The sequence below is a fragment of the Mycobacterium sp. 29Ha genome (assembly GCF_032883055.1).
Lineage (GTDB): Bacteria > Actinomycetota > Actinomycetes > Mycobacteriales > Mycobacteriaceae > Mycobacterium > Mycobacterium gallinarum.
The window spans coordinates 1-56,024 of the sequence record NZ_JAMQTI010000036.1 but is presented as its reverse complement, the minus strand read 5'-3'; the positions used below and the strand labels follow the sequence as shown (position 1 = coordinate 56,024).

The 56,024-nt window shown below is 66.3% G+C and carries 55 protein-coding genes; 37 read left to right on the top strand and 18 right to left on the bottom strand.

The genetic code is table 11. From position 1 onward, the window contains the following. Positions 1-182: 182 nt before the first annotated feature. Entirely contained in the window at positions 183-404 is a 222-nt protein-coding gene (locus M1248_RS30740) for a hypothetical protein (protein WP_163727411.1), read from the top strand. Positions 405-432: 28 nt separating this feature from the next. Here the strand turns inward: M1248_RS30740 and pgl are convergent, their stop codons facing one another. The 5 genes from pgl to tkt all read right to left on the bottom strand — a co-directional run bounded on the left by pgl (position 433) and on the right by tkt (position 6,924). Continuing rightward, entirely contained in the window at positions 433-1,170 is a 738-nt protein-coding gene (gene pgl / locus M1248_RS30735; protein WP_163727414.1) for a 6-phosphogluconolactonase, read from the bottom strand. Beyond that, positions 1,167-2,078: a glucose-6-phosphate dehydrogenase assembly protein OpcA gene (gene opcA / locus M1248_RS30730; protein ID WP_163737050.1), complete on the bottom strand. Its 912-nt coding sequence runs from the start codon at positions 2,076-2,078 to the stop codon at positions 1,167-1,169. The genes pgl and opcA overlap by 4 nt, the downstream gene beginning before the upstream one ends. Next, positions 2,078-3,604: a glucose-6-phosphate dehydrogenase gene (gene zwf, locus M1248_RS30725; RefSeq protein WP_163727417.1), complete on the bottom strand. Its 1,527-nt coding sequence runs from the start codon at positions 3,602-3,604 to the stop codon at positions 2,078-2,080. The genes opcA and zwf overlap by 1 nt, the downstream gene beginning before the upstream one ends. Further along, positions 3,601-4,731: a transaldolase gene (tal, locus tag M1248_RS30720; RefSeq protein WP_163727418.1), complete on the bottom strand. Its 1,131-nt coding sequence runs from the start codon at positions 4,729-4,731 to the stop codon at positions 3,601-3,603. The genes zwf and tal overlap by 4 nt, the downstream gene beginning before the upstream one ends. Positions 4,732-4,830: 99 nt before the next feature. Next, positions 4,831-6,924 (bottom strand): transketolase, encoded by a 2,094-nt coding sequence (gene tkt, locus M1248_RS30715; protein ID WP_317150636.1) that lies wholly within the window; start codon positions 6,922-6,924, stop codon positions 4,831-4,833. A 178-nt stretch (positions 6,925-7,102) separates the two neighbouring features. On the opposite strand from tkt, the gene M1248_RS30710 reads away from it, so the two are divergent. Further along, the gene (locus tag M1248_RS30710) at positions 7,103-8,035 is read left to right on the top strand and encodes a heme o synthase (RefSeq protein WP_163727424.1); all 933 of its coding nucleotides are present in this window, start codon (positions 7,103-7,105) and stop codon (positions 8,033-8,035) included. Positions 8,036-8,037: 2 nt separating this feature from the next. Then, positions 8,038-8,985 (top strand): DUF1214 domain-containing protein, encoded by a 948-nt coding sequence (locus M1248_RS30705; protein WP_163727426.1) that lies wholly within the window; start codon positions 8,038-8,040, stop codon positions 8,983-8,985. Here the strand turns inward: M1248_RS30705 and M1248_RS30700 are convergent. Next, the gene (locus M1248_RS30700) at positions 8,982-9,953 is read right to left on the bottom strand and encodes a quinone oxidoreductase family protein (RefSeq protein WP_163727429.1); all 972 of its coding nucleotides are present in this window, start codon (positions 9,951-9,953) and stop codon (positions 8,982-8,984) included. The two genes, M1248_RS30705 and M1248_RS30700, sit on opposite strands and share 4 nt — an antisense overlap. 19 nt (positions 9,954-9,972) lie before the next feature. On the opposite strand from M1248_RS30700, the gene M1248_RS30695 reads away from it, so the two are divergent. After that, on the top strand, positions 9,973-10,911 hold the full coding sequence (locus tag M1248_RS30695) for a RimK family alpha-L-glutamate ligase (protein ID WP_163727432.1): 939 nt from the start codon (positions 9,973-9,975) through the stop codon (positions 10,909-10,911). On the opposite strand, the gene M1248_RS30690 is transcribed toward M1248_RS30695, so the two are convergent. Both M1248_RS30690 and M1248_RS30685 read right to left on the bottom strand, forming a co-directional pair. Further along, on the bottom strand, positions 10,807-11,790 hold the full coding sequence (locus M1248_RS30690; RefSeq protein WP_317150640.1) for a heme A synthase: 984 nt from the start codon (positions 11,788-11,790) through the stop codon (positions 10,807-10,809). The two genes, M1248_RS30695 and M1248_RS30690, sit on opposite strands and share 105 nt — an antisense overlap. Positions 11,791-11,864: 74 nt before the next feature. Continuing rightward, positions 11,865-12,437: a TetR/AcrR family transcriptional regulator gene (locus tag M1248_RS30685; protein WP_163727438.1), complete on the bottom strand. Its 573-nt coding sequence runs from the start codon at positions 12,435-12,437 to the stop codon at positions 11,865-11,867. Positions 12,438-12,522: 85 nt separating this feature from the next. On the opposite strand from M1248_RS30685, the gene M1248_RS30680 reads away from it, so the two are divergent. Continuing rightward, the gene (locus M1248_RS30680) at positions 12,523-13,209 is read left to right on the top strand and encodes a hypothetical protein (protein ID WP_163727441.1); all 687 of its coding nucleotides are present in this window, start codon (positions 12,523-12,525) and stop codon (positions 13,207-13,209) included. Here the strand turns inward: M1248_RS30680 and M1248_RS30675 are convergent. Genes M1248_RS30675 through M1248_RS30660 form a run of 4 tightly spaced genes read right to left on the bottom strand, consistent with a single transcriptional unit; the run spans position 13,123 to position 17,567 of the window. Next, positions 13,123-13,896, bottom strand: coding sequence for an ABC transporter permease (locus M1248_RS30675; RefSeq protein WP_163727443.1), 774 nt, complete (start codon positions 13,894-13,896; stop codon positions 13,123-13,125). The two genes, M1248_RS30680 and M1248_RS30675, sit on opposite strands and share 87 nt — an antisense overlap. Continuing rightward, positions 13,893-14,834, bottom strand: coding sequence for an ABC transporter ATP-binding protein (locus M1248_RS30670; RefSeq protein WP_410506764.1), 942 nt, complete (start codon positions 14,832-14,834; stop codon positions 13,893-13,895). Before M1248_RS30670 ends, M1248_RS30675 begins: the two co-directional genes overlap by 4 nt. After that, positions 14,831-16,543 carry a polyprenol phosphomannose-dependent alpha 1,6 mannosyltransferase MptB gene (gene mptB / locus M1248_RS30665; RefSeq protein WP_163727447.1) on the bottom strand — a complete coding sequence of 571 codons (1,713 nt, stop codon included), beginning with the start codon at positions 16,541-16,543 and terminating at the stop codon, positions 14,831-14,833. Before mptB ends, M1248_RS30670 begins: the two co-directional genes overlap by 4 nt. A 16-nt stretch (positions 16,544-16,559) precedes the next feature. Beyond that, positions 16,560-17,567 (bottom strand): NADP-dependent oxidoreductase, encoded by a 1,008-nt coding sequence (locus M1248_RS30660; RefSeq protein WP_163727450.1) that lies wholly within the window; start codon positions 17,565-17,567, stop codon positions 16,560-16,562. A 76-nt stretch (positions 17,568-17,643) separates the two neighbouring features. Here M1248_RS30660 and M1248_RS30655 point away from each other — a divergent pair, with 76 nt between their 5' ends. Genes M1248_RS30655 through M1248_RS30625 form a run of 7 tightly spaced genes read left to right on the top strand, consistent with a single transcriptional unit; the run spans position 17,644 to position 23,824 of the window. Then, the gene (locus M1248_RS30655) at positions 17,644-18,348 is read left to right on the top strand and encodes a metalloregulator ArsR/SmtB family transcription factor (RefSeq protein WP_317150635.1); all 705 of its coding nucleotides are present in this window, start codon (positions 17,644-17,646) and stop codon (positions 18,346-18,348) included. Between the two features lie 10 nt (positions 18,349-18,358). Continuing rightward, positions 18,359-19,786, top strand: a complete 1,428-nt coding sequence (gene sufB, locus M1248_RS30650; protein WP_163727453.1) for a Fe-S cluster assembly protein SufB — start codon at positions 18,359-18,361, stop codon at positions 19,784-19,786. After that, positions 19,787-20,965, top strand: coding sequence for a Fe-S cluster assembly protein SufD (gene sufD / locus M1248_RS30645; protein ID WP_163727456.1), 1,179 nt, complete (start codon positions 19,787-19,789; stop codon positions 20,963-20,965). Next, on the top strand, positions 20,962-21,729 hold the full coding sequence (gene sufC / locus M1248_RS30640; RefSeq protein WP_163727458.1) for a Fe-S cluster assembly ATPase SufC: 768 nt from the start codon (positions 20,962-20,964) through the stop codon (positions 21,727-21,729). Before sufD ends, sufC begins: the two co-directional genes overlap by 4 nt. Position 21,730: 1 nt before the next feature. Then, positions 21,731-23,002, top strand: a complete 1,272-nt coding sequence (locus tag M1248_RS30635; protein ID WP_317150634.1) for a cysteine desulfurase — start codon at positions 21,731-21,733, stop codon at positions 23,000-23,002. Next, positions 22,999-23,499 carry a Fe-S cluster assembly sulfur transfer protein SufU gene (gene sufU / locus M1248_RS30630; RefSeq protein ID WP_163727464.1) on the top strand — a complete coding sequence of 167 codons (501 nt, stop codon included), beginning with the start codon at positions 22,999-23,001 and terminating at the stop codon, positions 23,497-23,499. The genes M1248_RS30635 and sufU overlap by 4 nt, the downstream gene beginning before the upstream one ends. Continuing rightward, the gene (locus tag M1248_RS30625; RefSeq protein WP_083123407.1) at positions 23,477-23,824 is read left to right on the top strand and encodes a metal-sulfur cluster assembly factor; all 348 of its coding nucleotides are present in this window, start codon (positions 23,477-23,479) and stop codon (positions 23,822-23,824) included. Before sufU ends, M1248_RS30625 begins: the two co-directional genes overlap by 23 nt. Here the strand turns inward: M1248_RS30625 and M1248_RS30620 are convergent. Continuing rightward, positions 23,814-24,515: a haloacid dehalogenase type II gene (locus M1248_RS30620; RefSeq protein WP_317150639.1), complete on the bottom strand. Its 702-nt coding sequence runs from the start codon at positions 24,513-24,515 to the stop codon at positions 23,814-23,816. The genes M1248_RS30625 and M1248_RS30620 overlap by 11 nt on opposite strands. Before the next feature lie 31 nt (positions 24,516-24,546). Further along, positions 24,547-25,416, bottom strand: coding sequence for an alpha/beta hydrolase (locus M1248_RS30615; RefSeq protein WP_317150633.1), 870 nt, complete (start codon positions 25,414-25,416; stop codon positions 24,547-24,549). A gap of 86 nt (positions 25,417-25,502) precedes the next feature. Between M1248_RS30615 and M1248_RS30610 the strand changes: the two genes are divergently transcribed. The 8 genes from M1248_RS30610 (at position 25,503) to M1248_RS30575 (ending at position 32,192) form a co-directional block, all read left to right on the top strand. After that, positions 25,503-26,015, top strand: coding sequence for a CGNR zinc finger domain-containing protein (locus M1248_RS30610; protein ID WP_317150632.1), 513 nt, complete (start codon positions 25,503-25,505; stop codon positions 26,013-26,015). Between the two features lie 11 nt (positions 26,016-26,026). Then, entirely contained in the window at positions 26,027-27,727 is a 1,701-nt protein-coding gene (locus M1248_RS30605; RefSeq protein WP_317150638.1) for an MOSC and FAD-binding oxidoreductase domain-containing protein, read from the top strand. Between the two features lie 30 nt (positions 27,728-27,757). Beyond that, positions 27,758-28,303, top strand: coding sequence for a hypothetical protein (locus tag M1248_RS30600; protein WP_317150631.1), 546 nt, complete (start codon positions 27,758-27,760; stop codon positions 28,301-28,303). A gap of 30 nt (positions 28,304-28,333) precedes the next feature. Further along, positions 28,334-28,975 carry a hypothetical protein gene (locus M1248_RS30595; protein WP_317150630.1) on the top strand — a complete coding sequence of 214 codons (642 nt, stop codon included), beginning with the start codon at positions 28,334-28,336 and terminating at the stop codon, positions 28,973-28,975. A gap of 45 nt (positions 28,976-29,020) precedes the next feature. Beyond that, positions 29,021-29,386 carry a thioredoxin gene (gene trxA / locus M1248_RS30590; RefSeq protein WP_083123399.1) on the top strand — a complete coding sequence of 122 codons (366 nt, stop codon included), beginning with the start codon at positions 29,021-29,023 and terminating at the stop codon, positions 29,384-29,386. Positions 29,387-29,388: 2 nt separating this feature from the next. Next, positions 29,389-30,240: an enoyl-CoA hydratase gene (locus tag M1248_RS30585; protein ID WP_317150637.1), complete on the top strand. Its 852-nt coding sequence runs from the start codon at positions 29,389-29,391 to the stop codon at positions 30,238-30,240. A gap of 28 nt (positions 30,241-30,268) precedes the next feature. Beyond that, entirely contained in the window at positions 30,269-31,897 is a 1,629-nt protein-coding gene (locus tag M1248_RS30580; RefSeq protein ID WP_317150629.1) for an ABC-F family ATP-binding cassette domain-containing protein, read from the top strand. A 97-nt stretch (positions 31,898-31,994) separates the two neighbouring features. Next, positions 31,995-32,192, top strand: coding sequence for a helix-turn-helix domain-containing protein (locus M1248_RS30575; RefSeq protein ID WP_317150628.1), 198 nt, complete (start codon positions 31,995-31,997; stop codon positions 32,190-32,192). Here the strand turns inward: M1248_RS30575 and M1248_RS30570 are convergent. After that, complete coding sequence (locus M1248_RS30570) at positions 32,183-32,764, bottom strand: helix-turn-helix domain-containing protein (RefSeq protein ID WP_317150627.1); 582 nt, start codon at positions 32,762-32,764, stop codon at positions 32,183-32,185. The two genes, M1248_RS30575 and M1248_RS30570, sit on opposite strands and share 10 nt — an antisense overlap. A gap of 2 nt (positions 32,765-32,766) precedes the next feature. Continuing rightward, positions 32,767-35,580: an aconitate hydratase gene (locus M1248_RS30565; protein ID WP_163727491.1), complete on the bottom strand. Its 2,814-nt coding sequence runs from the start codon at positions 35,578-35,580 to the stop codon at positions 32,767-32,769. Between the two features lie 173 nt (positions 35,581-35,753). Here M1248_RS30565 and M1248_RS30560 point away from each other — a divergent pair, with 173 nt between their 5' ends. From M1248_RS30560 to M1248_RS30510, 11 genes are all read left to right on the top strand, one after another. Beyond that, positions 35,754-36,305 carry a DUF6676 family protein gene (locus M1248_RS30560; RefSeq protein WP_232076092.1) on the top strand — a complete coding sequence of 184 codons (552 nt, stop codon included), beginning with the start codon at positions 35,754-35,756 and terminating at the stop codon, positions 36,303-36,305. Positions 36,306-36,547: 242 nt separating this feature from the next. Beyond that, positions 36,548-37,972, top strand: a complete 1,425-nt coding sequence (gene ripA, locus M1248_RS30555) for an NlpC/P60 family peptidoglycan endopeptidase RipA (RefSeq protein WP_163727495.1) — start codon at positions 36,548-36,550, stop codon at positions 37,970-37,972. 53 nt (positions 37,973-38,025) lie between these two features. After that, positions 38,026-38,688 (top strand): NlpC/P60 family peptidoglycan endopeptidase RipB, encoded by a 663-nt coding sequence (gene ripB, locus M1248_RS30550; protein WP_174262219.1) that lies wholly within the window; start codon positions 38,026-38,028, stop codon positions 38,686-38,688. Between the two features lie 175 nt (positions 38,689-38,863). Further along, positions 38,864-40,027: an AAA family ATPase gene (locus tag M1248_RS30545; RefSeq protein WP_163727497.1), complete on the top strand. Its 1,164-nt coding sequence runs from the start codon at positions 38,864-38,866 to the stop codon at positions 40,025-40,027. Continuing rightward, positions 40,024-40,968 carry a DUF58 domain-containing protein gene (locus tag M1248_RS30540; RefSeq protein WP_163727500.1) on the top strand — a complete coding sequence of 315 codons (945 nt, stop codon included), beginning with the start codon at positions 40,024-40,026 and terminating at the stop codon, positions 40,966-40,968. The genes M1248_RS30545 and M1248_RS30540 overlap by 4 nt, the downstream gene beginning before the upstream one ends. A 30-nt stretch (positions 40,969-40,998) precedes the next feature. Beyond that, the gene (locus M1248_RS30535; protein ID WP_317150626.1) at positions 40,999-42,006 is read left to right on the top strand and encodes a VWA domain-containing protein; all 1,008 of its coding nucleotides are present in this window, start codon (positions 40,999-41,001) and stop codon (positions 42,004-42,006) included. A gap of 15 nt (positions 42,007-42,021) precedes the next feature. After that, entirely contained in the window at positions 42,022-43,032 is a 1,011-nt protein-coding gene (locus tag M1248_RS30530) for a VWA domain-containing protein (protein WP_163727501.1), read from the top strand. A gap of 43 nt (positions 43,033-43,075) precedes the next feature. Then, complete coding sequence (fabG1, locus tag M1248_RS30525; RefSeq protein ID WP_163727504.1) at positions 43,076-43,843, top strand: 3-oxoacyl-ACP reductase FabG1; 768 nt, start codon at positions 43,076-43,078, stop codon at positions 43,841-43,843. A 17-nt stretch (positions 43,844-43,860) separates the two neighbouring features. Further along, positions 43,861-44,667, top strand: coding sequence for an NADH-dependent enoyl-ACP reductase InhA (inhA, locus tag M1248_RS30520; RefSeq protein ID WP_163727506.1), 807 nt, complete (start codon positions 43,861-43,863; stop codon positions 44,665-44,667). Between the two features lie 3 nt (positions 44,668-44,670). Continuing rightward, a complete protein-coding gene (locus tag M1248_RS30515; protein WP_317150625.1) occupies positions 44,671-45,672 on the top strand; it encodes a ferrochelatase in 1,002 nt (333 codons plus the stop codon). Positions 45,673-45,771: 99 nt separating this feature from the next. After that, entirely contained in the window at positions 45,772-46,008 is a 237-nt protein-coding gene (locus M1248_RS30510; RefSeq protein ID WP_163724379.1) for a hypothetical protein, read from the top strand. Between the two features lie 11 nt (positions 46,009-46,019). Here M1248_RS30510 and M1248_RS30505 read toward each other — a convergent pair whose 3' ends face one another. Continuing rightward, positions 46,020-46,880: a hypothetical protein gene (locus M1248_RS30505; protein ID WP_317150624.1), complete on the bottom strand. Its 861-nt coding sequence runs from the start codon at positions 46,878-46,880 to the stop codon at positions 46,020-46,022. A gap of 59 nt (positions 46,881-46,939) precedes the next feature. On the opposite strand from M1248_RS30505, the gene M1248_RS30500 reads away from it, so the two are divergent. Then, positions 46,940-47,371: an NfeD family protein gene (locus M1248_RS30500; RefSeq protein ID WP_163727516.1), complete on the top strand. Its 432-nt coding sequence runs from the start codon at positions 46,940-46,942 to the stop codon at positions 47,369-47,371. A gap of 44 nt (positions 47,372-47,415) precedes the next feature. Next, positions 47,416-48,633: an SPFH domain-containing protein gene (locus tag M1248_RS30495; protein ID WP_163727519.1), complete on the top strand. Its 1,218-nt coding sequence runs from the start codon at positions 47,416-47,418 to the stop codon at positions 48,631-48,633. Here the strand turns inward: M1248_RS30495 and M1248_RS30490 are convergent. Beyond that, on the bottom strand, positions 48,621-49,349 hold the full coding sequence (locus tag M1248_RS30490) for a TVP38/TMEM64 family protein (RefSeq protein WP_163727522.1): 729 nt from the start codon (positions 49,347-49,349) through the stop codon (positions 48,621-48,623). The two genes, M1248_RS30495 and M1248_RS30490, sit on opposite strands and share 13 nt — an antisense overlap. 152 nt (positions 49,350-49,501) lie before the next feature. Here M1248_RS30490 and mutA point away from each other — a divergent pair, with 152 nt between their 5' ends. The 4 genes from mutA to M1248_RS30470 are packed head-to-tail and all read left to right on the top strand — an operon-like array spanning position 49,502 to position 55,978. Continuing rightward, positions 49,502-51,352 carry a methylmalonyl-CoA mutase small subunit gene (gene mutA, locus M1248_RS30485; protein ID WP_317150623.1) on the top strand — a complete coding sequence of 617 codons (1,851 nt, stop codon included), beginning with the start codon at positions 49,502-49,504 and terminating at the stop codon, positions 51,350-51,352. A 2-nt stretch (positions 51,353-51,354) separates the two neighbouring features. Next, the gene (gene scpA, locus M1248_RS30480) at positions 51,355-53,652 is read left to right on the top strand and encodes a methylmalonyl-CoA mutase (RefSeq protein ID WP_317150622.1); all 2,298 of its coding nucleotides are present in this window, start codon (positions 51,355-51,357) and stop codon (positions 53,650-53,652) included. Next, positions 53,649-54,647, top strand: a complete 999-nt coding sequence (gene meaB, locus M1248_RS30475; protein ID WP_317150621.1) for a methylmalonyl Co-A mutase-associated GTPase MeaB — start codon at positions 53,649-53,651, stop codon at positions 54,645-54,647. The genes scpA and meaB overlap by 4 nt, the downstream gene beginning before the upstream one ends. Positions 54,648-54,706: 59 nt before the next feature. Beyond that, complete coding sequence (locus M1248_RS30470) at positions 54,707-55,978, top strand: serine hydrolase domain-containing protein (RefSeq protein WP_163727531.1); 1,272 nt, start codon at positions 54,707-54,709, stop codon at positions 55,976-55,978. The last annotated feature ends 46 nt before the right edge of the window (positions 55,979-56,024 follow it).

Sequence of the window (56,024 nt, the reverse complement as noted above, 5' to 3'; positions counted from 1 at the left end):
GTACAACTCGTAGTAGTCCCATCTCGGACTTACACAGAATTCGTGACAGGCTCGCTTCGTTACGCGATGCTTCGGCCGAAGTCAGATCGCTTGCCCAGCGGATAGGAAACCCTGTCTTGTTGGGGTGCAAATCTGACTCGCCGGCGGTTACGCGACGACGCCGACATCACGACACTTCTTGTATGACGCCAACATCTAGCACCCTCCGTCGACGCGCAGTCGCGCTTCTGGCGGGAACCGCCATCGCGGTGCTCGCCTCGGCGGCACCCGCCTTTGCCGAGCCTGGCTCTGACGCCGACACCTACGCGGCGTCCTCGAGCTCAACCGAGACCCTCGGCAAGAAAAAGCCGCCCCCACCCCCGCCTCCACCACCCCCGAATCTGTCGGCGGAAGAGAAGGCTTGAACTCGGTGAGTAGCGCCCGCCGACCCCGCTAGAGCTTCGACGCCGCACCCTCGTCGAGCAGCCATACCGTCGCCTCCCGACCGACCGCACCGGCGGACGGTACATCGACGGGGCTGGCGCCCCCGATTGCCGCGGCAACCGCGTCGGCCTTCGCCTCGCCGGATACCACCAGCCACACCTCACGAGACCGTTGAACGGCGGGCAGCGTCAACGTGATTCGTCGCGGAGGCGGTTTGGGGGAGTCGGTCACGCCCAATACCAACCGGCTGGTCTCCTTCACCGCGGGCGTATCCGGGAACAGTGAGTTGACATGCCCCTCACCGCCCATCCCCAGCAGGTGGACGTCGAAGTCGGGTTCGCGCTGACCTTCGTCGGCGTTCTCGGCCAGCACTCGCTCATACGCCGACGCGGCTGCGTCGAGGTCGTCTCCGAACGCTGCACCGCTGGGCGCCATCGCATGCACATTCGCGGCGGGGATGTCGACGTGATCGATCAGTGCCTCGCGTGCCTGCTTCTCGTTGCGCTCGTCGTCGTCGGCGGGCACGAACCGATCGTCGCCCCAGAACAGATGCACCTTCGACCAGTCGATTTCGTCGGCCTGTTCGCGAACCCGCTTCAACAGCCCGGTGCCGGTGCCACCGCCGGTCAGCACGATCAGGGCACGGCCCCGCCGGCTGATCGCGTCGGTGATCGCACCCACCAGCCGGTCACCGGCGGCCGCCACCAAAGCGTCTGTGTCCGGATACTTCTCGACGACAGTGCTCATACGTACTGCACCTTCTCGATTCCCTTCAGCGCCTCGTGGTAGATCTCGTCGGCGTCGAGCCTGCGCAGGTCCTCGGCCAGGCACTCCTTGGCTTCCCTGCGGGCCAACGGGATCAGCGAGTCCGGTTTCGCGGTCCTGCTGATCGTCGCCGTCACACCGGTCTGCGGCCGTCGCAGCGTGATGGTCTCGCTGCTGCGGATCAGCTCGACCTTCAATTCGCCGATCTCCCGCGTCACGGGGCCGTCGATCCTGGTGGCCAGCCAACCCGCGAGGACGTCGAGGGAGGGTTCGTCGCGAAGTCCGGACACCACCGCCGAGGTGACGGGCTCGAACGGGGGCTGATCGAGCGCGGCCGTCAGCAGCGCACGCCAGTAGGTGATGCGGGCCCACGCCAGATCGGTGTCACCCGAGCTGTAGCCGGCCAGGCGACCCTTGATCGCCGCCATCGGATCGGCGCAATCCGTCGCATTGGTGATTCGCCGTATCGCCAACTGTCCAAGGGGGTCTTGCGACGGATCGTCAGGCCCACCGGCCGGCCACCACGCCACCACCGGGGTGTCGGGCAGCAAGAAGGGCAGCACCACACTGCTGGCGTGGTCGGCCATCTCGCCGTGCAGATGCAGCGCGACCACTTCGCCGGCTCCGGCGTCGGCGCCGACCCGCAGCTGCGCATCCAGTCGGGGCTCGGTGGCGTCCCGATCGCCGGCCACCACCACGATCACCCGGCACGGGTGCTCACGGCTCGCAAAGTTTGCCGCCTCGATCGAATCCTCGAGCAGATCATCGGTGTGCAGCGAGATGACGAGCGTGAGCACCCGGCTCAACGTGATCGCGCCACCCTCTTCGCGAAGGCCGGTGATCTTCTTGTTGATGTCGTTGGTGTTCGTGTTGGGCAGGTCGACGATCATTACGGGCGCCTCCATTCCCGGCCCATGCGGTGCATCATCTCGTCGGCCGACTCCGGCCCCCAGGTGCCGGACTCATAGGCCTGCGGCTTGCCGTGTGACGCCCAGTACTCCAGCACGGGATCGAGGATCTCCCAGGAGAATTCGACCTCGCGGTTGACCGGGAACAACGACGGTTCACCGAGCAGCACGTCGAGGATCAACCGCTCATAGGCCTCGGGGGAGTCCTCGGCGAATGCCGAGCCGTAGGAGAAGTCCATGTTCACGTCGCGGACTTCCATGGCGCTGCCGGGAACCTTGGAGCCGAACCGCGTGGTGATGCCCTCGTCCGGCTGCACCCGGATCACTAAAGCGTTCTGGCCGAGTTCCTCGGTCATCGTCTTGTCGAACGGCAGGTGGGGTGCCCTCTTGAAGATCAGTGCGATCTCGGTGACCCTGCGGCCCAAGCGCTTTCCGGTGCGCAGGAAGAATGGGACACCCGCCCAGCGGCGGGTGTCGATCTCCAGGGCTATCGCCGCGTAGGTCTCGGTGGTCGAGTCCTTGGAGAACCCCTCCTCCTCGAGCAACCCGACGACCTTCGAACTGCCCTGCCAACCCGCGGCGTACTGACCGCGTGCGGTGGTCTGATCCAGCGGCTGCATCACCTGGGTGGCCGAAAGCACCTTGATCTTCTCCGCCTGGAGGTCACCCGGCCCGAAGTTGACCGGCTCCTCCATGGCCGTAAGCGCCATCAGTTGCAGCAGATGATTCTGGATGACGTCGCGGGCCGCGCCGACACCGTCGTAGTAACCGCCACGGCCACCGAGACCGATGTCCTCGGCCATCGTGATCTGGACGCTGTCGACGTAGTTGTTGTTCCAGATCGGTTCGTACAATTCGTTGGCGAAGCGCAGTGCCAGGATGTTCTGCACCGTCTCCTTGCCGAGGTAATGGTCGATGCGGAACACCGACTCCTCGGGGAAGATGCTGTTCACCACGCTATTGAGCTCCCGCGCGCTCTGCAGGTCATGGCCGAACGGCTTCTCGATGACCACCCGGCTCCAGGAACCCTCCGGCTTGTTCGCGAGCCCCGATTTCTTCAGCTGTTCGCACACGACCGGGAACGCGTTGGGCGGAATCGACAGGTAGAACGCGTGATTGCCGCCGGTCCCGCGCTCGGCATCGAGCTTGTCGAGTGACTCGGCCAACCGCTGGTAACCCTTGTCGTCGTCAAAGGTGCCCTGCACGAAGCGGATTCCCTCGGCGAGCCGATCCCAGACCTCCTGACGAAACGTTGTGCGAGCGTGATCTTTGACGGAGTCGAATACCAGTTTCGCGAAATCCTCGTCCGACCAATCACGCCGGGCGAAGCCCACGAGCGCAAAGTTGGCGGGCAGCAGTCCACGGTTGGCCAGGTCATAGATCGCCGGCATCACCTTCTTGCGCGCCAGGTCGCCCGTGACGCCGAAGATGACGACGGCACACGGTCCCGCGATGTGGGGCATCCGCTTGTCGCGCTTGTCGCGCAGCGGATTACGCCATTGGCTCATTTCTTGGCTGATGGCTTGTTGCTGTCGAGCTGTTCCTGCGTGGCGTCCAGCAACTCCTGCCAGGACTTCTCGAACTTCTCGACGCCCTCGTCCTCGAGCAATCTGAACACATCCGGAAGATCGATACCGACCGCAGCCAGCTTGTCGAACACTCCCTGTGCCTCGTCGGCCTTGCCGGTGACGGTGTCACCGGTGATCACGCCGTGGTCAGCCACGGCGTCCATCGTCTTCTCCGGCATGGTGTTCACCGTGTTGGGGGCGACCAACTCGGTGACGTAGAGGGTGTCGGAGTAGTCGGGATTCTTCACGCCGGTCGAGGCCCACAGCGGTCGCTGCACGCGTGCGCCGTCGGCCTTCAGCGCCTCGAAACGCGAGCCGCCGACGAAGACTTCTTCATAGGCGGCATACGCCAGATGGGCGTTGGCCACCCCGGCCTTACCGCGCAGCTCTAACGCTTCGTCCGAGCCGATCTTCTCGAGACGCTTGTCGATCTCGGTGTCCACCCGGGACACGAAGAACGATGCAACCGAGTGGATCTTGGAGATGTCGTGGCCCGCGTCCTTGGCTTTCTCCAGGCCCTGGAGGTAGGCGTCCATCACCAGACGGTGGCGCTCGACGGAGAAAATCAGCGTGACGTTCACCGAAATGCCTTCGGCGAGAACGGAGGCGATGGCTGGAATGCCGGCTTCGGTGGCCGGAATCTTGATCAGCAGGTTGGGCCGGTCGACGATCTTCCACAGCTCGATGGCCTGCAGGATCGTCTTGTCGGTGTCGTGCGCGAGGCGTGGATCCACCTCGATCGACACGCGACCGTCGACACCGTTGGACAGCTCGTACTGCTTGGCCAGCACGTCGCACGCGTTGCGCACGTCGTCGGTCGTGACGGTGCGAATCGTCGCGTCGACGTCCGCACCGCGCTCGGCCAACTCCTTGACCTGACCGTCGTAGGCTTCGCCCTTCGACAGTGCCGCTTGGAAGATCGAGGGGTTGGTGGTGACCCCGACGACCGACTTGGTGTCGATGAGCTCCTGCAGGTTGCCGGTCTGCAGCCGCTCACGCGAGAGGTCGTCGAGCCAAACCGAGACGCCGGCGGCGCTCAGGGCGGCCAAATTCGGGTTCTGCGTCATGATTGATGCCCTTCTCGTTGAGTTCTAGTTGTCTTCGACCGTTGAGCGGTCAGTTGTCTTCGACCGTTGAACGGTCAGTTGTCTTCGACCGTTGAACGGTCAGTTGTCTATGGATCGCTCCGCGGCAGCCGCGACGGCCTCTGGGGTGAAACCGAACTCGCGGAACAGCGTCTTGTCGTCGGCCGATTCGCCGTAGTGCTCGATCGAGACGATCTCGCCGGTGTCACCGACCAGCTTGTACCAGCTCTGCGCGACGGCCGCCTCGACCGCCACTCGCGCCGAGACCGTCGGAGGGAGTACCGAATCGCGGTACTCCTTCGGCTGCGATTCGAACCACTCGACGCACGGCATCGACACGACGTATGCCGTGATGTCCTTTTCGGCCAAGAGTTTCTTGGCTTCCACTGCGAGCTGCAGCTCCGAGCCGGTGCCGATGATGATCACGTCGGCGTCGTCGGCGGGGTTACCGCCGCCGAGCACGTAACCACCCTTCGCCACACCCTCGGCGCTGGTGCCCTCCAGTACTGGGATGCCCTGACGCGTGAGGATGAAACCGACGGGACCGCTGCCGTTACCGCGAGCCAGGATGCTGCGCCACGCATAGGCCGTCTCGTTCGGATCGCCGGGCCGCACCACCGAGAGGTTCGGGATCGCCCGCAGCGCCGCGAGATGTTCGATCGGCTGATGGGTGGGTCCGTCCTCGCCCAGACCGATGGAGTCGTGGGTCCAGATATAGATGGTGTCGATGTCCATCAACGACGCCAGCCGGACCGCGGGGCGCATGTAATCGGAGAACTGCAGGAACGTTCCACCGAACGCACGGGTCGGACCGTGCAGCACGATGCCCGACAGAATCGATCCCATCGCGTGCTCACGAATACCGAAGTGCAGCACCCGGCCGTACCAGTCCGCGGTGAAGTCCTCGGTCGAGATCGAGGGTGGCCCAAAGGATTTGACGCCCTTGATGGTGGTGTTGTTGCTACCCGCGAGATCGGCCGAGCCGCCCCACAGCTCCGGCAGCTTCGGTGCCACGTCATTGAGCACCTGGCCGAAGGCCGCGCGGGTGGCGACGGCCTTGGAGCCGGGCTCCCAATATGTCAGGTCCGCATCCCAGCCCTCGGGCAGCTCCTCGGCGGTCAGCCGATCCAGCAGCTTCTTGCGCTCGGGTTCACGCTCGGCCCAGGCGTCGAAGGTCGGCTGCCACTTCTCGTGGGCTTCCTTGCCGCGCTCCACCAGCTTGCGGGTGTGCTCGATGACCTCGGGGCGCACCTCGAAGGTCTTGTCCGGGTCGAAGCCCAGCACCTTCTTGGTGGCCGCGACCTCTTCCTCGCCCAGCGCCGAGCCGTGCACACCACCGGTGTTCATCTTGGTGGGCGCGGGGTAGCCGATGATCGTGCGGACCGAGATGAACGACGGCTTGTCGGTGACCTTCTTCGCCTCTTCGATGGCCTGCTCGATACCGACGACGTTCTCACCGCCCTCGACCTCCTGAACATGCCAGCCGTAAGCGCGGTAGCGGGCCGGAACATCTTCGGAGAGGGCGATATTCGTGTCGTGCTCGATGGAGATCTGATTGTGGTCGTAGAACACGATGAGGTTGCCGAGCTGCTGGGTGCCCGCCAGCGAGGACGCCTCGCTGGTGACGCCCTCCTCGATGTCACCGTCGGAGGCGATGACGTAGATGTAGTGGTCGAACGGGCTCTCACCCCACGCCGGGTCGGGGTCGAACAGGCCGCGCTCGTAGCGCGATGCCATCGCCATGCCGACCGCCGACGCCAGGCCCTGACCCAGGGGTCCGGTCGTGATCTCCACGCCTTTGGTGTGGCGGAACTCGGGATGGCCGGGCGTCTTGGATTTCCACGTCCGCAGCGACTCGATGTCGGACAGCTCCAGGCCGAAGCCGCCGAGGTACAGCTGGATGTACAGCGTGAGGCTGGAATGTCCGCAGGACAGCACGAAGCGATCGCGGCCGAGCCAGTGCACGTCGCTGGGGTCGTGGCGCATCTGGCGCTGGAAGAGGGTGTACGCCAGCGGCGCCAGGCTCATCGCGGTTCCGGGGTGCCCGTTGCCCACCTTCTGCACCGCGTCGGCGGCCAGCACCCGAACGGTGTCGACCGCCACCGAGTCCACGTCGGCCCAATCGTCGGGGTGATGGGGACGGGTAAGGGTGGAAATCTCTTCGAGCGTGGTCACAGGCGCCCTCTCCTGGTCGACGGGTGAGCTCGGCAAAGCTGCCTCTTCAAACACCCTAGTGCGGGAGCGTCATCCCTTGCAGGCCGCTTGGGGGACGATTAGGCGGCCATTGAGCAGCGGTCTACCATCCTCTGTAGTAGACGCCGCGCGCGCTGCAGCTATTTCAAGGAGTTACTGCGTGGACATTCGCGAGAGCCAGCTCCCCGTCGGGACGCACGGCCGAGTGCGCACCACGCTGTTGGGCTACCTCGCGCTGACGAAACCGCGCGTCATCGAGCTGCTCCTGGTCACCACGATCCCGGCCATGCTGCTGGCCGACCGCGGGACCGTCGATCCGCTGCTGATCCTGAACACGCTGGTGGGCGGCTTGCTGGCGGCCGCGGGCGCCAACACGTTGAACTGCGTGGCGGACGCCGACATCGACAAGAAGATGAAGCGCACCGAGCGCAGGCCGCTCGCCCGCGACACCGTGCCGCGCAGCCATGCGCTGGTCTTCGGCCTTGCGCTGTCCGTCGGCTCGTTCTTCTGGCTGTGGTGGACGACCAACATGTTGTCGGCCCATCTCGCCGGTGCGACGATCGCGTTCTACGTGCTCGTCTACACGCTGCTGCTCAAGCGCCGCACGACGCAGAACGTGGTGTGGGGCGGCGCGGCCGGCTGCATGCCGGTGATGATCGGCTGGTCGGCGGTCACCGGAACCATCCAATGGCCCGCGCTGGTCATGTTCGCGATCATCTTCTTCTGGACGCCGCCGCACACCTGGGCGTTGGCGATGCGCTACAAGGAGGATTACGCGGCGGCTGGCGTGCCGATGCTGCCCGTGGTGGCCACCGAGCAACAGGTGACCAAGCAGATTCTGATCTACACCTGGCTGACGGTCGCGGCCACGCTCGCGCTCGCACTGGCCACCGGGTGGCTGTACGCGGCCGTCGCCATCCTGGCCGGTGCGTGGTTCCTGGTGATGGCGCATCAGCTCTACGGCGGTGTGCGTCGCGGTGAGCCGGTCAAGCCGCTGCGGCTGTTCCTGCAGTCGAACAACTACCTGGCGGTGGTGTTCCTCGCGCTGGCGGTCGATTCGGCACTGGCGCTACCAACGCTGTTTACAGTCTGAGAGTGCCCACACACGTCTCCCCGGACAACTTCATCCGCGCGGAGACCGATCTCTACTTCGGCAACATCGCCAACGGCGACGGCTTCGGCGCGTTCCTTCACTTCCGCGGCCTCGGCGAGATCGACGACCAGCTGGTGGTGCGCCAAAACCGCGACACCCTCTACTCGGTGGGGGTGTTCGACCTCGACGCTTCAGACCTGACCGTCACCATGCCGGACTCCGGCGGGCGGTTCATGTCGCTTCAGGTGATCACCGAGGACCACTATGTGCCTGAGGTGCGCTACACATCGGGCAGGCGCAAGTACACCCGCGAACAGATCGGCACTCGTTACGTGATGCTGGCGGTACGAACCCTCGTCGATCCGAACGAGCCCGCCGATATGGACCAGGTTCACGCACTGCAGGACGCGATCACGGCCGAGCAGACCGACCGGGGTCGCTTCGAGGTCCCGGACTGGGATCCGGTGAGCCAGAAGCAGGTTCGAGATGCGCTCGTCGCGCTGTTCGCGACGCTGCCCGACAGCAAGCGCATGTTCGGCACCGAAGCGGACACCGACCCCGTGCGACGGTTGATCGGGTCGGCAGCCGCGTGGGGCGGAAACCCCGAGAAGGAGGCGCTGTACCTCACGGTCACGCCGCCGCACAACGACGGCGCCACCGTCCACCGGCTCACGGTGTCCGATGTTCCTGTCGACGGTTTCTGGTCGATCACCGTCTACAACGCCGACGGCTACTTCACCCCCAACGAGCAGAACGCCTATTCGCTGAACAACATCACCGCAGCCAGGAATGCCGACGGCGCGGTGCACATCCAGTTCGGCGGGTGCGACGGGTCCGCAGCCAACTGCCTGCCGATCACGCCCGGCTGGAACTACCTGGTGCGGCTGTACCGGCCGCGCCAGGAGATCCTCGACGGGTCCTGGACGTTCCCGGCCGCGGAGCCGGCCTAGGGGATCAGCACGACGGAGCCGACCGTCTTGCGGCCCTGCAGGTCGCGGTGCGCCTGTTGGGCGTCCTCGAGGCGGTAGCGCTCGCTGACCGTGACGTTGATCGTGCCGCTGGCGATGGCATCGAGCAATTCTCCAGCGCGCCAAGCGAACTCATCGGGCGTGCGGGTGTAGTGCACGAGCGTCGGTCGGGTCAGGAACAGTGAGCCGGCGGCGTTGAGCCGCTGCGGATCGAAGGGTGGCACCGGCCCGCTGGACGCCCCGAACAGCGCCAGCGTGCCGCGGACGGCAAGGCTGGCGATGCTGGCATCGAAGGTGTCGGCGCCGACGCCGTCGTACACCACGGCGACGCCGCCGTCGGTGAGGTCTTTGATCTTGGCGCCGAACTCCGCGGCATCGTCTGGGTAGTCGAGGACCTCGACGGCGCCCGCCTGCCGCGACAGTTCCGCCTTCTCCGGCGTGGACACCGTGGTGATCACGCGGGCGGCCATGCTGGTGGCCCACTGCGTCAGGATCAGCCCCACGCCTCCTGCGCCGGCGTGCACCAGAATGGCATCACCCTGCTGCACGGGATACGTCGACTTGATCAGGTAGTGCGCGGTCATCCCCTTGAGCAGGGCGGCCGCGGCCACGTCGGCGCCGACGCCGTCCGGCACGTAGGCGCAGAAATCGGCTGTCGCCAAGGCGTATTCGGCATAGGCGCCGTTGGCCTGGGCGGTGACAACGCGGTCGCCGACCGCCAGCGCCGCGACCTCCTCGCCGACGGCTTCGACGGTGCCGCACACCTCGTTGCCGAGGATGAACGGCAGCTCCCGCGGATACAGCCCCGAGCGGAAATACGTGTCGAGGAAGTTCACGCCGATCGCTTCGGCTTTGATCAACACTTCGCCGGGCCCGGGGGTCGGCTGCGGCTTCTTGGCGTAGGTCAGCACTTCTGGTCCGCCGGTCTCGGCGACTTCGATGGCGTACATCCTTCTATCCTGCCTTGATATGAAGCTGGCCCGCCCCGACGTCTTCCATCCGCGCATCGTGCTGGCCGGCTGCCAGGCGTTACCCGAGGGCGACGGTGACGATGACGAACTCGTTGCGGCGCTGCGCCGGCGAGGACTGCACGCCCGCTGGCTGCCCTGGGACGATCCCGACACGCTGGAGGCTGACCTGGTGATTCTGCGGGCGACGTGGGACTACATCGAGCGGCTCGACGAGTTCCTCGAATGGACGACGAAAGTCCGCAACCTCGTCAACCCTCCCGCAGTGGTCTCGTGGAACACCGACAAGACATATCTGGCCGACCTCGCCGAGGCCGGTGTGCCCGTCATCCCGAGCACGTTCATCGCCCCGGGCGAGCGGGTGCAGCTGCCGAGGGGCGAAATCGTCGTCAAACCTGCTGTTGGCGCGGGATCTGTTGGCGCACAACGGTTCCGCGATACTCAAGCGGCCCGTCGTCACATCGCGTCGCTGCACGACGACGGCCGGACGGCTTTGGTGCAGCCCTACGACCGGCGTGTCGAAAACGGCGAGACGGCCCTGGTCTTCCTGAGCGGCCGCCAGTCGCATGCGTTCACCAAGGGGCCGATCCTGCCGTCGCCGGGAAGTCAGCCCGCGTTCGACGACTCGGGCACGTACGCCGAGGAGTCGCTGACCCCGGCCGAGCCGGACTTCGAGCTGTGGGACGTCGGGCACGCTGCACTGTCGGCGGCGGCCGCGCGCCTTGGCATCCACGCGGCCGAGCTGCTGTACGCGCGGGTCGATGTGATCGGTGGACCAGACGATCCGCAACTGCTGGAGCTCGAACTCGTCGAACCGTCGCTGGGGTGGCGGCAGCTAGACGCCGCTACCCGGAGCGGCAGGCAACGCGACTTCGCCGTCGGGGTCGAGGACACCCTCGAGCGCCTCGGGCTCGGCCCGCTCTCGCATCGACGCCCATAGCGCGGCGGTGGCCGCCGTGCATGTGGCCGCACCGGCGACGTGCAGCGCCACCAGAGCGGCGGGGATACCGAGGGCGTATTGCACGCGCCCGACAAGAGCTTGCGCAGCCACGAGAACCAGCAGCACGGCGAGTCGCCTGACGACCGGTCGTGCTGCGTTGACCGCGCGCAGCCCGAACACCAAAGCCACCAACAGTGACAGGTAAGCCACCAACAACGTTGCGTGCAGCTGCACCAGGGTGACGATTTCCAGTTCAAGCCGCGGCACCGGCTGGGTGATGCTCTTGTCGCCGGCGTGCGGGCCGGCACCGGTGACCAGCGTCCCCGTGACGAGCACGGCCGCCAGCGCGACGGCGCTCAGGACGGTCAACTGGCGCAACGGTTTCGGAACGCGGTGCCGTACCGCGCCGCCGTCGGGCTCGCCGATCTTCACGAAGAGCAGCACCGAGACCCAGACCATGGTCATCGACGCCAGGAGGTGAATGGCGACCGTCCACCACAGCAGGCCGGTCAGCACCGTGATGCCACCGATCACGGCCTGAACAACCGTCGACGCCGGCATCAGCCACGCGTAGATCAGGACCTCGCGGCGCCTGCGGGCACGCGTGACAGCCAGGACCGCCAACGCCGCGGTGAGTACCACCAGGAAGGTGATCATCCGGTTGCCGAACTCAACGGCCTGATGGATGCCCGCGACCTCGGGGTGCGGGATCGGGGTGAAGCTGCCGGGGAAGCACTGCGGCCAGGTCGGGCAGCCGAGGCCCGAGGCGGTGACGCGGACGATGGCGCCGGTCACCGCGATACCGCCCTGGGTCAGGATGACGGCGGCGGCGATGGCGCGCTGGACCCGCAGGCTCGGCAACGGCAGAAGGTCGACCAGTCGCAGGAAGATTCGTCCGACGGGCACGGACTCGATGGTAGAGCAGTACTAACTACACGCTGTAGTAGGGCTGCTTATCCGCGCGGCGCGACGAACGGCACCAGGACCTCGTCGACCAGCTGCACGACGAGGTCGTCATCGATCGGGTCTCCGGTGATCAACAGGCGATGCCACAGCACGCTCTGCCCGAGCTCACGGGCGATCTCGACGGGCACGTCGGGCCGCACGTCGCCACGTTCTATGCCGCGGGCCAGCAGGGCGGCCATCTCTGCCTTGCGCCACCCGATGACGTCCTGCCGAAACGCCGACGTCAACTCTGGATCGTGGGCCGCCGCGGCGACGGCGGCACGCAGCACGGTGGACTCCGGCCCGGTGAACAACGCCGCCCACCCGCGCAGGATCGCGAGCATGTCGCTGCGGTAGCTGCCGGTGTCCTCGTGGGGGATTGCCGCGGTCGCGATGCGCAGCAAGGTGTCGCGCAACAACGCGCCGCGGTCCGTCCACCGCCGGTACAGCACCGGCTTGCTGGTCCGCGCAGCGGCGGCGACGGCCTCCATGGTCACCCCCGCGGGCCCGTGTTCCGCGAGCAGCGCCAGGACGGCTGCCCGGATGGCCGTGTCCAGTTCGTCGCCGCGACGCCGCCGCATCACACCTCCCAAAGAAACGCTTGCGTATCTTACGACAACAGCCTAGCCTGGTGTAAGAAACGCTACCGTATCTTGGAGGAAGATCATGGCTCGTCCGGTGCTCTATCCGTTGCGATCCGTCGACACCGCGACGGTGCAATGCAGTAATCATCCGCATGGCCGGCGCCGCATCACGATCGATCATCAGCCGCTGACCGGAGTCACCCCGGCGATGCTGCTCGACTGGTTCACCCATCTCGACGGCACGATCTCCTACGGCGGTGCGGTCATCGACCGCTACCTCGCATGGCATCCGATCGACCACATCAACTGGGAACTCGCGCGGCAGGCGGCAGGTGGGGGTGCGGCCGAAGGCGCGCGGTTTCGCATGGTCGAGGCGTTCGGCGGCAGGCCCGAATACCAGATCGACGAGATCGCCCGCGTCGAGAAACTCGACCAGACCGGTATCCGGTTGGTCAAGCGGATTGCCGGAATCCCGGTCTTCCAGCTCGAGCACACGTGGTCGGCGGGCGCCGATGGCGCGCACTACGTCACGGTGATGGACCTCGGCGTGCGGTCTGCACTGCTGGCCGCGGTCAACCACGTCGTACGCCGGCGCTTCCCCGAAGACAAGGTGCACGCCTGGGTCAGGCACAACATCGAGGAAGTCGGGCAGCTGGAATACCTGCTACCGCAACTGGAGACGTCAGGTGAAGCGGAACCAGCGCAGGGCGCACAGGGCCGCAACGGCACCCCACACCGCGAGTACCGCGAGGCCGAACCAGTCAATTGACGGCGTCATCGCCTGCGACAGCGCCTCGGTCAGCGCTCCGGACGGCGTGAGCCGAGCGATCCACGCCAGCGCGGTGGGCACCATGTCGCTCTCGACCGTCAGTGCGCCAAGGCCGGCGAACACAAACCACAGCAGGTTCGCCACCGCCAGCACGATCTCGGCGCGCAGCGTCCCGCCCAGCAGCAGGCCGAGCGCGGCGAAACCCGCCGTGCCCAGTGCGATGATCACCGCTCCCAATGCCAGACCGGCGATCGGCGGACGCCATCCCAGCGCAAAGCCTATGGTGCCCAGCACAATTGCCTGAAGGAACACCACGGCGACCACCGCAAGGGATTTGCCCGCGATGATGCCCCAGACCGGCAGCGCGGTTGCGCCAAGGCGTTTCAAGGCGCCATAGCGACGGTCGAACGCGACGGCGATGGCCTGTCCGGTGAAGGCCGTGGAGATCACCGCGAGCGCCATGATCGCGGGAACGAACGTCGCCGCACGGTTGTCGCCGAACGAACCGAACGGCAGCAACGTCAGGCCCACCAGCAAGGTGATCGGGATGAACATGGTCAACAACAGCTGCTCACCGTTGCGCAGCAGAAGCTTCAGCTCGAGGCCGAACTGCGCGGTCAGCATCTTCTGCACCGTGGCCGAATGCGGGTCCGGCGTGAAAGTGCCTGGCGCAAAGCGATTCGTCATCGCAACTCCCGCCCGGTCAAGTCGAGGAATACGTCCTCGAGACTGCGTTGCTCCACCCGCATATCGGTGGCCAGCACGTTGACCCGTGCGCACCACGCGGTCACGGTGGCCAGCACCTGGGGGTCGATGTCGCCCTCGACGAGGTATTCGCCTGGCGCCGTCTCGGTCGCCTTGTAGGTCTCGGGAAGCGCCGATATCAACAGTGACAGGTCGAGCATTCGTGGTGCGCGGAACCGCAATTGGTTCTCGGCACCGCTGCGCATGAGCTCCTCGGGCGTTCCGCTGGCCACCGCGACACCGTGATCGATGATGACGATGCGGTCGGCCAGTTCCTCGGCTTCGGTCAGCTGATGGGTGGTCAGCACGACGGTCACGCCGTCGCGGCGCAGTCCATCGATCAACTCCCACACCACGATTCGGGCGTGCGCATCCATGCCCGCGGTCGGCTCGTCGAGGAACACCAGCTCGGGCCTGCCCACCACGGCGCACGCGAGCGCCAGCCGCTGCTGCTGGCCTCCCGAGAGCCTGCGGTAGGTGGTGCGCGCCGACTCCGTCAGGCCCAGCGTGTCCATCAACCACTTCGGGTCCAGTGGGTTCGAGGTGTAGGAGGCGACGAGGTCCAGCATTTCGCCCGCCCGCGCCGCGGGATACGCGCCGCCGCCCTGCAGCATCACGCCGATCCGTTCGCGGACAGCGGCGTTATCGCCGAACGGATCCAGTCCGAGGATCTCGATCGTGCCCGAGTCGGGCTTGATGAAGCCCTCGCACATCTCGACCGTCGTGGTCTTGCCCGCACCGTTGGGGCCGAGCAGCGCGAGCACCTCGGCGGTCTTGACGTCGAGGTCGAGACCTGCCACCGCCGTCGTCGACCCATACCGCTTGGTGACCCCGCGCAGACGCACGGGGACCGAGGAAGCCCCTGATCCTGGGTGGGTCACGGGGATTCAGCGTAGGCGTCGGGCTTCACCGGTGGGATCGGCGGTAGCGGAGACTTCTCGGCAGCGGGCTGGGCGCCGTCGTCGGTGGTGTTCTCGCCGGGGACCCTTCGCCACGGCAGATGGTTGTAGGTCAGCGCCATGAGCAGCAGCGCGATGACCGTGCTCGCCACGACGGCCAGCAGGATTTGGAACAAGGTGAAGCGGTCGCCGTTGGCCGTCGGGCCGAAGATGCCCACCACCAACGTGACCACGATCGTCGTCGTGCGGAACGCGGGGCGGGTGGCCCATGCGGCGAGCGGAATGACTGCCCAGAGCACGTACCAGGGCTGGACCACCGGGAACAGCAGCACCGTCAGACCGAGTGCGACACCGAGTCCGCCGACCGGGTGCAGCCGCCCGCGGAGCACGGCCAGCAGCAGCCACGTCACCAGCACCGCGATGATGCTGACACCGATGGCACGGGTCAGGCCGAGGATCGCGGTGGTGTGGTCGCCGAGCCCGAGCAGAATCCCGACCTGTCCGGTGCCCAGCGCGGCCAACGTCGGCAGGGACATCCAGCTACGCACGACGTTCGCGGTGCCCAGCGTGAACAGCCAGCCGAACCCGAGGCCGCTGGCCCAGCCGATCAGCGCCATCACCGCCACCGACACCGCGGTGAGCGATCCGCCGGCGAGGACGAACGCCTTGAAGGTGCCGCCCCATCGGCACGCCAGCGCCATGGCGACGAAGCCGAGCGCGAGCAGCGACGGCAGCTTGACCTGTGAGGACATCGTGATCAGCACCACGCCGATCAGGAGCATCAACGACGGCCGCCAGTGTGCCCAGGCGTCCGGGCCCTGGGGCCAGGCCAGTGGTTTCGGGATCAACGGCCGGGCGGCATCGATGCCACGCAACGCGAACTCGGTGCCCGCGAGCATCAGGCCCAGCATCAACGCCTCGTTGTGGATGCCTGCGACCAGATGCATGATCAGCAGCGGGTTGGCCGCGCCTAGCCACAGCGCACTCACCTCGGCCACACCGCACCGCCGCGCCAAACGTGGTGTGGCCCAGACGATCAGGCCCACACCCAGTAGCACCACCAGTCGATGACAGAGCACCGCGGCCACGATGTTCTCACCGGTGATACGCGATATCCCCTCACCGATCCACAGAAACAGCGGTCCGTACGGCGCCGGGGTCTCCCGCCACATGTTCGGTACCGACAGCGTGAAGACGTGATCCAGCCCGAGACCGGGCGCGGGACCGACGCGGTACGGATCAAGGCCTTTGACGGCGATCTCGCTCTGCGCCAGATAGGAGTAGACGTCGCGGCTGTACATCGGCGGCGCGATGAGCAGGGGCAGCACCCACAGCAGCAGCGTGCGGTCCAGTTGGCTGCGGGACATGCGGCGATTGCCGAGGGCGAAGCGTCCGAGCATCAACCACGCGAGCGCCATCATCACCGCGCCGGTGGTCGTCATGGTCAGCGAGACCGTCTGAATCCGCGACGGGAGGTTGAGTAAGCGAACCCCGAACGTCGGATCCTGCACCACAGGCCGGGCGCCGACACCCAGCGCCCCGATCGCCATCAGTACCGTGCCGGTCGCGCCGAACAGGCGCGTCCGGCGCATCGCGATGACTTCGGTGTCGTTGAGTGGTGAGCCCACGGCGCGCTCGTCGGCGTGCCATCTGGCAATCGACGAGCTGAGGGAGCCGGGGCGCGCGGCCATCAGTGCAGCGTAATCGTTAGAGCGCGACGATCACCTTGCCGGTGTTTCCACCGTTGAACAACAGGTTCAGTGCGTCGGGTGCCTTCTCGAGGCCCTCGACGACGTGCTCGGACGACTTGATCTTGCCTTCGGCGATCCAGCCCGCCATCTCCAGCTGCGCGGCGGGGAAGCGGTCGAGGTAGTCGAGGATGATGAAGCCTTCCATGCGTCCGCGGCGCACGAGCAGGGTCAGATAGTTGCTCGGACCCACCGGCGGGCCGTCGTCGTTGTAGGTGGAGATCGCGCCGCACAGCACGACGCGGCCGCGCAGCGCCAGATTCGCGAGACAGTCGTTGAGTATCGACCCGCCGACGTTGTCGAAGTAGAGGTCGATGCCGTCGGGGCAGGCGTCGTGAAGACGCGCGGCGACGTTCTCGGACTTGTAGTCGATCGCCTCGTCGAAGCCGAGGTCGTCGACGATGTGGGCGCACTTCTCGGGTCCGCCCGCGATCCCGACGACCTTCTTCGCACCCTTGATCTTCGCGATCTGTCCAGCCGCCGAGCCGGTGGCGCCCGCGGCGCCGGAGACCACCACGACGTCGCCCTCTTTGATCCGCCCGACGTCGGTGATGCCGAAGTAGGCGGTCATCCCGGTGACGCCGAGGATGCCGATGGCGATTCCGGGTGGCACGCCGTCCGGCAGCACGGTCATCGCCTTCTCACCCCCATCCGCGATCACGTAGTCCTGCCATCCGGTCATGCCGAACAGCAGTTGGCCGGGCTGATACGCATCGGTCCGGCTCTCGATGACCTCACCGACGCCGCCGCTGCGGATGACCTCGCCGATCTGGATCGGCGGCAGGTAGCTGGGCACGTCGTCCATCCACGTGCGAATCGTGGGGTCGATGGACAGATATCGGACCTTCACCAGGGCCTCGCCCTCGGCGGGTTCGGGTGCTGGTTCCGGCTCCATCCGCACGGTGCTCTCATCGACGAGGCCGGAGGGACGGGTGGCCAGGACGAGTCGTCGGTTCGTTTCGCTCACCCGGCGATCGTATGACGGGGCTCACGTAAGGGTGGCCTTGCTAGACCGGGTTTCCGAATTCCGTCACAATGGTGTTGTGAAATTCGGCCCGGACGGAACTGATCGCCACACCCGTGGCGCCATCGTCCGGCATCTGCTGGAGGCCGGACCCGTCACCGCAGGTGAGATAGGCGAACAGCTCGGAATCTCGGCCGCGGGCGTGCGCAGACATCTCGACGCACTGATGGACGCCGGAGATGCGCAGTCCAGCGCGGCAGCGGCCTGGCAACACAGCGGGCGGGGACGTCCCGCCAAGCGCTACCGGCTGACGGCGGCCGGACGCGCCAAGATGGGTCACGCCTATGACGACCTGGCGGCCGCAGCCATGCGCCAGCTACGCGAGATCGGTGGCGACGAAGCCGTGCGGACCTTCGCCCGCCGCCGTATCGACACCATCCTGTCGGGAGTAACCGAGGGACCCGATGACGTTGAATCGGTCGTCGAGCGTGTAGCGGGAGCACTGACCGAGGCCGGGTACGCTGCCACCGCCACAGAGGTGAGCGCTCCGCTGCACGGGATCGAGCTCTGCCAGCATCACTGCCCGGTATCGCATGTCGCCGAGGAATTCCCGGAATTGTGCGAAACCGAGCGAGAGGCGTTTGCCGAGATCCTGGGCACGCACGTACAGAGGCTCGCCACGATCGTCAACGGCGACTGCGCGTGCACGACGCACGTCCCGCTCACCGAGACCAACACCCTTCGGCACACAGCCCGAGCCGAAGCCACCACACGAGCAAGCTAGGAGCGTCGACATGACGACCACCCCCGAGGCCCTGACCCAGGAGCAGACCATTGAGTCGCTGGGTCGATACGGCTATGGCTGGGCGGATTCCGACGTCGCGGGCGCCAGCGCCCAGCGCGGGCTGTCCGAGGCAGTGGTGCGCGACATCTCCGCCAAGAAGAGCGAGCCCGAGTGGATGCTCGAGATGCGGCTGAAGGCGCTGCGCACGTTCGACAAGAAGCCGATGCCGAACTGGGGGTCCAACCTCGAGGGCATCTACTTCGACAACATCAAGTACTTCGTGCGGTCCAGCGAGAAGCAGGCCGCCACGTGGGATGACCTGCCCGAGGACATCAGGAACACCTACGACAAGCTCGGCATCCCCGAGGCGGAGAAGCAGCGCCTGGTGTCCGGTGTCGCCGCGCAGTACGAGTCGGAGGTCGTCTATCACTCCATCCGTGAGGATCTAGAGGCCCAGGGCGTCATCTTCCTCGACACCGACACCGCTCTGAAAGAGCATCCGGAGCTTTTCAAGCAGTACTTCGGCACCGTCATCCCCGCCGGAGACAACAAGTTCTCCGCTTTGAACACCGCGGTGTGGTCGGGCGGTTCGTTCATCTACGTGCCGAAGGGCGTGCACGTCGACATTCCGCTGCAGGCCTACTTCCGGATCAACACCGAGAACATGGGCCAGTTCGAGCGGACGCTGATCATCGTCGACGAAGACGCCTACGTGCATTACGTCGAGGGGTGTACGGCACCGATCTACAAGAGCGACTCCTTGCACTCGGCCGTCGTCGAGATCATCGTGAAGCCCGGTGGCCGTTGCCGTTACACAACCATTCAGAACTGGTCGAACAACGTCTACAACCTCGTCACCAAGCGGGCGCGCGCCGAGGCCGGCGCCACGATGGAGTGGGTCGACGGCAACATCGGCTCGAAGGTCACGATGAAGTACCCCGCCGTGTGGATGACCGGCGAGCACGCCAAGGGCGAGGTGCTCTCGGTGGCGTTCGCGGGCGAGGGTCAGCATCAGGACACCGGCGCGAAGATGCTTCACCTGGCGCCGAACACCTCGAGCAACATCGTGTCGAAGTCCGTCGCGCGCGGCGGCGGTCGCGCGTCCTATCGTGGCCTGGTTCAGGTCAACAAGGGTGCGCACGGCTCGCGGTCCAGCGTGAAATGCGATGCGCTGCTTGTCGACACCATCAGCCGCAGTGACACCTATCCGTATGTCGACATCCGCGAGGACGACGTCACGATGGGCCACGAGGCCACGGTGTCGAAGGTCAGCGAGGATCAGCTGTTCTATCTGATGAGCCGCGGGATGACCGAGGACGAGGCGATGGCGATGGTCGTTCGCGGCTTCGTCGAGCCCATCGCGAAGGAACTCCCGATGGAGTATGCGCTCGAGCTGAACCGTCTGATCGAGCTGCAGATGGAAGGCGCGGTCGGCTAGATGACTCAGAACCTCACCAATGCGGTCGAGGGCGCCAACAAAGGGGAGTTGTTCACGTCGTTCGACGTCGACGCCTTCGAGGTGCCCGGCGGCCGCGACGAGATCTGGCGCTTCACCCCGCTCAAGCGCCTACGCGGTCTGCACGACGGATCCGCTGTAGCCACCGGCGCGGCAAGTATCGAGGTGTCCGAATGCGCAGGCGTCACCGTGGAAACGGTGCGCCGCGGCGACGAGCGCCTCGGCCAGGGCGGCGTGCCCGCTGATCGAGTTGCCGCCCAAGCGTTCTCGTCGTTCAACAGCGCGACCCTGGTGACCGTCCCGAGGAACGTCGTCTGCGAACAGCCCATCGAAATCGGCATCACCGGCCCGGGCGAGGGTGCGACGGCCTACGGTCACCTGCAGGTGCGGGTGGGCGAGCTCGGCGAAGCCGTGGTCGTCATCGATCATCGTGGCAGCGGAACCTACGCCGACAACGTCGAATTCGTCGTCGAGGACGCAGCGCGTCTGACCGTCGTCTCGATCGCTGACTGGGCCGACGACGCCGTTCACGTCAGCAGCCATCACGCTGCGCTGGGCAAGGATGCGGTGCTGCGGCACGTCGCGGTCACCCTGGGCGGCGACCTGGTGCGGCTCACCGCGCGGACCAAGTTCTGTGCGCCGGGCGGCGACGCCGAGCTGCTCGGCCTGTACTTCGCCGACGATGGCCAGCACTTCGAATCCCGTCTGCTCGTCGACCACGCCCAGCCCAACTGCCGCTCACACGTCACGTACAAGGGTGCGCTGCAAGGTGATCCGGACTCCACGAAACCCGATGCGCACACCGTGTGGGTCGGCGACGTGCTGATCCGGGCCGCGGCGACGGGCACCGACACGTTCGAGACCAACCGCAACCTCGTGCTCACCGACGGCGCCCGCGCCGACTCGGTGCCCAACCTCGAAATCGAAACCGGCGAGATCGCCGGCGCCGGGCACGCCAGTGCCACCGGACGTTTCGACGACGAGCAGCTGTTTTACCTGCAGGCACGCGGTATCCCCGAAGACCAGGCCAGGCGTCTTGTCGTCCGGGGCTTCTTCGGCGAGCTCATTCAGAAGATCGCCGTCCCCGCAGTGCGAGAACGCCTCACCGAGGCCATCGAACACGAACTAGAGATCACCGAATCGAGGACAGCCACCTCATGACCACACTGGAAATCAAGGACCTGCACGTCAGCGTCGTCTCCAAGGAAGACGGGACCGATATCCCGATCCTGAAAGGCGTCACGCTCACCGTGAACTCGGGGGAGACCCACGCGCTGATGGGCCCCAACGGGTCCGGCAAGTCGACGCTGTCGTACGCCGTCGCGGGTCATCCGAAGTACACCGTGACGTCCGGCTCGATCACGCTGGACGGTCAGGATGTGCTCGAGATGAGCATCGACGAACGCGCCCGCGCCGGCCTGTTTCTCGCCATGCAGTACCCCGTCGAGGTGCCCGGGGTGTCGATGTCGAACTTCCTTCGCACCGCCGCCACCGCCGTGCGTGGTGAGGCACCCAAGCTGCGGCACTGGGTCAAAGAGGTCAAGAGCGCCATGGAGGGCCTCGACATCGACCCGTCGTTCTCCGAACGCAGTGTCAACGAAGGCTTTTCCGGCGGTGAGAAGAAGCGCCACGAGATTCTGCAGCTGGAACTGCTCAAGCCCAAGATCGCGATCCTCGACGAGACGGACTCCGGTTTGGATGTCGACGCACTGCGGGTCGTCAGCGAAGGTGTGAACCGGTACGCCGAAGCGGCTGACGGAGGGCTGCTGCTCATCACGCACTACACCCGCATCCTGCGCTACATCCAGCCTCAGTTCGTGCACGTGTTCGTGGGCGGCCGCATCGTCGAATCCGGTGGTCCCGAGCTGGCCGACGAACTCGACGCCAACGGATACGAGCGCTTTACCCAGGCGGTCGGAGCCTGACATGACCACGTCGGTCGAGAAGTCGGCGCAGGCCCTCGATCTCAACCTGGACGTCGCGCGGATCAGGGCGGACTTCCCGATCCTTGCTCGCGTCATGCGCAGCGGAAACCAGTTGGCGTACCTCGATTCCGGCGCCACCTCGCAACGGCCGCTGCAGGTTCTCGACGCCGAGCGTGACTTCTTGACCACATCCAACGGCGCGGTCCACCGCGGGGCGCACCAGCTGATGGAGGAGTCCACTGACGCCTACGAGAACGGCCGCGCCGACGTCGCGGCCTTCGTCGGCGCCGACACCGACGAGCTGGTGTTCACGAAGAACGCCACCGAAGCCATCAACCTGGTGTCCTATGCGGTCGGTGACGATCGATTCCCCAGAGCGATCGGCCCCGGCGATGTCATCGTCACCACCGAGCTAGAGCACCACGCGAACCTGATCCCGTGGCAGGAGCTGGCAAGACGTACCGGTGCCACGCTGCGCTGGTACGGCGTCACCGACGATGGGCGGATCGACCTCGATTCGCTGGAGCTCGACGAGCGCGTGAAACTGGTTGCGTTCAGCCATCATTCGAACGTCACTGGCGCAGTGGCCCCCGTGGCCGAACTGGTGGCGCGGGCCAACGCGGTTGGCGCGCTGACGGTGCTGGACGCCTGCCAGTCGGTGCCGCACCAGCCGGTCGACTTCCATGGACTCGACGTCGACTTCGCGGCCTTCTCCGGGCACAAAATGCTGGGGCCCAACGGTATCGGCGTGCTCTATGGCAGGCGTGAGGTGCTCGAGCAGCTGCCCCCGTTCATCACCGGCGGCTCGATGATCGAGACGGTGACGATGGAGACCACCACCTACGCGCCCGCACCACAGCGCTTCGAGGCCGGGACACCGATGACATCCCAGGTCGTCGGACTTGCCGCGGCCGCACGGTATCTGACCGAGATCGGAATGCCTGCCGTCGAGGCGCACGAAGCCGAATTGGTGGCCGCGACGCTGAACGGGCTGGCCTCCGTCGATGGCGTGCGCATCATCGGACCGACGACCATGGAGCATCGCGGCTCTCCGGTGTCGTTCGTACTCGACGGCGTGCACGCCCACGACGTCGGTCAGGTGCTCGACGACGAGGGCGTCGCGGTGCGCGTCGGACACCACTGTGCGTGGCCGTTGCATCGCCGGTTCGGCATCGCGGCGACCGCGCGGGCGTCCTTCGCCGTCTACAACACTCACGACGAGGTCGACCGCCTGGTCGCCGGCGTCAAGCGGGCGGTGGAGTTCTTCGCGTGAGACTCGAGCAGATGTATCAGGAAGTGATCCTCGATCACTACAAGCACCCGCATCATCGGGGATTGCGCGAGCCGTACAACGCGGAGTCCTATCAGGTGAACCCGACGTGCGGGGACGAGGTGACGCTGCGCGTGACGCTGTCCGACGACGGTGAGCAGGTCTCCGATATCTCGTATGACGGGCAGGGTTGTTCGATCAGCCAGGCCTCGACGTCGGTGCTCACCGATCAGGTGATCGGGCAGGACATCGGTACGGCGCTGAAGACGGTCGCGGCGTTCACCGAGATGATTTCGTCGCGCGGCGCGGTCGAAGGCGACGAGGATGTGATCGGAGACGGCATCGCGTTCGCGGGTGTCTCGAAGTACCCGGCGCGGGTGAAATGCGCGCTGCTGGGTTGGATGGCCTTCAAAGCCGCGCTCGCGGAGGCGAGCGCATCGAGCGGAGTGTTAGCTCCAATGATTGAGGAGATTTCAGATGAGCGACACCGCAGTGCCTAGCGAGGAAATGCTCGCCGACCTGGAAGAGGCGATGCGCGACGTCGTCGATCCGGAGCTCGGGATCAACGTCGTCGACCTCGGTCTTGTCTACGGCTTGAACGTCGAGAAGGGCGAGCAGGGCGACGTCGCGTTGATCGACATGACGCTGACGTCGGCGGCCTGCCCGCTGACCGACGTGATCGAGGACCAGTCGCGTACCGCACTGGTCGGCAGCGGTCTGGTCAAGGAGATCAAGATCAACTGGGTGTGGAATCCGCCGTGGGGACCGGACAAGATCACCGAGGATGGCCGCGAACAGCTTCGCGCGTTGGGCTTTACCGTCTGACCATCGATCCGGTCGGCCCCAGTCGCTGGGCGAGCTCCCGCACGTCCGCGACGACGATGTCGGGCTGAGGTAACTCCGGAGCGGGCAGTGGAGCGTTACCGGGGCGGGTGAGCAGCGCGCCGCTGAACCCCGCCGATTGTGCACCGATGGTGTCCCACACGTGAGCGGCGACCATCATGCAGTCCGACGGCTCCACCTCGAGCTCGTTGGCTACCCCGGTGTAGAGCCCTGGAGAGGGCTTGAACATGCGCCAGGTGTCGACACTGAACTGCCGTTCGAAGAACTGGGCAAGGCCTGCGCTGTCCAAGGGTGTCGGCACACCGGGCTTCGGCGGCGAATTGGTCAGCGTGACAAGCCGATAACCCTGTGCACGCAGAGTTGTCAGGCCGTCGGCGACATCCGGGTGGGCGGGCATCGTGCGCATGCCGTACGCGAGGTCCTCGAGATCACTCTCGGTGATCGACGTCTGGCGACAGCCGCCGAGCATCCGCAGCACAGCTTGTCCGAGAGCGAAGAAGTCGACGTAGTTGCCGGACAGCGTGGCCGTCATCGAGTACAGGACAAGCTGGTTGAACCACTCGCGCAGCACGCCGCGGTCGCCGAACATCCGCTCGAAGTGCGGCGCCAGCGACTGGATGTCGATCAGCGTCTCGTTGACATCGAAGATCAGCACAGCGGGACGATCATTCATTGCCATTGCCGCGTTCCTTCCTTTTGATTGTCTACGCGGCGATTCGCTGCAGGAAGAAACGCATGAGGTCGGCGACTTCTTCGGCAGCGGTTTCGAGCAGGAAGTGGCCGCCCTCGAGGAGGTGGATCTCGGCGTCGTGCGCGTCCTTTCCAAACGCGCGGGCGCCGTCGGGCCCGAAGATCGGGTCGGCCTGACCCCAGACGGCGAGCACCGGCACCTTGCTCGTGCGCAGGTAGTCGTGCAGCGCCGGATACATAGGCGCATTGGTCGCGTAGTCGCGGAACAGCGCGAGCTGGATCTGGTCGTTGCCCGGCCGGCTCACCAGAGTCACATCGTGGATCCAGGTGTCGGGACTGACGAGCGATTCGTCGTCGACGCCGGTCAGGTACTGCCATTTGATTCCCTCGACACTCAGCGCGCTCCGCACTCCGGCCTCGGTGTCGGGGTTCTGGTCGCGCTGGTAGTCCCAGACCGCGGTCCAGAAGCTCTCGACGAAACCCTCGTCGTAGCCGTTGCCGTTTTGCGTGACGATTGCGGTGATCGCCTGCGGGCGCCGCAGCGCCAGGCGCCACCCGATGGGCGCACCGTAATCCTGGACGTAGATGGCATATCGGGTCACGCCCAGTTCGGCAAGCAGTCCTTCTGTGAGATCGGTCAGCGCGTCGAAGGTGTAGTCGAATTCGTCGACGGCCGGCGCGTCGGAGAGTCCGAAGCCGAGGTGGTCGGGCGCGATCACGTGGTAGCGGTCGGCGAGCCGGGGGATGAGGTCGCGGAACATGAACGAACTGGTAGGGAAGCCGTGCAGCAGGACGAGCGTCGGCGCATCCTGCGAACCCGCTTCGCGGTAGAACAACCGATGGTCATCGACGGTGGCGTAGCGGTGGTGGACCTGAACTCCCATGACTAACTCCTTTGAGTATTTTTACCAGTTAGTGACATGCCTACTCGTTCTGATGTAACCTGTCAATATTAATTTGGAGGTTAGATATGGATCTGGTGGTGGTGGCCCCGCCGGACGAGGGGTTTCTGCTCGATCTGCTCAACACAACGCCTGTGATCGACGGCGCCGTGCATGACGGCCTCGCCGATTCGGCAGAGGCCAAAGTCTGGATGCGTGCCCACGACGTCGCGGACACCAAGACGGAGCTGGTGGCACTGCGGCAGGCACGGTCGGCCCTGCAGGAGGTGGTGCGCGGCCAGACCGGCCCCAAGGCGCTCAAGCGCTTTGTCGACGACGTCCGCCTGCGGCCGGTCGCAGGTGACGACGGTTTGGACTGGCGGGTGGACGGTGCTACCGGCGCGGCGCGTGCGGTCCTGGCCTGGGACGCGCTGCGGATCTCCAGCCCGGGCCGGTTGCGTCCCTGTGCGAACGATGAATGCCGGTTGTTCCTCATCGACCGCAGCAAGCCCAACACCGCCAGATGGTGTTCGATGGCCATCTGCGGCAACCGGATGAAAGCCCGCAGGCACTACCGTCGCGCGCGGACGGCCGAGGTATGAACGGCCCCGTGGTGCCCACCCTGGTGTCCCTCAACGTCGGGATGCCCGCCGACGTGCCGTGGCGGGGGAAGACCGTCCACACCGGCATCTACAAGAAGCCGGTGCGGGGCCCGGTGATGGTGCGGCGCCTCAATATCGACGGCGACGGTCAGGGCGACCTCAACGGTCACGGCGGCGAACAACGCGCCGTCATGGTGTACCAAACGGAGTCGTATGAGCACTGGCAGCGCCATTTTGGCCGTGACGACCTCGAGCCGGGCACGTTCGGTGAGAACTTCACGATCACCGGCCTCAGCGACGACGAGGTGTGCATCGGGGACAGGTATCGCATCGGGGAGGCCGAGTTCGAGGTCACTCAGCCGCGCGTGACGTGTTTTCGCGTTGGTATTCGACTCGGCGAGCCCGAGATGCCCAATCTCCTTGTCGCCCATCACCGCCCGGGGTTCTACTTCCGCGTCATCGAAGAAGGTCGCGTCGCCTCGGGCGACGAGATCGTGCGGACACGGCGCGGACGCCACGCACTGAGCGTCGCCGACGTCGACGCGTTGCTGTATCTGCCCGACCGCGACGTCGACATGCTCCGCAAGGCGGTGGACATCCCCGCGCTGAGCCCCGGGTGGCAGCAGTCTTTCGCCGAGCTGCTGGCCGCGCACGACAGTCCCTGCGGCGCAACGTCGCCGGCGATCGGCATCGAACCCGGTTGGCCCGGATTCCGCGCACTGCGGGTGGCCGAAACGCGCCGCGAAAGCCCGTCGGTCCTTTCGATCGAGCTCGAAACCGCCGATGGCGCGGCGCTGCCCACCGCGCGGCCCGGACAGTTCCTGACGCTACGCGTCCCGGCGGGCGACCCCGCACCACTGCGCAGCTACTCGCTGTCGAGCACCGGCGTCCGGTACCGGATCAGCGTGAAGCGCGAGGAACGGGGCCGGGTGAGCACCTGGATCCACGACAACCTCAGCCCAGGGGCCGTGGTCGAGGCGGCCGCTCCACGTGGTGACTTCTATCTGGGCGACGAGACCGATCCGGTCGTGTTCGTGTCGGCGGGTATCGGCATCACCCCGGTGCTCGCAATGCTGCACGCGTTGGCCGCGCAGCGCAGCGAGCGAGACATCTGGTGGCTCCACATCACCCGCGACGCGCAGAGCCTGGCATTCGGCGGCGAAGTCGGCGAACTCATCGGCTCGCTGCCCAACGCGCGGCAGCGGGTTTTCTACACCGCCGAGGGCGGCAGGCCGCGTATGGCGGCAGTCGAAGCGCTCGGTCTGCCCCGCGACGCGATCGCGTATCTCTGCGGGCCAGGACAGTTCATGGCCGACATGCGTGATGCGCTCGCGGGCGCCGGGATTGACGAATCCCGCATCCACTCCGAGCTCTTCGGCGCGCTGCCGCCGATCAACCCCGGCATCATCGATGCGCCACAGCGGACACCGCATCTGCCCGACGGCCCGCAGGGCACCGGGCCGGCAGTGTCGTTCGCGCGCAGCGGGATCACCGCCAACTGGTCGGACGACTACGCCAGCATTCTCGAACTCGCCGAGGCTTGCGACGTCCCGACGCGCTTCTCCTGCCGCAGCGGTGTGTGCCACATCTGCGTCACGCCGTTGGTGGACGGGACCGTCGCCTACCCGCAGCCGCCGCTGGAGTTGCCCGAGGAGGGGACCGTGCTGATCTGTTCGGCGAAACCGTCGTTGGGCGTCGTATTGGACCTGTGAGCCGTCCGCTGTTCGGTCAGACTGTGTCGCGTGGTCACTATTCCAGCGGTGGTGTGGCGGGGTGGGTTCGCGCTTCGCGCGCTGACGACCGGCGGCGTCGTCGGGCTCTGTGTCGGTGTGCTGGCGTGGCTCGATTCGGGGTTCTGGATTTCTGGTGTGATCGTGCTCGTCGTCGTCGGCACGTTCTACGGCGTCTGGATGGCCCGCCGCATGGCGCGGTACTGGCCGGGTGCCAAAGACCTCACCGGCGAGGAGCGCGTCGCGGTGGTACGGGCGGTCCGAATGGGGCAGCCGCTCGATGACGATCGCCTGGCCCAGCCGGTCGTGGACTACGCCCGCGGGCTGCACGAGGCCGCGGAGACGGCTCGCTGGTTGCGCTGGGTGCTCATCGTCATCCTCGCCGTGGCGGTGGCGACGGCGGCGTGGGATGCCGTTTACGGTTCGTGGGGCAATCTCATCGCGTCGGCCATTTATCTGGTGGCCCTTGGAGTCGAGGTGTTCTGGCTGCCGAAGCGCCAGGCGCAGCTGTTGGCCAACGCCGACACAGCCGCGGCATTGGCCCGAAAGTCTCTGTAACGCCGAGCCCTATCTGGTAACCCAGTCAATGTGAGCTTCGAGGCGAACTATGTCAGGACGCGGCGCCAGCTGCGCGGGGTGGCCGAAAGTCTGATCGCCGGACCGCAGTACCGATCGGCGGGCACGATTCGGCTCGCCGTGCGCCCGGACGGCTTCGCCGCGGTGACGATACCGGTCGCGGTGCACGGCACCGAACTGGTCCTGCCGAACGATGCGGTCCCGTTGGAGGGCCCGATGAGTTTGATAGCCGAGGCCGCCGGCATCGTCGCCGGTCCACCCGAGGGCGTCTACACGCTCGTCGATGCGCTGGCGCCAGACGCCGATCTGAACCTGGACGCGCATGCTGCCGAATGGGTCAACCGCAGCCACTATGCGGGTGGGTACGCATTAAAGACTTTTCTGCCCGAATGTCATCCGGTGCTGTGGCCCGAACACTTCGACGTGGCGGTGACCCAGGACGAAGTCGACTACGGCGTATCGGCCGGCGACGAGCAGCATCCGATGCCCTACGCGTACGTCGGCCCGCCGTCGGTGCCCGCCGGGGAATTCTGGAACGCGTCGTTCGGCGCCATCTACCCTCTTGACCACACCATCGACGTCGATGGGCTGACCAGCCGCATCGCCGATTTCTTCGAACGCGGTCGTCGTGAACTATCGGCGGTTTCGTCATGACCACATACTGGGAACAGACGGTCTGAGCCTGACGTTAGGAGAAACGTGGCTACCAAAGACATCACCGCCGAACAATTCAACGAGACCATCACGGACAACGACATCGTGTTGGTCGATTTCTGGGCGTCGTGGTGCGGGCCGTGTAAGGCGTTTGCTCCGACGTTCGCCGCGTCCTCGGAGCAACACCCCGACGTCGTCTTCGCGAAGGTCGACACCGAGGCGGAACAGGAGCTCGCCGCCGCTGCCGACATCCGCTCGATCCCGACCCTGATGGTGTTCAAGAAGGGCAAGCTGGTCTTCAACCAGGCAGGAGCGCTGCCACCGGCCGCACTCGAGGACCTGGTTCAGAAGGTGAAGGACTTCGACGTCGACGCGGCGATGGCCGCTCAGGAGAACGGTCAGCCCGAGTAACGATTGCACGCGATAGCGTGCAGTCCGTGACCGAGCACCCAGAGCAAAACTTCGTCCTCGTCGACCGGCCGCGCCCGCATGTGGCGTTGGTGACGCTGAACCGTCCCGAGCGAATGAATTCCATGGCGTTCGACGTCATGGTCCCGCTCAAGGCGGTCCTCGACGAGCTCACCTACGACAACTCGGTGCGGGTGATCGTGCTCACAGGTGCCGGTCGTGGATTCTCCTCGGGTGCCGATCACAAGTCGGCGGGCTCCGTGCCGCACATCGACGGGCTGACCCGTCCCAGCTTTGCGCTGCGGTCCATGGAGGTGCTCGACGACGTGATCCTGGCGCTGCGAAAGATGCACCAGCCGGTCATCGCCGCGGTCAACGGCGCCGCGATCGGCGGTGGACTGTGCCTGGCTCTGGCCTGCGACATCCGTGTTGCCGCAGCTGGGGCGTACTTTCGCGCCGCGGGGATCAACAACGGGCTGACGGCAAGTGAGCTCGGGCTGTCGTATCTGCTGCCCCGCGCAATCGGCACCTCTCGGGCGTTCGAGCTGATGCTGACCGGCCGCGACGTGGACGCCGATGAAGCCCAGCGCATCGGGCTGGTGTCGCAGGCCGTACCCGACGCGGACCTGCTCGACGTCTGCTACGAAATCGGCGAGCGCATCGCGTCGTTCTCCCGGCCGGGAATCGAATTGACCAAGCGCACGCTTTGGAGTGGACTTGACGCCGGTAGCCTAGAGGCACATATGCAGGCCGAAGGCCTGGGACAACTCTTCGTCCGACTGCTCACCGCCAATTTCGAGGAAGCGGTTGCAGCGCGCGCGGAGAAGCGGAGCCCCGTCTTCACCGACGACAAGTAGGACAAGTAGGAACTGAGGAGAGTGCAGCGTGATCACCGCAACGGACCTGGAGGTCCGCGCCGGCGCGCGCACGCTGCTCTCCACCGAAGGTGCCGCGCTACGGGTGCAGCCCGGCGACCGGATCGGTTTGGTCGGACGAAACGGCGCGGGCAAGACCACCACCATGCGGATTCTGGCAGGGGAGGGCGAGCCTTACGCGGGCACGATCACCCGCGCGGGTGACGTCGGATATCTGCCGCAGGATCCCAGGGAGGGTGACCTCGACGTCTTGGCCCGGGATCGCGTGCTGTCGGCGCGTGGCCTGGATTCGCTGCTCGCGGATCTGGAGAAGCAGCAGGCGTTGATGGCCGAGGTCGCCGACGACGACGCGCGCGACAAGGCGGTCCGCCGTTACGGCCAGCTCGAGGAGCGGTTCGCCGCGCTCGGCGGTTACGCCGCCGAAAGCGAGGCAGGCCGAATCTGCGCGAGTCTCGGCTTGGCGGAACGTGTTCTAACCCAGCCACTGCGGACCCTGTCCGGTGGCCAGCGTCGTCGAGTGGAACTCGCACGAATCCTGTTCGCCGCATCCGAATCCGGTGCCGGTTCGTCGACGACGCTCTTACTCGACGAGCCGACCAACCACCTCGACGCCGACTCCGTGGGCTGGCTGCGGGAATTCCTCCAGCAGCACAAGGGCGGCCTCATAGTCATCAGCCACAATGTCGACCTGCTCGCCGACGTGGTCAACCGCGTCTGGTTCCTCGACGCGGTGCGTGGCGAGGCCGACGTCTACAACATGGGCTGGCAGAAGTACCTCGACGCGCGCGCCACCGACGAGCAGCGTCGCCGCCGCGAACGCGCCAATGCCGAACGCAAGGCCAGTGCGCTGCGGACGCAGGCCGCGAAGATGGGGGCCAAGGCCACCAAAGCCGTTGCGGCACAGAATATGCTGCGCCGAGCGGACCGGATGATGGCGGCGCTGGACGAGGAGCGAGTGGCCGACAAGGTGGCGCGGATCAAGTTCCCGACGCCGGCGTCGTGCGGCCGCGTGCCGCTGATCGCCAAAGGCCTGACGAAGAACTACGGGTCGCTCGAGGTGTTCACCGGGGTGGATCTTGCGATCGACCGCGGATCGCGCGTCGTGGTGCTCGGACTCAACGGCGCGGGCAAGACCACACTGCTGCGGATACTGGCAGGGGCTGAAACCGCCGACGCGGGAACGCTGGAACCCGGGCATGGACTGAAGCTCGGCTACTTCGCCCAGGAACACGACACGCTCGATGACCGTGCCACGGTGTGGGAGAACATCCGCCACGCCGCACCCGACACCGGCGAACAGGATCTGCGGGGTCTGTTGGGCGCGTTCATGTTCAGCGGTCCGCAGCTCGAACAACCCGCGGGGACGCTGTCCGGTGGCGAGAAGACCAGGCTGGCGCTGGCCGGGCTCGTCGCGTCGACGGCGAACGTGCTGTTGCTTGACGAGCCGACCAACAATCTCGATCCCGCTTCGCGCGAGCAGGTGCTCGACGCATTGCGAAGCTATGTCGGTGCGGTGGTACTGGTTACGCACGATCCGGGGGCCGCCGAGGCACTGAATCCGCAACGCGTGGTGCTACTGCCGGACGGCACCGAAGACTTCTGGTCGAACGACTATCGGGATCTCATCGAGCTCGCCTGAGCCGTCGGCAAACTGTTTCGCCGAAACCTCATCCGCTTGTGTAAGCGGTTCCTAGGCTGGGTACTCGTCGGGGGATCAATCGCGCGGGGAGGTGCCGATGAAGAAACCGAGCAAGTCCAGAGACGAATTGCTCACCGAATTGAAGAGCGCTTACGAAGGCGGTGCGAGCATCCGGACGCTGGTCGCGTCGACGGGTCGCTCGTACGGGTCGATACACAGCATGTTGCGTGAATCGGGAACCACGATGCGCAGCCGCGGCGGTCCCAACCATCGCAGCCGCAGGCACTACGGCTGACCGCCTGGCTGAGCCTGGCGCAATGAAGCTTCGACCAGGTCCAGTACGCCACCGAGCTTTTCGGGATCATCACCCGAAGCGAGCCGGGCAACGAGGCCGTCGAGCACCAGATCCAGGTACGTCTGCAGCACTGCGCTCGGCACGTCATCGCGAAGCCTGCCGGCCTGTTTCTGGCGGCGCAGCCGCGCAGTAGTGGCCGCCGAAAGCTCGGCGGACCGCTCCATCCAACCCCGATGAAACTCCGGGTCGTTGCGCAGCTTGCGCGCGATCTCGAGCCGCGTCGCCAACCAGTCGAACTGCTCCGGGGCCGCCAACATGTCCCGCATCACCTGAACGAGACCCTCGCGCGACGCGACGTCGGCCATGCGTTCGGCGTCCTCGCGCGCTAACTCGAAGAACAACGTGTCCTTGTCGCGGAAGTGGTGGAAGATGGCGCCGCGCGACAGCCCGATCGTCTGCTCGAGCCGCCGCACAGTTGCCTTGTCGTATCCGTACTCCGCGAAACACCGCCGGGCACCGTCGAGTATCTGACGGCGGCGCGCCGCCAAATGGTTCTCGGTGACCCGGGGCATGCTTACGACCGCAGCATGTTGCGCAGCACGTATTGCAGGATGCCGCCGTTGCGGTAGTAGTCCGCCTCGCCGGGGGTGTCGATGCGCACCACCGCGTCGAACTCGACGGTCTTGCCGTCCTCTTTCTTGGCCGTCACCTTCACCGTCTTCGGCGTCTTGCCTCCGTCGTTGAGCGCCTCGATACCGGTGATGTCGAAGGTCTCGGTGCCGTCGAGCTTCAGTGACGCCGCCGATTCACCTTCAGGGAACTGCAGCGGGATGACGCCCATGCCGATCAGGTTGCTGCGGTGGATGCGCTCGAACGATTCGGTGATCACCGCGCGCACGCCGAGCAGGCTGGTGCCCTTGGCAGCCCAGTCGCGCGAGCTACCCGACCCGTATTCCTTGCCGCCCAGCACGACCAGCGGGATGCCCTTTTCGGCGTAGTTCTGCGCGGCGTCATAGATGAACGCCTGCTCGCCGCCGTTGGTGAAATCGCGGGTGTATCCGCCGGATACGTCGTCCAGCAGCTGATTACGCAGCCGGATGTTGGCGAACGTGCCGCGGATCATCACCTCGTGATTGCCGCGCCGCGAACCGTAGGAGTTGTAATCGGCCTTCTCGACGCCGTGCGAATCCAGATACTGCGCCGCAGGCGTTCCCGGCTTGATGCTGCCGGCGGGCGAGATGTGGTCGGTGGTCACCGAATCACCAAGCAGCGCCAGCACTCTGGCGCCTTGGATGTCGGTCACCGGTTCGGGCTGGGCGGGCATGCCGTCGAAGTACGGTGGTTTGCGCACATACGTCGACTTGTCATCCCACTCGAAGGTGTTGCCGCTCGGCGTGGGCAGGTTGCGCCAGCGCTCGTCACCCTTGAACACGTCGGCGTAGTTCTGGACGAACATCTCAGTGTTGATCGCGCTGGCGATCGTGTCGTCGATGTCCTTCTGCGACGGCCAGATGTCTTTGAGGAAGACGTCGTTGCCGGCCTCGTCCTTGCCGAGCGCTTCGGACTCGAAGTCGAAGTCCATCGTGCCTGCCAGCGCATACGCGATGACCAGCGGCGGCGAAGCCAGGTAGTTCATCTTGACGTCGGGATTGATCCGGCCCTCGAAGTTGCGGTTGCCGGACAGGACCGCCGCGACGGACAGGTCGGCGTCGTTGATGGCCTTGCTGATGTCGTCCGGCAGCGGTCCGGAGTTGCCGATGCACGTCGTGCAGCCGTAACCGACGAGGAAGAAGCCGAGCTTCTCCAGATACGGCCACAGACCGGCTTTGTTGTAGTAGTCGGTGACGACCTGAGAACCCGGCGCCATCGTGGTCTTCACCCACGGCTTGGACGTCAGGCCCTTGTCCACCGCGTTCTTGGCCAGCAGCGCGGCACCCAGCATGACCTCGGGGTTGGAGGTGTTGGTGCACGAGGTGATCGCCGCGATCACCACAGCGCCGTGATCGACGATGCAGTCGCCGCGTTCGGAGTTCTTGACCTCGACGGGATTGCTCGGCCGGCCGTTGGAGCCGGTCGCGGCCGACGGTACGACGGCGTCTTCATCGGCGAACGAGAGCGACGCCGGGTCACTGGCCGGGAACGACTCCTCGACGACCTCGTCGACGTTGGTGTGCGGAACCGGGTTCTCCGCAGTGCCTCCCACGTAGTTGTGGATGTCCTTGCGGAAGGCGGTCTTCGCGTCGGAGAGCGCAATGCGGTCCTGCGGGCGCTTCGGTCCGGCGATCGACGCGACGACGTCGCCGAGGTCGAGCTCGATGTACTCCGAGAACTTGGGTTCGCGTGACGGATCGTGCCACAGGCCCTGTTGTTTGGCGTACGCCTCGACCAAGGCCAGCTGCTGTTCGCTGCGCCCGGTCATCCGCAGGTAGTCGATCGTCACGTCGTCGATCGGGAAAATCGCTGCGGTGGAGCCGAATTCGGGGCTCATGTTGCCCAGCGTCGCCCGGTTGGCCAGCGGTACCTCGGCGACCCCTTCGCCGTAGAACTCGACGAACTTTCCGACGACACCGTGCTTGCGCAGCATCTCGGTGACGGTGAGCACGACGTCGGTGGCGGTGACGCCGGCCTTGCGCTCGCCGGAGAGCTTGAAGCCGACGACCCGCGGGATCAGCATCGACACCGGTTGGCCCAGCATGGCCGCCTCGGCCTCGATACCGCCGACGCCCCAGCCCAGCACGCCAAGCCCGTTCTCCATCGTGGTGTGCGAGTCGGTGCCCACGCAGGTGTCCGGGTAGGCAACCCCATTGCGTTCCATCACGACGCTGGCCAGGTACTCGATGTTGACCTGGTGCACGATGCCGGTACCCGGCGGCACGACCTTGAAGTCGTTGAACGCGCCCTGGCCCCAGCGCAGGAACTGGTAGCGCTCGCCGTTGCGCTGGTATTCGATCTCGACGTTGCGCTCGAAGGCGTTGGCGGTACCGAACAGGTCTGCGATCACGGAGTGGTCGATCACCAGGTCGGCCGGCGCGAGCGGGTTGACCTGGTCCGGGTCACCGCCGAGCTCGCCAACGGCCTCGCGCATGGTGGCGAGGTCGACGATGCAGGGCACACCCGTGAAGTCCTGCATGATCACCCGGGCGGGGGTGAACTGGATCTCCACGCTCGGATCGGCCGACGGGTCCCACTTCGCGATCGCCTCGATGTGGTCTTTGGTGATGTTGGCGCCGTCCTCGGTGCGCAGCAGATTTTCGGCGAGCACCTTCAGGCTGTAGGGAAGTTTCTCGGTACCGGGCACCGCGTCCAGGCGGTAGATCTCGTAGCTCTGGTCTCCGACCTTCAGCGTGTCGCGGGCCCCAAACGAATTGACCGAATCTTTGCTGCTCACATCAACTCCCGGCTAGATATCGCCGCGACGGGCTGTGTCGGCGGCGCTGTCGATTCTAACAGTACGCTTGTCCTGTAAACCACCCCAGGGGTGGTAACAGTTCAGTCTTCACGTTCTCTTCACCTCGCGCGTGCTGCCACCCGGTCGGATACCCATCACGTACGGTTTCACCTGTGATCGGACCGCAAGTCATGCCGTTGTTCCCGGCCTACATCCCGCCCGACATCTGTGGGCCGGTCGGAAAGGATCCCGCGACCACGCCGGTCGACGAGTGTATGAACCTCGTGATCGCCGACATCAAGGACACCGGTGTGAGCGCGGCGCCGACGCCGGAGAACGAGGGCCTGGCCGACGTCGTCGCCGAGGCCGAGCAGAAGGGGATCGACCTCAAGATCGTCGTGGTCGATCGCAATCCGCCGATCGACACCCCGTTGCGCGATATCGCCACCGAGGTGGGGGAGGCGTACCCGGGTTCGACGGTCTTGGTGCTCAGCCCGACCGAATCGGGCACGTTCAGCACGACCTACGACAGGATGACGCTGGAGGCGGGCCAAGACGTCGCCGAAGGCCGCGGTTCGGTGCAGGGCGCAAAGAATTTCGTCGGCGAACTGACCAATCAACATTTCCCCTGGACGACATTCACGATCGTGGTGGTACTGGCAGTGATCGCCGCTGTCGCGGCAACGCGAATGTTGCAAAATCGCGCCAAACGCCAGAACACGTAACGAGTCGCGAAAAGCGGCCTGTCGCTGGGGTTTTGCGAAATTCCGTACGGCTGAAAGTCACAGCCGGATAACGCTATCCGCAATTACAAACTTGTAGTTTGTGACTAAAGTTTCTTTGGCGTCAGATGTGACGTACGGTGCAGTCTGTAGCTGATGTTGCAGATGTGACTCACGTGGCTTCTGTGCATTAGCGATCGACGAATGTGTCGGCACGTTCGCGTAAGCCATAGGAGACGTTGTCCATGAGACGCACCCCTAGCGCCTCTGCTTCGCGCCTTTGTACGCGGTTCTGCGCCATACCTCTCACTGTCGGGATGCTGCTTGTCACACCGGGTTTGGCCGGATCGCAGCCCGCCAGCCCGGATAGCGTGGGCGCGCTCGTCGCTGCCGTCGCCAACGTCAACCAGAAGCTGCAGGACCTCGGGGCGGCGATCCAGGAGAAGCAGGAAAGCGTCAACAAGGCGATCCTCGACGTGCAGACCGCACGTGATGCCGCCGCCGCCGCGCAGGTCGAACTCGACGCCAGCGCGCAGCGCGTCAAGGATGCCAACGCCGCGATCGAAGCGGCGCAGGATCGCTTCGACACCTTCGCCGTCGCAACGTATGTCAACGGGCCGTCGAGCTCGTACCTGACCGCGAAAGACCCCAGCGACATCCTCAACACCGCGACCACCGGCGAGACGTTGGCGGTGAGCACCCAGCGGGTGATCAGCGATCTGCAGCGCGCGCGCACCGAGCAGGTGAACAAGGAGTCGGCGGCGCGGCTGGCGAAGCAGAATGCGGATCAGGCGCTCGTCGACGCAGAGGCCAGCCAGCAGACCGCGGTGTCGGCGCTCACCGAGGCCCAGCAGACCTTCCGGACCCAGCAGGCCGAACTGGACAAGCTGACGGCCGAACGCGAGGCGGCGCAAGCCAAGCTCGACCAGGCGCGCCAGTGGTCGGCGCCCGCCGCAGGAGCTCCGGCCCGGCCGGTTGCCGCGCCGACGGGACCGTCGTCGAACCCCGCCGGAAACTGGGACAGCGCACCGCAGCAGGCGAACGCGGCCACCGGTAACTGGGCCACCGGGTGGGATCCGACCCTGCCCGCGATTCCCAGCGCTTTCGTCAGCGGCGATCCGATCGCGATCATCAACACGATCCTCGGTTATGCGTCGACCTCGGCGCAGGTCACCCAGCAGATGGGGCGGAATTTCCTGCAGAAGCTGGGTCTGCTGCCCACGCCGACCGGTTACACCAACGGGGGCGCGATTCCCCGGGTGTACGGCCGACAGGCCACCGAGTACGTCATCCAGCGCGCCATGTCACAGCGCGGCGTGCCCTACTCGTGGGGCGGCGGAAATGCCGCAGGCAAGAGCCTTGGCATCGATTCCGGCGCAGGCACAGTCGGATTCGACTGTTCGGGGCTCATGCTCTACGCGTTCGCCGGCGTCGGCATCAAGCTCGATCACTACTCGGGGTCGCAGTACAACGCGGGCCGCAAGATCCCGTCGTCACAGGCCAGGCGTGGCGACATGCTCTTCTGGGGCCCCAACGCCAGCCAGCACGTCGCCCTCTATCTCGGTGACGGTCAGATGCTCGAGGCGCCCTACACCGGTTCGGTCGTGAAAGTCTCGCCGGTCCGCACCAGCGGTATGACCCCGTACGCAACCCGTCTCATCGAATGGTGACGAGAAGGATTACTTTGCACTTCAGGCGTTTTCGGTTCCTCAGCGGCATTCTGATGATGGTCGCGGCACTTGCCGTGGCCATTGGCGCAGCCATGCCCGCCGCCGCAGCACCCGACGACGGCCAATGGGATCCCACCCTGCCCAAGATCCTCAGCGCGGGCGCACCGGGCGATCCGCTGTCCATCGCCAACGCATCACTGGCGGCGACCGCGCAGGCCACCGAGGCGACGATGGACCTCGGCCGCAAGTTCCTGGCCACGCTCGGGTTCGGCCCGCCGCCCACGGCGGGCGTCGCCCCCGGTCGGGTACGCGGCCCGCAAGCCATCGAGTACGTCATCAGGCGCGGCGGCTCGCAGATCGGCACCCCGTACTCGTGGGGCGGCGGGAAGCCGACCGGCCCGAGCACCGGCGTCGACTCCGGTGCCAACATCGTCGGCTACGACTGCTCGGGTTTCACCCAGTTCTCATTCGCCGGCGTCGGTGTGCTCATCCCGAAGTATTCGGGCGATCAGTACAACACCGGTCGCAAGGTCCCCACGAGCCAGGCCAAGCGCGGCGATCTGCTGTTCTGGGGGCCCGGCGGCAGCCAGCACGTCGCGATCTATCTCGGCGGCGGCAAGATGCTGGAGTCCGGGGGCACCGCGGGCGGGGTTGGGGTGAGCCAAGTGCGTACCGCGGGTCTGCAGCCGTACGTCGCGCGGATTATCGAAAGCTGAGCTGGGGCTGAGCAAACCCTGAGCTCCTGCTAGCAATGCTGGTCATGTCGGCCGAACGGGGCCGGGCAACGTCGACGGATCCCGGAGTGCCTGGAATAGTTGACGACGAGCGTGCGGCGGACAAGGTGTCGCAGAGGCCGGAAGACCGGCGAATACAGATGTGGGAGGACCGTTGATGACGTCACCGAGTGGGTCGCCGCAGGGCGCTGGAGGGTTCCCTGGACAGGCCCCGACCGGGCAGGGCCCTGCGCAGGGTTACCCCCCAGGTCAGGCTGGATCGCACGCGGCGCCGACAAACAACGGGGGCCTCCAACAAGAGGTACACACCCTCGAGCGGGCCATCTTCGAGGTCAAGCGGATCATCGTCGGCCAGGACCAGCTCGTCGAGCGCATGCTGGTCGGTCTGCTCGCCAAGGGGCACGTCCTGCTCGAAGGTGTCCCGGGTGTCGCGAAGACGCTGGCGGTCGAGACCTTCGCCAAGGTCGTGGGCGGCACCTTCGCACGCATCCAGTTCACCCCTGACCTGGTGCCGACCGACATCGTCGGTACCCGCATCTACCGCCAGGGCAAGGAGGAGTTCGACATCGAGCTCGGCCCGGTGGTCGTCAACTTCCTGCTCGCCGACGAGATCAACCGCGCACCCGCCAAGGTGCAGTCCGCGCTGCTCGAGGTCATGGCCGAGCGCAAGATCTCGATCGGCGGCAAGACGTTCCCGCTGCCCGCACCGTTCCTGGTGATGGCCACGCAGAACCCGATCGAGCAGGAGGGCGTGTATGCGCTCCCCGAGGCGCAGCGCGACCGGTTCCTGTTCAAGCTCAACATCGACTACCCGACGCCTGAGGAAGAGCGCGAGATCATCTACCGGATGGGCGTGAAGCCGCCGGAGCCCAAGCAGGTGCTCGGACCCGGCGACCTGCTGCGTCTGCAGGATGTCGCGGCGAACAACTTCGTGCATCACGCGCTCGTGGACTATGTGGTGCGCGTCGTCACCGCGACCCGCGAGCCGGAGAAGTTCGGCATGCCCGACGCGAAGGCCTGGATCGCCTACGGCGCGTCACCGCGTGCCTCGCTCGGCATCATCGCTGCCTCCCGGGCGCTCGCGCTGGTGCGCGGACGTGACTACGTCGTTCCACAGGATGTCGTCGAGGTCATCCCGGATGTGCTGCGGCACCGCCTCGTGCTGACGTACGACGCACTGGCCGACGAGATTTCCTCCGAGACGGTGATCAACCGGATCCTGCAGACTGTCGGCCTGCCGCAGGTGAATGCCATTCCACAGCAAGGTCATTCGGTGCCGCCCGTCATGCCCGCCGCTGCGGCTGCGGCCAGCGGTCGGTGACCAGCTCGCGACGTGGGGTCGATCTGCCGTCGCTCAAGCGGGGGGAGATCCGTGATCCCGCGCTGACGGCGGCGCTGCGTAAGCTCGAATTGACCGTGCGCCGCAAGCTCGACGGCGTGTTGCACGGCGATCACCTCGGCCTGCTGCCCGGGCCGGGTTCGGAACCCGGCGAGTCGCGGCTGTACCAACCCGGTGACGATGTGCGCCGGATGGACTGGTCGGTCACGGCTCGGACCACGCATCCGCACGTGCGCCAGATGATCGCCGACCGCGAGTTGGAGACCTGGCTGGTGGTCGACGTCTCGGCGAGCCTGGACTTCGGCACCGTCGGATGTGAGAAGCGTGACCTGGCGGTCGCCGCGGCCGCCGCGATCACGTTCCTGAACAGCGGTGGCGGCAACCGGATCGGGGCCATCATCGCCAACGGCGACACCGTGCGGCGCGTGCCCGCGCTGTCGGGCCGCATGCATGAGCAGGAGATGCTGCGCGCGATCGCCACGATGCCGAAGGCGCCCGCGGGGGTCCGCGGTGATCTGGCCGCCGCCATCGACGCGCTGCGCAGGCCCGAACGCCGGCGCGGTATGGCGGTCATCATCAGCGACTTCCTCGGTCCCATCAATTGGATGCGCCCATTGCGGGCCATCGCGGGTCGGCACGAGGTGCTCGGCATCGAGGTGCTCGACCCGCGCGACGTGGAACTGCCGCCCGTCGGCGACGTCATCCTGCAGGACACCGAGACCGGCCGGACCCGCGAGTTCACCATCGACGAGCAGTTGCGCGAGGACTTCGCGAAGGCTGCGGCCGCGCATCGCGCCGAGGTGGCGCGCACGCTGCGACGCTGCGATGCGCCGCTGCTGTCGCTGCGTACCGACCGGGACTGGATCGCCGACGTGGTTCGGTTCGTCGCCACCCGCCGCTTGGCGCTGGCAGGCCGCGCCTAAGAGCCTCGGATGCGAAGAGATTAGTCGTACATGACGTTACCGATACTTGGACCGATCACGCTTTCGGGGTTCGAGCACGCTTGGTTCTTCCTTTTCCTGCTCGTCGCACTAGGGATCGTCGCGCTGTACATCTTCGTGCAGCTGGCCCGGCACCGCCGCATGCTCCGGTTCGCCAACATGGAATTGCTGGAAAGCGTTGCACCCCAACGGCCGACGCGTAAGCGGCACCTGCCCGCGATTCTGCTCGTCATCGCGCTTGTCTTCCTCACGGTCGCGATGGCCGGCCCCACACACGACGTCCGCATTCCGCGCAACCGCGCGGTGGTGATGCTCGTGATGGACGTATCGCAGTCGATGCGCGCCACCGACGTGTCGCCGAACCGCATGGCGGCGGCGCAGGAGGCGTCCAAGCAGTTCGCCGAAGAGCTCACTCCCGGAATCAATCTCGGGCTGATCGCGTACGCCGGCACGGCGACCGTGCTCGTCTCACCGACGACCGGCCGCGAGGCCACCAAAGCCGCGATCGACAAGCTGCAGTTCGCCGACCGCACCGCCACCGGTGAAGGCATCTTCACCGCGTTGCAGGCGATCGCCACCGTCGGCGCGGTGATCGGCGGCGGCGACGAACCACCGCCCGCGCGCATCGTGCTGTTCTCCGACGGCAAGGAGACGGTGCCGTCGAACCCGGACAACCCCAAGGGCGCCTTCACCGCGGCCCGCACCGCCAAGGACCAGGGCGTGCCGATCTCGACCATTTCGTTCGGCACGCCGTACGGCTACGTCGAGATCAACGACCAGCGTCAGCCGGTGCCGGTCGACGACGACATGCTCAAGGAGATCGCCGATCTGTCCGGCGGTGAGGCGTTCACCGCGTCCAGCCTCGAACAGCTGCGCCAGGTGTACGCGAACCTGCAGCAGCAGATCGGGTACGAAACGATCAAGGGCGATGCGAGTGTGGGCTGGCTGCGTCTCGGTGCGCTGGCCCTGGCGCTGGCCGCGCTGTCGGCGCTGCTCATCAACCGTCGTCTGCCGAATTAGGGATGACGAGCTGATATGAACGTTCCGCTGCTGGGGCCGGTCTCCCTCACCGGCTTTTCCCACATCTGGTGGCTGCTGTTCTTTTCCCTCGTCGTGCTGGGCCTGGTCGCGCTGTACTTCTATGCCCAACGCGCCAGGCGCAGGCGTCTGCAGCAGTTCGCCAACACCGAGCTGCTCGACAGCGTGGCGCCCAGGCGGCCGAGCGTGTGGCGCCACGTGCCCGCCGCGCTGCTCGGTGTCGCGCTGTTGTTCTGCACGATCGCCCTGGCCGGGCCGACATTCGACCAGCGGCTGCCACGCAACCGAGCGGTCGTGATGCTGGCCATCGACGTATCGCAGTCGATGCGGGCCACCGACGTCGAACCCGACCGCCTGACCGCCGCCAAAGAGGCGTCCAAACGGTTCGTCGACGAGCTCACTCCGGGCATCAACCTCGGCGTGATCGCGTACGCCGGGACGGCCACAGTGTTGGTTTCGCCGACCACGAACCGCGACGCCAGCCGGCGCGCCATCGACAACCTGCAGGTGTCCGATCGCACCGCCACCGGCGAAGCGATCTTCACCGCACTGTCGTCGATCTCCACGGTGGGCGCCGTGATCGGTGGCGGCGACACACCGCCGCCCGCGCGCATCGTGCTGTTCTCCGACGGCAAGGAGACCGTGCCGTCCAACCCCGACAACCCGAAGGGCGCGTTCACCGCGGCCCGCACGGCCAAGGACCAGGGCGTGCCCATCTCGACGATCTCCTTCGGCACCGAACAGGGCGAGGTGGAGGTCAACGACGAGAAGGTGCCGGTACCCGTCGACGACGAGATGATGAAGAAGATCGCGCAACTGTCCGGTGGCGAGTCCTACACCGCGTCCAACCTCGAGGAGCTGAACAAGGTCTACGGGACGCTGCAGGATCAGATCGGCTACGAGACGGTCCGAGGTGAGGCCACCACCGGCTGGCTGCGGCTTGCCGCGCTGGCGGCCGCGGCCGCGGCGGTCGCGAGCTTGTTGATCAACCGCAGGCTGCCACTCTGAGGCGATTTCTTAGAAATGGCGTCCAGACGATAGGTTGGCGGGCATGACTGTGACCGATGACTCGGCCGACACCGCCGGCCAAACGGCTGGTGGCCGTCCGCCTTTCGTGTCGCGTTCGGTGCTGGTGACCGGAGGGAACCGCGGTATCGGTCTCGCGATCGCTCGGCGCCTCGCGGCCGACGGCCACAAAGTGGCCGTCACTCACCGCGGATCCGGTGCGCCGGAGGGTCTGTTCGGTGTCGTGTGCGACGTCACCGACAACGACGCCGTCGACCGCGCCTTCAAGGAGGTCGAGGAGCATCAGGGACCGGTCGAGGTGCTGGTGTCCAACGCCGGAATCTCCAAGGACGCGTTCCTCATCCGGATGACCGAGGAGCGCTTCGAAGAGGTCATCAACGCCAACCTGACCGGCGCGTTCCGGGTGGCGCAACGGGCATCGCGGAGTATGCAGCGCAAACGCTTCGGACGGATCATCTTCATTGGCTCGGTGTCCGGCAGCTGGGGCATCGGCAACCAGGCCAACTACGCCGCGGCCAAGGCCGGTCTGATCGGCATGGCCCGCTCGATTTCGCGAGAGTTGTCGAAGGCAGGCGTCACCGCCAACGTGGTGGCCCCCGGCTACATCGATACCGAGATGACCCGCGCGCTCGACGAGCGGATCCAGGAGGGCGCGCTCGACTTCATTCCGGCCAAACGGGTCGGGACGGCCGAGGAGGTCGCCGGGGCGGTCAGCTTCCTGGCGTCAGAAGATGCGAGCTATATCGCCGGCGCGGTGATCCCGGTCGACGGCGGCATGGGCATGGGCCACTAGAAAGACAAGGACTTCACATGACACTTCTGCAGGGCAAGCGGATCCTCGTCACGGGGATCATCACCGACTCTTCGATCGCGTTCCACATCGCCAAGGTCGCCCAGGAGGCGGGCGCCGAGCTGGTGCTCACCGGCTTCGACCGGATGAAGCTGATCCAGCGCATCGCCGACCGACTGCCGGCGAAGGCGCCGCTGCTCGAGCTCGACGTGCAGAACGAGAAGCACCTCGACACGCTGGCCGACCGGGTGACCGAGGCCATCGGCGACGGCAACAAGCTCGACGGCGTCGTGCACTCGATCGGCTACATGCCGCAGACCGGTATGGGCATCAACCCGTTCTTCGACGCGCCCTACGAGGATGTCGCCAAGGGCATTCACATCTCCGCCTATTCGTACGCGTCCCTGGCGAAAGCGGTGCTGCCGATCATGAATCCGGGTGGCGCGATCGTGGGCATGGACTTCGACCCGACGCGCGCGATGCCCGCCTACAACTGGATGACGGTCGCCAAGAGCGCGCTGGAGTCGGTCAACCGATTCGTCGCACGTGAAGCCGGTCCGCACGGTGTCCGGTCCAATCTTGTTGCCGCCGGCCCGATCCGCACGCTGGCGATGAGCGCCATCGTCGGCGGCGCGCTCGGTGAGGAAGCCGGTGCGCAGATGAAGCTGCTCGAAGAGGGTTGGGACCAGCGTGCCCCCATCGGGTGGAACATGAAGGATCCGACCCCGGTCGCCAAGACCGTCTGCGCCCTGCTGTCGGACTGGCTGCCCGCGACCACCGGCACGATCATCTACGCCGACGGCGGCGCCAGCACGCAATTGTTGTAAGGGATGGACAACTCGGGTTTCGACGCTGTCCTGCTGCTGTCGTTCGGCGGGCCGGAGGGGCCGGACCAGGTGATGCCGTTCCTCGAGAACGTCACCAGGGGCCGGGGGATACCACCTGAGCGGCTGGCCTCCGTTGCCGAGCATTACCAGCATTTCGGTGGTGTGTCACCGATCAACGGCATCAACCGCGCACTGATCGACGAGTTGCGCCCTCTGATCGACCTGCCGGTGTATTTCGGCAACCGGAACTGGGAGCCCTACGTCGAAGACGCCGTTGCGGCGATGGCGTTCGACGGCGTGCGCAACGCCGCCGTCTTCGCCACCTCGGCATGGGGCGGCTACTCGGGTTGCACTCAATACGTCGAGGACATTGCGAGGGCCAGGCAGGCCACGGGCGCGAACGCACCGCGGCTGGTGAAACTTCGTCAGTACTACGACCATCCGCTGTTCGTGAAGATGTTCAGCGACGCGATCACCGCCGCTGCACAGACTGTGCCCGACCATGCGCGGTTGGTGTTCACCGCCCACTCCATCCCACTGTCCAGCAGCTCTCGTTGTGGCAGAGACCTTTACGCGCGACAGGTCGCTCACGCCGCCAAGCTCGTCGCGGCCGCGGCGGGTTACGACGACTATGACCAGGTCTGGCAGTCGCGCTCGGGGCCACCGCAGGTCCCCTGGCTGGAACCCGACGTCGGCGATCACCTTGCCGCTCTCGTCGAGGCCGGGACGGATGCCGTGATCGTATGCCCGATCGGCTTTGTCGCGGATCACATCGAGGTGGTGTGGGATCTGGACCACGAACTCAGGCTGCAGGCGCAAGACTCGCGCATCGCGTTCGCCAGGGCTTCGACGCCCAACGCGCACCTCGCGCATGTGGTGGCCGACCTCCTCGACGAACTACGCAACGACCGCGATCCCGTTCGGGTGCCGGATCCGGAATCCCCGCCGCTACAGGGCTTCTCGATCGACGGGGTGGTGTGCACACCTCAGTGCGTTAGCAGGTAGCCGGAGTCCCGTAATGGGTGTCTGCCGCAAGGACACGGGTCGGTCGGCGCGCAACCCTGGAAGAGCAAGAGAAACATAGATGCTCGAAGGAGTTTCGCGATGCGATCAGTGTGCAAACGAATGGTGGCGGTTGTCGTCGCGGGCGCTGCGGCGTTGACCATCGCGGCGGCCCCCGTCGCCGCGGCAGCGCCGGCGCCCGCCGTGACCATTCCGGCCGCCTACGGCCATGGCGGCCACGGATACGGCGGACACGGCTACGGCCCCGGATTCAACGAGTACCGCGGTCCGGTGTTCGGGTACGGCCACTACCGGCACTGGTGGCCGTGGCGGTGGTGAGTGTCGCGCTGTCACTGTTGCCAGGCGGCGTGCAGTATCGCGCTGACGGCAGCCAAGCGTGCCGACCGCACGACACCGTTCAGCGGTCGCAGCGCTTCGCTGGCCGTCTGCACGTCCGCGGAGCTGTTGAGCCCGATGGGGATCAGGCCTGAGCTCACGGTGATGATCGCGTCGATGTATGCCGCGTTCTCCAGCACCCGCAGGGCCCGAGTCGGCGCATGATCCGGAATGCTGTGCCGCCGTTCAGATTCCACGACCTGCTCGACGAGACTGCGCGGGTCCTCGATGTCGCCGCCCGCCGCTTCGGCGTGCAGGGCGCCCAGTGCGTCAGCGGCGGAACGGACCGCCGAGCGCATTGTGTATTCCGCCTCGCCGAGGTCGAGACCTTCGGCGGGCATCGCGCCGGGCACCGAGTACACCGTCCACGACAGCGCGGACGGATCGGCTTCGAGATCGGGTTGGTCTTCGTCATCGGCGCTATCGGGATACTCGAAGTCCGGCACCAGGCCGATGGCCTCGGCGGGGTCACCCGCCACGATGAGCGCCTCGCCCGCGGCTACGGCGTCGCGCTGGAACTGCGTGCCCGCTGGCAGCCCGCGGACATCGCCGGGGACCGGCAGGGCAACACCCATCGCGGGTGCTCCGCTGGTCCGGCCCACCGAGGTGCGCAGCGTCTGCAGCAGGGAAACCGCCCCCGCATCGGTCAGATCCGGCCAGGGCAGGCCGGTGCGCCCCGCGGCGACCGAGTCGTATGCGGTGACGGAATGTCTTGGCGCCCATTGTGATAGCGCATCCAACACATCGTCGGGCGCGGCGGCACCGGCAAGCCAGGCGTTCGCCCAAACCGTCAACGAAACACTCGGACACCACATGATTTCCGCAGTGTAGTTGTTAGCCGCTCATCGGGTCGGCTACGCGCTAGGCTGACGTCATGCCTGCTGCGCTGATCTGGCTCATCGCCGCGCTGGCCCTCGCCGGGGCCGAGGCGCTGACCGGCGACCTGTTCCTGCTCATGCTCGGCGGCGGCGCGCTGGCGGCCGCGGGATCCAGCCTCATCTTCGACGACCTATGGGTGCACGGCGCGGTTTTCGCGGTCGTGTCCGTGCTGCTCTTGGCGCTGGTCCGGCCCGCACTGCGCCGGCACTTCAATTCCGGCACCGCACTGCCCGAACGGGCGAAGGCGTTGGAGGGCAAGAGCGCACTGGTGCTCGACCGGGTCGCCCGCCATGAAGGACAGGTGAAGCTCGACGGCGAGGTCTGGACCGCGCGCCCGCTGAACGAAAACGAGGTCTACGAACCCGGCGACCATGTGACGGTCGTCGAGATCGACGGCGCGACCGCCGTCGTCCAGAAAGTCGTCTAGAGGAAAGCCTGGGCCAACCCCAGACAATCACGAAAGGAACGTTCATGGATGGTGCTGTCGCCGGCCTGATTCTGGTCGCCGTGCTGGTGGTGTTCGCCGCCATCATCGTGGCCAAGTCCATCGCACTGATCCCACAGGCCGAGGCCGCGGTCATCGAGCGGCTCGGCCGCTACAGCAAGACCGTGTCGGGACAGTTGACGCTGCTGCTGCCGTTCGTCGACAAGATCCGCGCGCGCGTCGACCTGCGCGAGCGGGTGGTGTCGTTCCCGCCCCAGCCGGTGATCACCGAGGACAACCTGACGGTGAACATCGACACCGTCGTCTACTTTCAGGTCACCAATCCGCAGGCGGCCGTCTATCAGATCAGCAACTACATCGTCGGCGTCGAGCAGTTGACCACCACGACGCTGCGCAACGTGGTCGGCGGTATGACGCTGGAGCAGACCCTGACGTCGCGTGACTCGATCAACGGCCAGCTGCGCGGTGTGCTCGACGAAGCCACCGGTCGATGGGGACTGCGCGTCGCCCGTGTCGAGCTGCGCAGCATCGACCCACCGCCGTCGATTCAGGACTCGATGGAAAAGCAGATGCGCGCCGACCGCGAGAAGCGCGCGATGATCCTGACCGCCGAAGGTAACCGCGAGGCGTCGATCAAGCAGGCCGAGGGTCAGAAGCAGGCCCAGATCCTCGCGGCCGAAGGTGCCAAGCAGGCGGCGATCCTGGCCGCCGAAGCAGACCGGCAGTCGCGCATGCTGCGCGCTCAGGGTGAACGGGCCGCGTCGTACCTGCAGGCACAGGGCCAGGCCAAGGCCATCGAGAAGACCTTCGCCGCCATCAAGCGGGGCCGACCGACCCCGGAGATGCTGGCCTACCAGTACCTGCAGACACTGCCGCAGATGGCCAAGGGCGAGGCGAACAAGGTTTGGCTCGTGCCCAGCGACTTCGGATCGGCACTCCAGGGCTTCACGAAGATGCTCGGCGCGCCGGGTTCGGACGGCGTGTTCCGTTACGAGCCGTCGCCGGTGGAAGAGGACATTCAACGGCCGGAGGACGATTCTGCCGAGGTGGCCGCCTGGTTCAACACGCAGACCGATCCGGAGATCGCACAGGCCGTCGCGAAGGCCGAAGCCGAGGCGCGCAAACCGGTGGCCGGGGCTATCGATCCGCCGCCGCAGTACCCGCCGCTGTCGCAGCAGCAGCAACCGCCCTCGCAATACAACTCACCGACGCAGGGCCCCGGCGGGGGCGCTCACTCCCGGTAGGAGACCTCGGTCTGATCGCGAGTGTGATCGCGGCGGTGAGCGCGAATCTCATAGGCCAGCCCGGCCACACCGACGCATGCGGTGCAGAACGAGATCAAGACCAGTAGTGGGTTGACGCTGCCGGTCAGCGCGTCGCCGAGGATCACCACGGCCGCGGTTCCGGGTATCAACCCGGCCAGCGTGGCGAAGGCGTAGGGGAGCGCCCGAACTCCCGACGCCCCTGCCGCATAGTTCAGCACCGAGAACGGCACGGCGGGGATCAGCCGCATCGAGATGACGGCAGGCCACCCGCGCTCCCGCAGACGGGCGTCCAGCGCGTCGACCTTCGGATGGGGCACCAGCTTGTTGAGTTGCCAGCCGGCCGCGCGCACCAGCACCAGCGCGATGACGGCGCTGACGGTGGCCGCCGACACCGCGAGCGGGATACCGAGGACCGGTCCGAACAACAGTCCGGCGGCCAGCGTGAACGCCGTGCGCGGGAACGGGAAGACCGTCACCACGATGTGTGCACCGAGAAACGCCAGCGGGAACCAAGGGCCGACCGAGGTGGCCCAATCTCGCAGCTGAACGGCGGTCGGAAGGGGGACCAGCAGCGCGATTGCGACAAGAATCACAATCGCGGTCAGGATCGCGAACACCCGTCGCCGCGGCACCGCGGACGCCGTTGCGACCACCGAGCCACGCAGCGCGCGCAGGGTGCTGACGACGGTATTCACGTCCGCCAAGCCTACTTTGCATGGCCTGCGGCCACCGGCCAGCACGCCGTGAGACCGCCGACCGGTGGTCAACGGCGTGACCGGGATCATTTAGCCTGGTGAGCGGTCGTGTTAGACACAGAGGTCACCCGTCGCGACAACAGGAGAAGCCGGTGTCGGTAGATACATCTGCGGGATCTGAATCGGATCGCGAACAATGGCGAGCTGCCGTTGCCGGAGTGCTGGCCAAGAGCAGCCGCAAGGATCCCGCCGATCTCGGCGAGGCGCCTGAGCAACTCCTCGACTCACCGACCTACGAGGGCTTTCCGATTCGGCCGCTGTACACGATTCTCGACTCCCAGCCCGAGGCGCCGCTGCCCGGCAGCTGGCCGTTCATTCGCGGGTCCGACGGTCTGCGCGACGTCAAATCCGGGTGGAAGGTCGCCGAGGCGTTTCCGGCGCCGGGCCAGGTGTCGGTCGTCGACGGAAACGGCGCGGTGCTGACCGCCCTCACCGAGGGCACCAGCGCACTGATCCTGGATGTCGGGCCCACCGGCGTGAGCGCCGCTGACCTCGACAGGCTCCTCGAGGGCGTATTTCTCGAACTCGTTCCCGTGGTGCTGGACGCGGGCGCCGACTTCACCGCCGCCGCGGACGCAGTGCTGGCACTGGTGAATGACCTGGATGACGAACGGCGAGCCCGACTTTCGGTCGACCTCGGTGCCGACCCGCTCACCGCGACACTCAGCGGCCGTGCGGCGCCATCAACCGACGAAGTGGTTGCCACCGTCGAGAAGACGATCGCCTTCGGCGGGGGTGTGCGGGCCATCACGATCGACGGTCCGGCATTTCACGATCTCGGTGCCAGCGCATCGTGGGAGCTCACGGGCGCCATCGCCGCGGGGGTCAGCTATCTGCGTCTGCTGGTCGACAGCGGGGTCCCGGCGCCGGATGCGTTGCGCCAGATCAGTTTCAGGTTCGCCGCGGACGATGACCAATTCATGACAATCGCCAAACTGCGTGCCGCACGACAGCTGTGGGCCCGGGTGGCCGAAGTGGTCGGTACGGCCGATGCCGGCGCGGCACGAGTGCACGCAGTGACCTCGCAACCGATGATGGCTCAACGTGATCCGTGGGTGAACATGTTGCGCACGACAGTCGCCGCCTTCGCGGCGGGCGTCGGGGGAGCGGACACCGTCCAGGTCCATACCTTCGACAGCGCCATCCCCGGTGGCTGGCCCGGCACCGCAGCCAGTTTCGCGCGGCGGATGGCCCGCAACACCCAGCTGTTGCTGTTGGAGGAGTCGCATATCGGGCGTGTTCTCGACCCCGCCGGCGGCTCGTGGTTCGTCGAGGATCTCACCCGCGCACTTGCCGAGGAGGCGTGGAAGCACTTCCGCGACATCGAATCCCGCGGCGGTTTCACGGCTGCGGTCGACCACCTGGCCGCACAGATCGCGGAGGTGAGCGAGAAGCGCCGCGACGACATCGCGCACCGTCGTACGGCGATCACCGGCGTCAACGAGTATCCAAACCTGTCGGAAATGCCGTTGCCACCATCGGACCCGGTTCCCGGTGTGCAACGCTACGCGGCGAGCTTCGAAGCACTGCGGGATCGATCCGACGCCTATCTCGCCGAGCACGGTTCGCGGCCGACGGCCTTGCTGCTGCCGATCGGCCCACTGTCCGAACACAACATCCGCACGACGTTCGCGGCCAACCTGCTGGCATCCGGCGGCGTCGAGGCCGTCAACCCGGGGCCGCTGGACACCGCAGGTGTCGCACAAGCGGTTTCGGATGCCGGTGGAGCGGTCGCCGCCGTGATCTGCGGCACCGACGCTCGCTACGCGCAGGAGGCGTCGGGCGTGGTGGAAGCCGCCCGCGGGGCGGGTGTTTCGCACATCTACCTTGCCGGTCCGGAAAAAGCCGTCGCCGAAGCAGCGAACAAGCCGGATGAATACCTGACCGCCAAGATCGACGCGATCGCCGCGCTGTCGGCACTTCTCACCCGATTGGGGGCGTGACCATGACGATGTCCAATGTCGCCGGCCAGCCGGTTCCTGACGTTGAACCGCACACGATCACCAACTTCGCCGACGTGCCCCTGCACGGGCAGAAAGCGGCCGAGCCTGCCACGGAGGCCGCGGTCGCCGAGCACATCGCCGCGGCCGCGGCCGCGCACGGTTACACCGCCGAGCAGCTCGACTGGGTCACCCCCGAAGGTATTGACGTCAAACCGGTCTACATCGCCGCCGACCGCGACGCCGTGGTGGATGCCGGATATCCCCTGGACACGTTCCCCGGCGCGCCGCCGTTCGTCCGCGGCCCGTACCCGACCATGTACGTCAACCAGCCGTGGACCATCCGTCAGTACGCGGGATTCTCGACCGCGGCAGAGTCCAACGCGTTCTACCGGCGCAACCTCGCCGCCGGGCAGAAGGGTCTTTCGGTGGCCTTCGATCTAGCCACCCACCGCGGCTATGACTCCGATCATCCGCGCGTCCAGGGCGACGTCGGAATGGCCGGTGTGGCAATCGATTCCATCCTCGACATGCGACAGCTGTTCGACGGTATCGACCTGTCCACCGTCTCGGTGTCGATGACGATGAACGGTGCCGTGCTGCCAATACTCGCGCTCTACGTGGTGGCCGCCGAGGAACAGGGCGTACCCCCGGAGAAGCTGGCGGGGACCATCCAGAACGACATCCTCAAAGAGTTCATGGTCCGCAACACCTACATCTATCCACCCAAGCCGTCGATGCGGGTGATCTCTGACATCTTCGGCTACACGAGCACGAAGATGCCGAAGTTCAACTCGATCTCGATCTCCGGGTACCACATTCAAGAGGCCGGTGCCACAGCCGATCTCGAGCTCGCCTACACGCTGGCCGACGGCGTCGAGTACATCAAGGCGGGCCTTGATGCCGGCCTGGACATCGACAAGTTCGCACCGCGTCTGTCCTTCTTCTGGGGCATCGGAATGAACTTCTTCATGGAGGTCGCCAAGCTGCGCGCCGGTCGGCTGCTGTGGAGCGAGTTGGTTGCCGAGTTCAATCCGAAGAGTCCGAAATCGCTGTCGCTGCGTACTCATTCGCAGACCTCGGGATGGTCGCTGACCGCCCAAGACGCCTTCAACAACGTCGCGCGCACGTGTATCGAGGCGATGGCCGCCACTCAGGGGCACACGCAGTCCCTGCACACCAATGCGCTCGACGAGGCGCTGGCGCTACCGACCGACTTCTCGGCTCGTATCGCGCGCAATACGCAGCTGCTGCTGCAGCAGGAGTCCGGAACGACACGTCCGATCGACCCGTGGGGCGGTTCGTACTACGTCGAATGGCTGACCCACCAGCTCGCCTCCGCGGCGCGCATGCACATCGGAGAGGTCGTCGCCCACGGCGGAATGGCGCAGGCGATCAGCGAGGGCATCCCGAAGATGCGCATCGAAGAGGCGGCTGCCCGGACGCAGGCCCGCATCGACTCCGGTGCACAGACGGTGATCGGCGTGAACAAGTACCAGGTCGACGAGGACCAGGAGGTGGAAGTTCTCAAGGTCGAGAACAGCCGGGTACGCGCCGAGCAGATCGCGAAACTGGAGAAGCTGCGCGCCGAGCGCGACGAGGCGGCAACTCAGGCCGCGCTGGCCGAATTGACCAGGGCCGCAGGTGAATCCGGACCGGCAGGGGACGACGGCCTGGGGAACAACCTGCTGGCGCTGGCCGTCAATGCCGCGCGCGCCCACGCGACGGTCGGTGAAATCTCGGATGCGCTCGAGAAGGTGTACGGCAGACACGTCGCCGAGATCCGCACCATCGCCGGCGTCTACCGTGATGAGGTGGGGAGCAGTGGCAACGTGACTGGAATCGGCAAAGCAACCGAATTCGTCGAGAAGTTCGCCGAGGCCGACGGTCGTAGGCCACGCATCCTGATCGCCAAGATGGGCCAGGACGGCCACGACCGTGGGCAGAAGGTCATCGCGACGGCGTTCGCCGACATCGGCTTTGACGTGGATGTCGGCTCGTTGTTCTCCACGCCGGAGGAGGTCGCGCGTCAGGCGGCTGACAATGACGTGCACGTGGTCGGGGTGTCGTCGCTCGCGGCGGGCCACCTGACATTGGTGCCCGCGCTGCGCGAAGCGCTCGCCGAGGCGGGGAGGCCGGACATCATGATCGTGGTGGGCGGCGTGATCCCGCCCGGCGACTTCGACGAGCTGTACGCGGCAGGAGCGACCGCGATCTTCCCGCCCGGCACCGTGATCGCCGACGCTGCGATCGGCCTGCTGCAGAAGCTCGCCGAGCAGCTGGGCTACGACCTGACGAGATGAACCTCCCGGTTTCTGAACTAGCGGACGCCGTTCGCCGCGGCGACCGAGCGGCGCTGCCGAAGGCCATCACGCTCGTCGAGTCCACCCGCACCGATCACCGCGAGCAGGCGCAGCAGTTGCTGCTGGAACTGTCCCCCGCAAGCGGGAGATACCCCCAGCCAGAGCCGGCAACGCGCGTAGGAATCACCGGCGTCCCGGGTGTCGGCAAGTCGACGACCATCGAGGCGCTCGGCATGCACCTGATCGAGGAGGGACACCGCGTCGCGGTGCTGGCGGTCGACCCGTCGTCGACGCGCACCGGTGGCTCCATCCTCGGCGACAAGACCCGCATGGCGAAACTGGCGGTACACCCCGACGCGTACATCCGCCCCTCGCCGACGTCCGGCACGCTGGGCGGGGTCGCCAGGGCCACCCGCGAAACGATCGTGCTACTGGAGGCCGCGGGGTTCGACGTCATTCTCGTGGAGACGGTGGGTGTCGGGCAGTCGGAGGTGACCGTCGCCAACATGGTGGACACCTTCGTGTTCCTGACCCTGGCGCGCACCGGCGACCAGCTGCAGGGCATCAAGAAGGGCGTGCTGGAGCTCGCCGACATCGTGGTAGTGAACAAGGCCGACGGCGAGCATGCTGTGGAGGCGAAGGCCGCCGCGCGCGAACTGACCGGTGCGATCCGACTGATCTATCCACGCGAAACGCTATGGCGCCCGCCGGTTCTCACCATGAGTGCACTGACCGGTGACGGCCTCGTCGAGTTGTGGGACACGGTGCTGAAGCACCGCGAGGTGTTGACCGCGGCCGGTGAGTTCGAGGCCCGCAGGCGCACCCAGCAGGTCGAGTGGACGTGGTCGATGGTCCGCGACACCGTGCTGGACCGTGTGCTGTCGCATCCCGCGGTTAAAGAGATCCGGGCCGAAGTCGAGCGCCAGGTTCGCGACGGCGAGCTGACGCCCGCGCTTGCTGCGCAACAGATTTTGGACGCATCTGACGTGCGCTAACTTAACTTTTCGGTAACACCCGGTTTATTTGCCGGGGCTGCAGGTAAATTGTATGCATTGTGACGGGTGTCAAATCCGTGGGGCGCAGCGCAGCGCTCCCGCACAGGATTCAGGGCGCGGCGGATTCGAACTTTGCTTGCACCCTGCGGGCCTTCTCGAAGTTGTTCCCCGGGAGACGATTCGGCGGCGGCGCTCTCTCCGTCTACCTGCACGGTGAGCCCGTGGTCGATGTATGGACCGGTTACTCCGACCGCCGTGGTACCGAGTACTGGACGGCCGACACCGGCGCCATGGTCTTCTCGGTCACCAAGGGTCTGGCTTCCACGGTGATCCACCGGCTCGCCGACCGAGGCCTTATCGACTACGACACGCCGGTCAGCCAGTACTGGCCCGAGTTCGGCGAGAACGGCAAGGCCGACATCACGGTCCGCGAAGTGATGCGCCACCGCGCGGGCCTGTCTCAGCTCAACGGGGTCAGCAAGGCCGACCTGCTCGACCACCACGCGATGGAGCAGCGGATCGCCGCGGCACCGGTGAACAAGCTGCTGTACGGCCATCAGGCGTATCACGCGCTCACCTACGGCTGGCTGATGTCGGGGCTTGGCCGCGCGATCACCGGCAAGGGCATGCGGGACTTGATTCGTGAGGAATTGGCCGAACCGCTGAACACCGACGGGCTGCACCTGGGCCGGCCGCCGGTCGCAGCGCCGACGCGGGCCGCGCAGATCCTCGCGCCGCAGGGCACCTTGGCCAATCCGATCTTCAATTTCGTGGCGCCGCGGGTAGCCGCCCTCGGCATGTCCGGGGGCTTCGGATCGATGTACTTCCCCGGCATGAAAGCCGTCGTGCAGGGCGACACGCCGTTCCTCGATGCCGAGATCCCCGCCGCTAACGGTGTGGCCACCGCGCGCGCACTGGCCAAGATGTACGGTGCGATCGCCAACGGCGGCCGCGTCGACGGCACACAACTGCTCTCGCGTGAGCGGGTCGACGGCCTGACCGGTGAGCGGAGCTTCGCGCCCGACCGCAACATCTTCGTGCCGCTGTCTTTCCACCTCGGATACCACTCCGTGCCGATCCCCGGCGTGATGCCCGGCTTCGGGCATGCGGGACTGGCCGGATCGGTGGGTTGGGCGGACCCGGAGACGGGGATGTCGTTCGGGTTCGTGCACAACCGGCTGCTGACGCGGATGGTGCTCGATCAGGCGACGTTCGCCGGGCTGCAGACGCTGATTCGCCGCGACGCGGCCCGCGCCCGTCGGCGCGGCTACGACACTATGCCTGCGCTCGGCGCGGCGTACACCGAGGTCAGCCGATCGGTGGCGGGTTAGGTGTACTGCCCAGGCAGGTTGGTTGAGAAAGTGTGACGACTCGCTG

Coding starts and splice junctions, on each gene's coding strand:
- tal (WP_163727418.1), bottom strand. CDS start 4,731: ATGACGCAGAACCCGAATTTGGCCGCCCTGAGCGCCGCCGGCGTCTCG.
- sufB (WP_163727453.1), top strand. CDS start 18,359: ATGACGACCACCCCCGAGGCCCTGACCCAGGAGCAGACCATTGAGTCG.
- M1248_RS30740 (WP_163727411.1), top strand. CDS start 183: ATGACGCCAACATCTAGCACCCTCCGTCGACGCGCAGTCGCGCTTCTG.
- ripA (WP_163727495.1), top strand. CDS start 36,548: ATGAGACGCACCCCTAGCGCCTCTGCTTCGCGCCTTTGTACGCGGTTC.
- M1248_RS30685 (WP_163727438.1), bottom strand. CDS start 12,437: ATGCGGCGGCGTCGCGGCGACGAACTGGACACGGCCATCCGGGCAGCC.
- M1248_RS30610 (WP_317150632.1), top strand. CDS start 25,503: ATGGATCTGGTGGTGGTGGCCCCGCCGGACGAGGGGTTTCTGCTCGAT.
- M1248_RS30515 (WP_317150625.1), top strand. CDS start 44,671: ATGGACAACTCGGGTTTCGACGCTGTCCTGCTGCTGTCGTTCGGCGGG.
- M1248_RS30510 (WP_163724379.1), top strand. CDS start 45,772: ATGCGATCAGTGTGCAAACGAATGGTGGCGGTTGTCGTCGCGGGCGCT.
- scpA (WP_317150622.1), top strand. CDS start 51,355: ATGACGATGTCCAATGTCGCCGGCCAGCCGGTTCCTGACGTTGAACCG.
- M1248_RS30615 (WP_317150633.1), bottom strand. CDS start 25,416: ATGGGAGTTCAGGTCCACCACCGCTACGCCACCGTCGATGACCATCGG.
- M1248_RS30500 (WP_163727516.1), top strand. CDS start 46,940: ATGCCTGCTGCGCTGATCTGGCTCATCGCCGCGCTGGCCCTCGCCGGG.
- meaB (WP_317150621.1), top strand. CDS start 53,649: ATGAACCTCCCGGTTTCTGAACTAGCGGACGCCGTTCGCCGCGGCGAC.
- sufD (WP_163727456.1), top strand. CDS start 19,787: ATGACTCAGAACCTCACCAATGCGGTCGAGGGCGCCAACAAAGGGGAG.
- zwf (WP_163727417.1), bottom strand. CDS start 3,604: ATGAGCCAATGGCGTAATCCGCTGCGCGACAAGCGCGACAAGCGGATG.
- M1248_RS30535 (WP_317150626.1), top strand. CDS start 40,999: ATGACGTTACCGATACTTGGACCGATCACGCTTTCGGGGTTCGAGCAC.
- M1248_RS30545 (WP_163727497.1), top strand. CDS start 38,864: ATGACGTCACCGAGTGGGTCGCCGCAGGGCGCTGGAGGGTTCCCTGGA.
- ripB (WP_174262219.1), top strand. CDS start 38,026: ATGATGGTCGCGGCACTTGCCGTGGCCATTGGCGCAGCCATGCCCGCC.
- sufC (WP_163727458.1), top strand. CDS start 20,962: ATGACCACACTGGAAATCAAGGACCTGCACGTCAGCGTCGTCTCCAAG.
- M1248_RS30675 (WP_163727443.1), bottom strand. CDS start 13,896: ATGACGAATCGCTTTGCGCCAGGCACTTTCACGCCGGACCCGCATTCG.
- M1248_RS30700 (WP_163727429.1), bottom strand. CDS start 9,953: ATGTACGCCATCGAAGTCGCCGAGACCGGCGGACCAGAAGTGCTGACC.
- inhA (WP_163727506.1), top strand. CDS start 43,861: ATGACACTTCTGCAGGGCAAGCGGATCCTCGTCACGGGGATCATCACC.
- M1248_RS30695 (WP_163727432.1), top strand. CDS start 9,973: ATGAAGCTGGCCCGCCCCGACGTCTTCCATCCGCGCATCGTGCTGGCC.
- M1248_RS30680 (WP_163727441.1), top strand. CDS start 12,523: ATGGCTCGTCCGGTGCTCTATCCGTTGCGATCCGTCGACACCGCGACG.
- M1248_RS30635 (WP_317150634.1), top strand. CDS start 21,731: ATGACCACGTCGGTCGAGAAGTCGGCGCAGGCCCTCGATCTCAACCTG.
- M1248_RS30620 (WP_317150639.1), bottom strand. CDS start 24,515: ATGAATGATCGTCCCGCTGTGCTGATCTTCGATGTCAACGAGACGCTG.
- M1248_RS30575 (WP_317150628.1), top strand. CDS start 31,995: ATGAAGAAACCGAGCAAGTCCAGAGACGAATTGCTCACCGAATTGAAG.
- M1248_RS30530 (WP_163727501.1), top strand. CDS start 42,022: ATGAACGTTCCGCTGCTGGGGCCGGTCTCCCTCACCGGCTTTTCCCAC.
- fabG1 (WP_163727504.1), top strand. CDS start 43,076: ATGACTGTGACCGATGACTCGGCCGACACCGCCGGCCAAACGGCTGGT.
- opcA (WP_163737050.1), bottom strand. CDS start 2,078: ATGATCGTCGACCTGCCCAACACGAACACCAACGACATCAACAAGAAG.
- pgl (WP_163727414.1), bottom strand. CDS start 1,170: ATGAGCACTGTCGTCGAGAAGTATCCGGACACAGACGCTTTGGTGGCG.
- mptB (WP_163727447.1), bottom strand. CDS start 16,543: ATGGCCGCGCGCCCCGGCTCCCTCAGCTCGTCGATTGCCAGATGGCAC.
- M1248_RS30495 (WP_163727519.1), top strand. CDS start 47,416: ATGGATGGTGCTGTCGCCGGCCTGATTCTGGTCGCCGTGCTGGTGGTG.
- M1248_RS30625 (WP_083123407.1), top strand. CDS start 23,477: ATGAGCGACACCGCAGTGCCTAGCGAGGAAATGCTCGCCGACCTGGAA.
- M1248_RS30505 (WP_317150624.1), bottom strand. CDS start 46,880: ATGTGGTGTCCGAGTGTTTCGTTGACGGTTTGGGCGAACGCCTGGCTT.
- M1248_RS30570 (WP_317150627.1), bottom strand. CDS start 32,764: ATGCCCCGGGTCACCGAGAACCATTTGGCGGCGCGCCGCCGTCAGATA.